Below are 57,671 nucleotides of genomic sequence, written 5' to 3' on the forward strand. Positions count from 1 at the left end.
GGGGCTGTCCGCGGCCACCGCGTCCCACACCCGGCGGTGCAGTGCGACCAGGGCGGCGTCGAGCTCCAGCTCCCAGGCGAGCACCGAGGTGGGCCGTTCGAAGCGGACGACGCCGGTGCACCGCGCGAGCAGCGGCAACGTGGCGGCGACCTCGGTCAGCTCCCAGCGGATGGGTGCGGTCAGCTCCGGACAGGTGGCCAGGGTGATGTGGGGGCTGTTGGTCGGTGAGCGGTGGCGCGCCTGACTGGGCAGCCCCGCGTCCGCGAGCCGGCGCCAGGCCTCCCGGACCTCGTGCTCCGCACCCTCATCCAGCAGCAACTCGACCGTGCGCACGGTCGCAGCCTACCGATCGCGCGGGGCCGGGTCGTGGTGACGGCCCTGCGGGCCGAGCCTGAGTGATTCCTCGACGGTGCCGGAGGGCCGACCACGTCGCACCGCGGTGCACCCTCGCGCTGCGGCTCTCCCCAGGTGGGAGGTGGTGCTACCTCCACCTTGATCAGGGGGAGCACTCCATTCTGCGGGCGGCGGGTCGCCCGGACACTGAGGGCATGACGAATTCCCTTGTCCTTCCGGTCGATCCGCCGGCGTCAGCCGGCCGAGGCACGCAGCGGGGTGGCAGCGACTTCGCGGAACTGTCACGGCGGATGGCGGAGGCCGGACTTCTCCGGCGGCGTCCGCTGTACTACTCGGTGCGCTTCGGGCTGGTCGCTGCCGCTCTCGCGGGCTGCGTCGGCGCGTTCGTGGCTCTGGGGGACAGTTGGGTCCAACTGGTCGTCGCCGTCGCCCTGGCCGCTGTCTTCGGGCAGCTCGGGCTGGCCGCGCACGACCTGGCCCACCGGCAGGTCTTCTCACGTCGCCGGCCCAGCGAGGCGGGCGGACTGCTCGTGGCCGACCTGCTGCTGGGCATGAGCTACGGGTGGTGGATGAACAAGCACACCCGGCACCACGCCCATCCCAACCACGAGGGCAAGGACCCGGACGTCTCGCCGGACATCCTCGTGTGGTCACAGCGGCAGGCGCGCAAGGCCAGGGGATTGCCGGCCTTCGTCGGGAAGCACCAGGCCGCGCTCTTCTTCCCGTTGCTGACCCTGGAAGGACTGAATCTCAGTTTCAACAGCTTCCGGTCCCTGACGAGCCCGTCGATGAAGAAGCCGGTGCTGGAGGGGACGCTGCTCGTGGCGCATTTCGCGGTGTATCTCGGCGGCCTGTTCACGGTCCTCTCCCCGGTCAAGGCGCTCGTCTTCCTCGCGGTCCACCAGGGCCTGTTCGGGGTCTATCTCGGTTCGGTGTTCGCTCCCAACCACAAGGGCATGCCGATGATCGAGGAGGGAACCCGGCTGGACTTCCTGCGGCGCCAGGTGCTCACCTCCCGAAACGTGCGGGGCGGCGCGCTGATCGACGTCTTCATGGGCGGGCTCAACTACCAGATCGAGCACCACCTCTTCCCCAGCATGCCGACGCCCGCCCTGGCCAGGGCCCAGCACATCACCGAGCGGTACTGCGCCGAGCTGGGCGTCCCCTACCACCAGACCGCGCTGATCGAGTCGTACGGCCTGGCGCTGCGGCATCTCAGGAACGTCGGCGAGCCGCTGCGGGCCCGGGAGGGCTGACACGCCCGCGGTGCAGCCCCGGCAGGGCTCCGAGCGTCGCGGGCCGGGCATCCGATCGAACCCGTCCTCGGCGATCAGGCGCGGGCCCCCTGCCCGCTGCCAAGGTGGGAGGCGAAAGGAGGCCGCATGATCTCGGCACTCAACCAGCTCGTCGACCTCGTCGAGGAGCACCTCTCCGAGGAACTCGACGTCGGCCGGCTGGCCGGGTCGCTCGGCACCACCGAGTACCACCTGCGCCGGATGTTCTCGTCGCTGGCCGGCATGCCGCTGTCGGAGTACGTACGGCGGCGGCGCATGACGCTGGCCGCCGCCGAGGTGGTCCGGGGCGAGGGCGACCTGCTGGGCATCGCCGTCCGGTACGGCTACGGCTCGGGCGAGGCGTTCGGCCGCGCGTTCCGGGCGGTCCACGGCGTGGGCCCCGGCGACGTACGCCGAGACGGAGGCCCCCTGCGCACACAACCGCAGCTCAGGTTCCGCCTGACCGTCGAAGGGAGTACCCCCATGGACACCCGCCTCGTCGACCGCCCCGCGTTCCGTCTGGTCGGACACGCCGTCCGTGTCCCGCTCATCCACCGCGGCGTCAACCCGCACATCCAGGAGCACATCGCTTCACTGCCCTTGTCGGAGCACCAGCGGCTGAAGGACCTCGGCAATACGGTGCCCGAGGGCTTGTTGCAGGTCAGCGACGACGTCGATCCCGACGGCCGGGAGGGCACAGAGCTGACCTACCTGCATGGAGTCGCCGTCAGCCGGGACACACCGGTGCCGGAGGGGCTCGACGTCATCGAGGTGCCGGCCGGCAGGTGGGCGGTCTTCCGCACCAGCGGGCCGCATCCGCAGGCCCTGCAGTCGACCTGGGCGGCCACCGCCACCGAGTGGTTCCCCTCCAACCCGTGGCGACTGCGACCGGGTCCGTCGGCCGTCTCCGTCCTCGACCGTACGGACGACTTCACCACCGCCACCTGCGAGTTGTGGCTTCCCGTCGAGCCGGGGTGACACCCGTTCGGGCACCGCAGGCGCAGGGCGTCCCGATCACCACGGGTCGGCACCGAACCTCGGGGCGCATCGCCCGGCAGTTCAGAACAGCCGCCCCTGTGTGACCTGCCGAGCAGGGCGCGCGTCGGGCCGGCCCGTCCCCGCGGGCGCCGGCGCGGGCTCCTCGCCGAACAGGGGCGCCGTACCGCACTCGTCCAGCTCGGCCGGAATCCGCGTGTCCGCCTCCGGGCGCGGCGGCGCCTCACGGTCGAAGTCGTCCGGGGTCATGCACACCCAGTCGCGGCCGCCTTCTTCGGTCACGTGTCGTCACCGCCTCTCCCCCGGGCCCACTCCCGGAACGCTTCCCGGGTCCCAGTGCACCCTCTCATGATCAGTTCCACCGTCGCGGGTTTCTGAACACCCCGGTCCCGCGGCGGCGGAAGCGCCATGGTGGTGACGGCTCGTCAACTTCCGTGTGTAGTCCGCCCGGACCACTTTGAACACATCGATGACAAAGTCTGGACATGACAAGCGAAAGTCTCTTACCTTTGCGGCGCAACCGCGCTCCACCCCCGTGAACGACCGGAACGATCCGGCACGGTCCGGTCCCCAGCACAGGAGGACCATGCGCCAACGACTCTTCCCACGAGCCCGAAGACACTTCCTCGCGCTGCTCGTGTCCACCGTGCTCGCCGGCGGCGCCCTCGCCGTCCCGGCAGTCGCGGCGGACCCCGCCCCGGCGGTCACCGAGCCCGCCCCGGCGGCCGCCGCCGACATCCCGCCGCAGGAGCCGGGCGTCACGCTGCGCGTCTACGACGTCCAGACACCGCTCGGCAAGCTGTGCACCCTCAAGTCGGGGCAGACCCCCAACCACGACAAGCTGATGCCCACGATCGACTGGTCCACGGCTGCCGACTTCGGCGGGTTCGAGGACCGGTTCGTCTCGGAGGCGACCGGTTACCTGGTCGCCCCGCGCGACGGGTCGTACGTGTTCCGGCTCACCAGCGACGACGGCTCCCGCCTCTCGCTCGACGGGTCCACGGTGATCGACCACGACGGTCTGCACGGCGCCGAACCGAAGGACGGCACCGTCCACCTCACCGCCGGACCGCACCCCCTGCACGTGGACCACTTCGAACGCGACGGCGGGCAGCAGGTGCAGCTGTCCTGGAAACCGCCGGGCGAGAGCGAGATCACCGTCGTGCCGCGCGAGGCGCTGAGCACCGACGCCGGTGTGGTCCGGGTGACGGCGCCCGGACGCAAGGAGTGCGAGGCGGGCGGCGACTCCCCGGGCGACGGGCTGCCCCTCACCTCCGTGCGCCCCGACCTCGACCTCACCGATCTGCGTCCGGAGGGTTTCGAACCCCAGGTCAGCGGCATGGACTGGCTGCCCGACGGACGGCTGGCCATCAGCACCTGGGGCGGCAGTGACAACGTTGCCGGTGAGGTGTACCTGCTCGACAACGTCACCGGCCGGACCAGCCGCGACAAGGTCACCGTCAAGAAGGTCGCCGAGGGCCTGCGCGAGCCCATGGGCATCAAGTACGTCGACGGGTCCCTGTACGTCTCGCAGAAGCACGAGCTGACACGGCTGGTGGACGACGACGGCGACGACGTCACCGACACCTACCGCACGGTCGCCACCTGGCCCTACGGGGGCAACTTCCACGAGTTCGCGTTCGGCCTGCTGTACCGCGACGGCTACTTCTACGTGAACCTGTCCGTCGCCATCGACTACGGCGGCGCGACCACCACCCCACAGCCGGCCCCCGACCGCGGGACCACGTACCGGATCAGCAAGAAGACGGGCCGGATCACCCCGGTCGCGGGTGGGCTGCGCACACCGAACGGGATCGGATGGGGCCCGGAGGGCGGCCTGTTCACCACCGACAACCAGGGCGGCTGGCTCCCCTCCTCGAAGCTGGTCCAGATCAAGCAGGGCCGCTTCTTCAACCACTACACCGAGCCCGCCGGGCCCTTCGAGTCCTCCCCCGTCACCGCTCCGGTGCTGTGGCTGCCGCAGAACGAGATCGCCAACTCGCCCTCGACACCGCTGTACCTGAAGAAGGGGCCGTTCGCGGGCCAGATGCTGATCGGCGACGTCACCTACGGCGGCCTCCAGCGCGCCTACCTGGAGAAGGTCAAGGGCCAGTACCAGGGCGCGGTCTTCCGCTACACCCAGGGCCTGGAGGCCGGCGTCAACCGCCTCACCCTCGGACCCGACGGCGCCCTCTACGCCGGCGGGCTCGGCGCCGACGGCAACTGGGGCCAGGAAGGTAAACTCCGCTTCGGACTGCAGAAGCTGACACCCAACGGCGGCAACACCTTCGACATCAAGTCCATGCGCGCCGTCCCGGGCGGCTTCGATCTGACGTACACCCAGCCGGTGTCCGAGCAGACCGCCGCACAGCTCGCCGCGCGCTACCGGATCGAGCAGTGGCGCTACACCCCGACCAAGGACTACGGCGGCCCGAAGATCGCCGAGGAGCAGCTGGCCGTGCGCTCGGCGACGCTCTCCGGCGACGGCCGGACGGTCCGGCTGCGCACCGACGGGCTCAAGCCCGGATACGTGGTGCACGTGCGTTCCCCGCGCCCCTTCACCTCGGCCTCCGGGGAGGCCCTGTGGAGCACCGAGGCCTGGTACACGCTCAACGCCCTGCCCGGGAAGCAGCCGCCGGCCGCCACCCTGTACGAGGCGGAGGAGGCCCGGCTGACCGGCGCGGCCGGGATCAACACCGACCACTCCGGCCACTCGGGCAGCGGTTTCGTCGACCGGTACGCCACCGAGGGCGAGGCCGCCACGACGTTCGACGTGACCGTACCCAGGAGCGGCACGTACGACGTGAACCTCCGCTACTCCAACGGCCCGAACCCGTTCGCGGGCACCAAGTCCCTGTCCCTGTACGCCGACGGCAGGAAGGTCCGGCAGACCCTGCTGCCGTCCACCGGGGACTGGGACTCCTGGTCCACCCGGACCGAGCAGGTGAAGCTGCGCGCCGGCCGCAACGCCCTCTCCTACCGGTTCGACGCCGGTGACACCGGCCATGTGAACCTCGACCTGATCACCGTGCGTCCGCACGGCGCCGAGGTGACGCTCTTCGACGGAACCGCCGGGTCGCAGGCGCAGTGGCAGCACACGGACGGGCGCAAGGCGGCCTGGCCGCTGAGCGAGGAGAAGTCCATGGAGGTGTGCTGCGGCGACCTCCGCAGCAAGGACGCCTACCAGGACTTCGCCCTGCACGTGGAGTTCCGCGTGCCCCTCCTCCCACCGGACGTCACCGGCCAGGACCGGGGGAACAGCGGCATCTTCCTCCAGGACCGCTACGAACTGCAGATCCTCGACTCCTACGGCGACACCTCGCCGGCCGACAACGAGGCCGGTGCCATCTACCTGAAGAAGGCACCCGACAGCAACAGGGCGACCGCGCCGGAGACGTGGCAGACCTACGACGTCGTCTTCCGTGCGGCCCGCTTCGACGAGGAGGGCAGGAAGACCGCCGACGCCCGGGTGACGGTCGTGTGGAACGGCAGGAAGGTCCACGACGACCTCGTGCTCGACGGGCCGACCGCCTCCGGCCGGGCCGAGACGCCCGCGGCGGGAGCGATACGCCTGCAGGACCACGGCAACAAGGTACGTTTCCGCAACATCCAGGTGCGTCCCTTGTAGTGCGTCCTGTGGGGCCCCTCGCGGTGTGCCGTCGCCGGCAGCCGTCCGCGGGGGGCCGACGGCCCGTCCCCCGGGTGAGGGACGATGGAGGGGTGCGAAGGCAACCAGTACTGATCTTCGACGGGGACTGCGGCTTCTGCACCTCGTCCGTGGGTGTCGTCCAGCGCCTGGTGCGGCCCCGCTGCGAGGTCGTGGCCTGGCAGCAGGCGGATCTCGGCGCGCTCGGCGTCACCGCGGAGCGCGCCCGCCACGAGGCCTTGTGGGTGACGCCCACCGGGCGGGTGTACGGCGGTGCCCAGGCGGTGGCGAAGACCCTGCTCAGCGCCGGTGGGGCGTGGCCTGTCGCGGGAGCCGTCCTCACTCTGCCGCCCGTGCGGTGGGTCGCCCACGGCGTCTACCGTCTCGTGGCCCGGAACCGCATGCGGCTGCCGGGCGGGACGGCGGCGTGCGCGGTGCCCGGAGCGAAGGCGCGGCCGGCCGCGCCCCGGACGTAGCACCGCGTCGCCGTCGACTCCGGCGGCAGGGGTCGGGACCGGGTGGGTCAGGTCGACCAGATGACTCCGCCGTTGTGCACGATGACCACCTTGGCGTCCGCGCGCAGCACCAGCTGCGCGCCCTCGTGGCCGTGGGTGCGGGCGGCCCAGATGGGACGGTCGTCACCGTTGTGGATGACGAGGTTGCCGTCCTGCTGGAAGATCGCCCGGTGGTTCTCGCCGAAGGTCATCGACGCCCAGATGGGCTTGCCCTTCTCGTTGTAGACGACGAGGTTGCCGTCGGTCTGCATGATCATGCGGATGCGGTTGGTGGTCCAGGCCTGGTTCACCTCCAGGACACTGACCGCCGAGACGGTCGCGGTGCCCCAGTCGGGCTTGGGCGCGGCCTTCGGCTTCGGTTTCGGCTTGGGCGCGGGCTTCTTCGTGGGCGAGCTGCTCGGGCTCGGCTTCGGCGGGGCCGCCACCGGCTGGGGCGCGGCCGCCACCGGGGCGGCGCTCTTCCGCGGCTTCTTCCTGGGCGACGCGCTGGGCTTCTCGGCCACGTAGTCGTCCAGGGCGGCGGGGGCCGACTCCGGCTTCAGGACCGTGTCCGCATCGCCGGCCGTCACCGTCCTGGACGCGTTGCGGCCGTCGTCGTCGTTCCCGCCGCCGGTCAGCAGCAGCGGTACGGCCACCAGCACGGCGCCGAGGACCGCTGCTCCCGCGAGGACCGGTTTGCGGGGCCGGCCCGTCTGGACGCCGGTGCCGGACGCGGGGGCGGGATGCACCGCGGTGGCGGCAGCGGCCACGCCGATGCGCGTGACGGGGGCCTCTGGTGCCGCCGACGCCTGGGACGCCGTGGCTGATTCCGGTGCGGAAGCGGCGGTCTCCGGCGCGGCGGTCTCCGGCGCGGCGGTGCCCGCCCGGGGTTCCGCGGCCGGGTCCGGCGCGGCGGGTGCCGCAGTGCCCTCGGGCTCGGCTTCGGGAGCGGTGGGAGCGGCCAGTCGCCCGGCAGGTGCGGCACCGGGCTCGGCCGTACCCGACTCGACTGTGCCCGGTTCGGTCGTGCCCGACTCGGCCGTACGCGTGTCGGCCGTACCCGACTCGGCCGTGCCCGGTTCGGTGGTGGCCGGCTTCTCCTCCGGCGCGGTGGCACGGCCCGGACCCTCGGCCATCGGTGCGGACGTGCCGGACGGGGAGCCGGTCTCCTCTCCGCCGGGGCCGGCGGCCCTCTCCGCTCGCGCGCCAGGGGTGTGGTGCTGGGGGGACATGCGGTTACTCCTCCTCGGTGGCGGAGCTCTCGGTGATGGGCGGAGCCGCGCGGCGGCCGAACGCGGTCGACGCCGCGCCGCCGGGCGCGGGTTCGGCAGTGCCACGCCTCGGTGAGCCTTCGGCTCGTCCGCGTCGCCGGGCATGCACGACACCTCGGCACCCCGGAACGCAGCACGCCTGCGGCCGGACGTCCCGGCAGGACCGAACCGTACGTCGACGAGTCCGACGACAAGGCCAACTTAACGCGTCCCCGGGACGACGACCGTGCCACCGCCGCAACACCCCGCGTCGCTTTGTCCGTTGGCGTCTCGCTGCTCCCGGAACGTTCTCCACCCGGGCAGCAAACGGGCACGCCACAGGCTCATACGGAGCTTGCTCGGGCACCTACGGACCAGGCCGGTGTGGCATCCTGAGGTCCCCGGCCGATCGGTGTCGGCGTGTGTCCGTGCCGTTCGGCACTCGAGTAGCCAAGTATGCGTAGGGACCCAAGAGTTCAGGTGGAGATGCGGCCCCGAGAACGGCAAGCGGCCCTGCAGGGCGCCCTGCCCGAGACACCTGACACACCCGAGACGATCAGGACACCCGAGACACCCGAGACACCCGAGATACCCGACGCCGTGCGCGCCGCGGCCCGTCGGGCCCCGGGGCACTGGATCGGTGTGGTGGACCCCGACTGGGCGCCCGAGCGGACGCCGCCGGAGTGGGCGGTGCTCGGGGAATGGCGGTCGGACGACAGCGGGGACGTCACCGAGTTCCGTGCCAACCCCGCCTACCGGCCCTCGGCGAGGATGCTCGGCTGGCCGGAGCCCACGGATCCGGTGGACGCCGCGGCGCAGCGGGCCGCCACCGGATACGGCCCGGTGGACGACGCCCTGGCGGCACTCGCCGCAGCGGAGGTCGCCGTCGTGCGGGGGCCAGACGGCGGGCCGCTCGTCGCCGCCGGGCGGGACGGGGCGCCCGTGGTGCTGTTGTTCACCTCACCGGTGCACGCGTTCATGTCCTCGGCACTTCACCACGACACCCTGACGGTGGAGGAGCTGACACCTTCCCTGCCCGGCCCCGGCACGGTGCTTCTGGTCAACGCCGGGGCGGCGGCGCCGCTGCTGGTCCCGGCTGACAGCGTCCCCGGCTCCGGAGCCGGTACGGGGGACGGGGCCGGCCCCGTCTTCCCGGGTGACGGCTTACAGGAACCCCGGCCCCACACCACAGGGAGGGCCCCGTGACGCGACCGGCCCAGCAACCCCCCACCTCCCCGGACGCCCCCGCTCAGGCCCGCCCCGAGAGCGAGGCCGCCCCCGCCACGACCACCGCCACCGGGTCGGCTCCCGAAGGGGAGACGCCGGAACCCGGCGCGGGGACCACGGCGACGGCGGCGCGTGAACCGGGGGCACCGGCCACCGGACCACTCCCGACGGACGAGAAAGGCGAGGAGGGCGAGGAGGCGTCGCAGAGCGAAGAGGCGTCCTCCACAGCGGTGAACGCGACCGGTCCCGGGAGCGGAATCCCCACCGGCGCCACGACCGCAACGGCCCCCGCCGCCCCGGCCGGGAGCGACGCCGACCCCGAGGCCGCCGCGGTGGCCGAGAGCCGGCTGCCCGCCCTCGTGCGGACCATGACCCGCACCGCGATCGACCGGCCGCAGCCCCAGGCGGTTGCCGTCGGGCGGCCCGGCAAGGCGGTACTGGCCGGAGCGGCGATCGTCGGCGCGCTGCTGGTGTCGGTGCCGTTCCTCGTGCTCGGCGGTAACGACGACGGTGGCGAGCGCAAGCAGGCGGCCGGTGCGGGAACCGTGCTCGGCGACGACGGCCAGGAGGCGCCCGGAGAGTTCGTGGCGGCCTCGCCCGGCGACAGGCCCTCCCGCTCACCGGAGAAGTCGACCGCCGAGCCCGGGAAGCCGGCGACCCGGGACACCCCGGGCACGGGCACCGACGAGCACGACGGCGACAAGGCGCCGAAGACGCCGAAGAAGAACTCCGGGGCGAAGACCGAGCCCGAGGCACCGGCCGACAGCGGGCGGGACGGCGCGGACCGGTCCGGCGGCGGCAAGGACCGGCCCGCCAAGGCCGGTTCGGGCGTCAGCCTCGGCTCCCCCGTCTCGCTGCACAGCCACCTCTCCGGCCGCTGCGTCGACGTACCCGACGGCGACTTCAGCGACGGCAAGCAGCTGTGGGTGTGGGACTGCAACGGCAGCCCCGCGCAGAAGTGGCAGTTCGCCTCGGACGGCACCGTGCGCATCGGCGGCAAGTGCCTGGACGTGGCCGGGGCCGACTACGGCGACGGCACTCCCATCCAGATCGCCTGGTGCAACGGCAACGCTGCGCAGCAGTTCACGCTGAACGGCAGCCACGACCTGGTCAACACGGTGGTCGGCAAGTGCGTCGACGTCAAGGACAACAACCGGGGCAACGGGGCAGGGCTGCAGCTGTGGACCTGCGCCGGTACCGACAACCAGAAGTGGAGCGTCTGACCGGACAGGCAGCGGAGCGACGTACCGCTCCGGGAGACTCGCCTCGCGCAGGGGCGAGGCATCATGACCCCGTCGGCCCGCCGACACGCGCCCCCGACGAGCGGGGCGCACGCTGAAGACCACGCCACGGCAAGGAGGTTGGTGCGTGTCGCGCCAGGTACTGACGGTCGGCCCGGGAGACGGGGACCGCTACCGGACGATCGGTGAGGCGCTCTCGGCTGCCCGGACCGGCGCGATCATCAGCGTCCGGCCCGGGACCTACGCCGAGAACCTGGTGATCCACACCCGGGTCACCCTCACCGCGGCCGAGGGACGGGGCACCGTGGAGATCAGGCCGCGCTCGGGCAGCGTGCTCGCGTTGCGCGCCGACGCGGTGATGCTCTCCGAACTGACCCTGCGCGGCGGCGACGCCGAGGAACCGGCCGTGGACGTGCGGCGCGGGCAGGCCGCGCTGGACGGCTGCGAGATCGTCGGCGCCGCGTGGACCGCGCTGCTCGCCGGAGGCACCGGCTCGCTCGCCCTGCGGGACTGCCGGGTGAGCAATGGGCAGGGGGCGGGCATCGTGGTCACCTCAACCACGCCCACCACGGTGGAGTCCTGCACCTTCGAGCACCTGGGGACCAGCGGCCTGGTCCTCGCCGAGCAGGGCGAGGCACGTGTGCGGGGCTGCACCGTGCGCGACGCCCGCGGCAACGGCCTGCTCGCCAACGGTGAGTCACGCGGCACCGTCGAGGACTGCGACCTCTCCTCCACCGACAAGCCCTCCCTGGCCCTGGAGCAGAACTGCTCCCTCTCGGTCGTCCGCACCGTCGTGCACGACACCAGCACCGGCGTGCACCTGAGCAGCGCGGGCCGTACGACGCTGGAGGACGTACGGGTCACGGGCGCCTCCGGGAACGGGATCACGCTGGCCGCCGGGACCGACCCGGTGCTGCGGCGCTGCCGGGTCTCCCGTACCCGCGGCCACGGTGTGCTGGTCACCGACCGGGCCCGGGGCACCTTCGAGGACTGCTGGGTGGACGGCGCCGGGGGTGCGGCCCTGCGGGTCGCCGGGGCGGCATCGCCGGCCCTCACCGGCTTCACCGTCCGCGACTGCGAGGAGACGGGTCTGCTGCTGGAGGAGGACTCGGCACCGGAACTGGACCGCCTCGAAGTGATCGGCGGAGCACCGGCGGTCCTGGTGCGCGGCGGCGCCAACCCGCTGCTGCGCCGGGCCCGGCTGGTGGAGCCGTCCGGCGACGGGGTGACGGCCGTCAAGGACGCCCGTGGGCGGGCCGAGGACTGCGAGATACTCCGGCCGAAGGGCGCGGGGGTGCGCGTCGCCTCGGGCAGCACCCTGTACCTGGCGGGCGGCGGGGTGTCCGACGCCGCCACCGGGGGCCTGGCCGTCGAGGACGGCGGGAACGTCACCGTCCGCGACTTCCGCGTCGAGGTGTCCGGCGAGGACGGTGTGGTGGTGGCCGCCGGCGGCGAGCTGACCGCCAACCGCACCGCGGTGCACGCCGCCCAGGGTCACGGCTTCCTGCTGCGGGAGGGGGCGCTGGCGTCCCTGAGCGGCTGCGAGGCGACCGGCGGAGCGCAGGACGGCTTCCGGGTGGAGTCCACGGCGCCCGTCTCGCTGGTGAACTGCCTGGCCCGGGAGAACGAGGGGGGTGGCCTGGTGCAGACGGCCCCCGGTGAACGGCTCGCCGTGGAGGGCCTGAACAGTACCGGCAACGGCAAGCGGGACGCCTGGGGCACCGGGAACGCCGAGAACACCGATCCGGCGGGCTCCGGCGCGGCGGACGCACCCCCACCGGACCGCGCGGACGGGCCGCTCGGCGCCCTCAACGCGCTGATCGGTCTGGAGAACGTCAAGCAGCAGGTGCGCACCCTGGTCAACCTGACGCAGCTCGCCCAGCGCCGGGAGAAGCTGGGCATGCCCGCCCCGCCGATGAGCCGCCATCTGGTCTTCGCCGGGCCGCCCGGCACCGGCAAGACGACCGTGGCCCGGCTCTACGGGTCCATCCTGGCCGAGCTGGGGTCGCTGCGCAGCGGGCACCTGGTGGAGGTGTCCCGTGCCGACCTGGTCGCGCAGGTCGTCGGCGGGACCGCGATCAAGACCACCGAGACCTTCCAACGGGCCCTCGGCGGCGTGCTGTTCATCGACGAGGCGTACACGCTCACCTCGGACAGCGGAAACGGCGGCGCGGACTTCGGTCGTGAGGCGGTGGACACGCTGCTGAAGCTGATGGAGGACCATCGCGACGACGTGGTGGTCGTGGCCGCGGGCTACTCCCGTGAGATGGAGTCCTTCCTCACCTTCAACCCCGGCCTGGCCTCGCGCTTCTCGCGCACGGTCGAGTTCGAGAACTACTCGGTGCCCGAACTGGTCGCGATCATGGAGAACATGTGTGCCCAGCATCAGTACGAGCTGGGCGAGGGCACCGCGCAGGCGCTGGCCGCGCACTTCGAGGCGATGCCGCGGGACGCCGGTTTCGGCAACGGCCGTGCGGCACGCGGTGTGTTCGAGGAGATGGTGGACCGGCAGGCGGTCCGGCTCGCCTCCCAGCAGCAGGTCAGTGAGCACGATCTGCGGCTGCTGCTGCCGGAGGACGTCTCGGCGACGGCCGCCGCCGCGGCGAGCGGCCCGGCCCCGGCCGGGGACGACCCGCTGACCCGCCTCGGCGACATGATCGGGCTGGCCGAGGTCAAGCGGGACGTGGCGGACCTCGTCAATCTCATCACCACCGCCCGTCACCGGGCGGCCGCCGGACTGCCGGTTCCCTCGCTCAGCCACCACCTGGTGTTCACCGGCCCGCCGGGCACCGGCAAGACGACGGTGGCCCGCCTCTACGGCGAGATCCTCTCCCAGCTCGGCATCCTCGAGCGGGGCCAGCTGGTCGAGGCGGCCCGCGCCGATCTCGTCGGGCGGTACATCGGCCACACCGCGCAGCTCACCCGGGAGGTCTTCGAACGGGCCCGCGGTGGCGTGCTGTTCATCGACGAGGCCTACACCCTCACCCCGCGCGGCGAGGGCAACGACTTTGGCCAGGAGGCGGTGGACACCCTGCTGAAGCTGATGGAGGACCACCGTGACGAGGTGGTCGTCATCGTCGCCGGCTACACCGACGAGATGGAACGCTTCCTGGCCTCGAACCCAGGGTTGTCCTCGCGGTTCCCGCGGCGGGTCGCCTTCGCCGACTACTCCTCCGAGGAACTGGTCACCATCGTGCGCACGCAGGCCGCGGACATGGGCTACGAGTGCGGTCCCGGCACCGGGCCGCTGCTCAAGGAGTACTTCGACGCCCTGCCCCGGGACCGCTCCTTCGGCAACGCGCGGCTGGCCCGCCAGATGGTGGAGTCGATGGTCACCCGGCAGGCCGGGCGGCTCAGTTCGCTGGCCGCGCCCACCCTCGACGACCTGCGCATCCTCCTGCCGGAGGACGTCACCGCCGCGACCGCGAAGGCGGCTCCCCGATGAAGACCCACGTCCGTGCCGCCTCCCGCCTGCTGTCCGGTGCCGGTCTGGCCGCAGCGCTGCTGCTGCCCCCGGCCGGCAGCGCGTTCGCGGCGCAGCCGCCCCTGCACCCCGCGGCCGACGGGAAGGGGCAGCAGCTGCCCGGCATGCCCTCCGCGCTCGATCCGGACGCCGGGCAGGAGGCCTGCACCCCCGCCTCCGACGCGACGGCGAAGAAGCAGGACTGGTCCCGTCAGCGGCTGGACCTCGAACGGGTGCACCGGCACAGCACCGGCTCCGGGGTGACCGTCGCCCTGATCGACACCGGGGTCGACCCTGAGGCCGCCGGGCTGGACGGACGGGTCACCGCCCAGGGCGCGGCCGGCGACGACTGCGTGGGACACGGCACCTTCCTCGCCGGGCTCGTCGCGGGCACCGGCGGGACGACGCCGGGTCTCGCGGGTGTCGCGCCCGGCGCGAGGATCCTCGCGCTGCGGGGCACCGACACGTACGGCCGGGCGGAGTCCGCGCTGGTGGTGGACGCGCTGCGCGGGGCTGTCGCGGCGCGGGCCGACGTGATCGCGGTGGGGGTCGCCCTGCCCCGCCGCGACCCCGCGCTGAGCCGCGCGGTGGCCGACGCCCGCGAGGCCGGTGCGGTGGTGGTCGCGGCCGCCACCCCGGACCCGCCCTCCCGCGGCGGCGGCGAGGAGTCCCCGGCGCGCACCTACTATCCGGCCGGTGAGCCGGGTGTCCTGTCCGTCGCCGACATGCTGCCCAGCGGGGCCCGCCCGGAGGGTTCCCCGCGGACCGGCGGAATCGATCTGGCCGCCCCCGGCGCGGGTGTGGTGTCCGGCGGCCCGCGCGGCGACGGCCACTACCTCGGCGGCGGCGCCGCGGTGGCGACCGCCTACGCCGCCGGGGCCGCGGCGGTGGTGCGCGCCGCCCACCCCGACGCCTCCCCCGCGGCCGTCACCCGTCGCCTGACCGCCACCGCCTACCCGGCCGACATCCCCCAGCTGGACCCGTACGCCGCCGTCACCACCGTCCTGGAGGGCTCCCCGGGGGCGGCTCGGGCGGAGGGCGGGTCTACGCCCGTGGCCGTGCGGGACACGTCCGCGGCGGAGGGTGTCACCCACCGCGCCACGCTGTTCGTCCTCGTCGGCTCCGCCGGCGTCCTGTGCGTCCTGTGGGCCGCCTTCGCCTACCCGCGCGCCCGCGCCCGGGGCTGGCGCCCGGCGGAGGCGGGCACCGGGACGGATCAGCGGTGAGCTGACGTCGGGGCCCGCGCGCGGTCACCGACGGAACGGGAGCGGGGGCCACTCGGGTGGCCCCCGCTCCCGTTCCGTCAGGCGTCCGGCCCCCGGTCCCCCTCCACCAGTGCCGTCTGCATCAGGCGCTCGCGGCGGCGGGCGATGTGCAGGGCGCGGCCCGGGGGGAGGTTGCGCGGTTTGGCGTTGCCGAACAGGCGGCCCTCGGTGGGCGGGCAGGACAGGAGGACGGCGGGGTTGTTGGCCTCGTCGAGGCGGCGCAGCAGGCCGTCGCCCAGGCCGCGGCCGGCCCCCATGGCGCTGCGCGCGACCACCAGGTGCAGACCCATCTCGAAGCCGAGTGTGAGGTGCTCGAAGAGCGGCTCGAAGGGGCTCTGGAAGGAGTTGGTGGAGACCATGTCGTAGTCGTCGACCAGGATGAACAGGCGCGGGCCGGTCCACCAGTCGCATCGGCGCATGCGCGCCGGTGCGATGTCGGCGCCCGGGACGCGGGTCTTCATGGCGCGGGCGGCGCCCTCGACCGTCTCCTTGAGGTTGTCCAGGGAGATGACGTGCCCGATGCGGTACTCCTCGGGGACGGTGTCCACGAGCGTGCGGCGGTAGTCGACCACGATGATCTTCGCCTCGCTGGGGGCGTAGCGGGCGGTGATGCCCGCGGAGACGCGGCGCAGCAGGTTGGTCTTGCCGCTCTCGGTGTCACCGACCACGATCAGGTGCGGGGTGCGGCTGAAGTCGTGCCAGACCGGCTCCAGGGCGTCCTGGTCGATGCCGAGCGGGAGGCGCATGCCGCCGCCCTCGGTGGCCTCGGGGGCGGGCAGTTCCGCGAGCGGGAGCCGGTGCGGCAGCATGCGGACCTGGGGGGCGGACGGGCCCGTCCAGTGGCGTGACACCTCGGACACCAGGTGGGCGACCCCGTCGCCGAGGTCGTCCAGGGAGCCGCTGCCGTCGAGGCGGGGCAGACCGGCCAGGAAGTGCATCTTGGTGTCGGCCGTGATGCCGCGGCCCCCGCTGCGCGGCACCGAGCGGGCCTTGCGGGTGTCGACCTCGGAGTCCATGGGGTCGCCCATGCGCAGTTCGAGTCGGGTGGCGGCCTGGTCGCGGACCTGGGCGGACAGTTCCACCCAGCGGGTGGTGGTGATCAGCAGGTGGATTCCGTAGTTCAGGCCGCGGGCGGCGAGTTCGTTGAACTTCGGGATGAGGTCGTCGTAGTCCTGGCGGACGGTGGACCAGCCGTCGACCACCATGAAGACGTCGCCGAAGGGTTCGTCGGGGAACTCCCCCGCGGCCCGGCGGCGGCGGTAGGACTGCATCGAGTCGAGGGTGTGGTCGACGAAGAACTGCTCGCGGCGGGCCAGCAGCGTCATCACCTCGGCGACCGCCCGGTGCACGCGTTCGGGGTTGAGCCGCGCGGCGACGCCGCCGACGTGCGGCAGGCCGGCCAGCTGGGAGAGGCCGCCGCCGCCGAAGTCGAGGCAGTAGAACTGGACTTCGGCCGGGGTGTGGGTGAGGGCGAGGGCCCCGATCAGGGTGCGGACGAGGGTGGACTTGCCGCTCTGCGAACCGCCGGCGACGGCGACGTGCCCGCCGGCCCCGGACAGGTCCACGATCAGCGGGTCGCGGCGCTGCTCGAAGGGCTTGTCCACCAGGCCGACCGGGACGCGCAGCCTGCCGGTGCCCGGCCAGCCGCCGGCGGTGAGGCCGCGCTCGGGGTCGGGGGCGATGCCGGGCAGCAGGGCGTCGAGCGGGGAGGGCTCGTCCAGCGGGGGCAGCCACACCTGGTGGGCGGCCGGGCCGGAGTCGCGCAGCCGGTCGAGCGCCACGGCGAGGAGGGTCTCCTCCTCGCCGGTCTCCTTGGTCTCGGGTTCCGGCTCGGGTGCCGCTTCCAGGGTGCGCGGCACGACCCAGCCGCTGGTCCACGGCACGACCTGGCTGGCCACCCGGGCCTGCACCACGGCGCCGGTGCGGCGGTGGTAGGTGCCGGAGGAGTAGGCCGCGCGGAAGCGCGTCAGTGCCTCCACGCCGGACTTCAGGTAGCCGCTGCCGGGCTGGGCGGGCAGCTGGTAGGCGTCCGGCACCCCGAGCACGCCGCGGCTCTCCATGGCGGAGAAGGTGCGCAGGCCGATGCGGTAGGACAGGTGGCTCTCCAGCTGGTGCATGCGGCCCTCGTCCAGACGCTGCGAGGCCAGCAGCAGGTGCACCCCGAGGGAGCGGCCGAGGCGGCCGATCATGACGAAGAGGTCCATGAACTCGCGGTGGGCGGAGAGCAGTTCGCTGAACTCGTCGACCACGACGAACAGGCTGGGCAGGGGGGTGAGGCCGGTTCCGGCGGCGCGGGCCCGCTCGTACTCCAGGGCGGAGGTGTAGTTCCCGGCGGCCCGCAGCAGTTCCTGGCGGCGCATGAGTTCGCCGTGCAGGGCGTCCTGCATGCGTTCGACGAGGGCGACCTCGTCGGCGAGGTTGGTGATGACGGCGGAGGTGTGCGGGAGTTCCTCCAGGCCGAGGAAGGTGGCGCCGCCCTTGAAGTCGACGAGGACGAAGTTGAGCGTCTCCGAGGAGTTGGTCAGGGCCAGGCCGAGGACGAGGGTGCGCAGCAGTTCGCTCTTGCCGGAGCCGGTGGCGCCGATGAGCATGCCGTGCGGTCCCATGCCGCCCTGCGCGGACTCCTTGATGTCGAGTTCCACGGGGCGGCCGTCCACGCCGACCGCGACGGGTACCCGGAGCCGGGCGGAGCCGGTGTGCCGGGCGAAGAGGGTCTGCGGGTCGTGGCGGTGCAGGTCGGGGATGCCGAGCAGGGTGGTCAGCTCGACGTCCGTGTCCAGGGGCTGGGCGATGTCGGTGCCGAGGCTGATGCGGCGGGCGGTGAGGAGCCGGGCCAGGGACTCCGCGCCGAGCGGGCCGAGCCGGTCGGGGCGGCCGAGCGGCACGGAGCGTTCCTTGCGGCTGCGGTCGGTGCGCACCAGGTTCACCCGGTCCGGCCCGACGGTCAGCCGCAGGGTGTTGCGGCCGGGACGCCAGCGCAGGGCACCGGAGACGTCGAGGACCACCGCGTTGCGGTAGCCGTGCCCTTCCCAGCGGTGCCCCTCGGGGACGGTGACGCCGTCGAGGACGACGACCGTGTAGGGCTCGTCGCGTCCGGGGCGGGCGTCGGGGTCGAAGCCGGGGCGCTCGGCGAACTCGGCCCCGAGCAGGTCGTCCAGTTCCGTGAGGTCGGCGGTGATCCGGCGGACCTGGCCCGCGCCGTCCTCCTCGTGCGGGTGCAGGGCGTGCGGCAGCCACTTGGCCCACTCCCAGTCGGCCCGGCGCTCGTCGCTGACGCAGACCGCGAGCCACAGCTCCTCGGGGGCGTGGAACACCGCGAGCTGACCGAGTGCGGCGCGCACCAGGGAGCGGACGGCGTCGTGTCCGGTGTCCCCGGCCGGGGAGGCGGTCGGCGCCGGCCGGACGGACGGGTCGTCGGGGCTCTCCTCGGGGCGCAGCAGGATCCGGGCGGAGGAGCGCAGGTAGAGGCCGAGGGGCTGGTCGGGGATGGTGGAGTAGGCGCGGATGAAGCGGCGCAGCGCGTGCGCGCAGAGGGGTTCGAGGTCCTCCACGGGCCGGGTGGAGACCGGCTGGAGGGTGAGGGCGAGCTGCTGCTCGCCGACCGCGAGGCGGACCTCGCCGAAGTCCTCGTCGGCGGGGCGGCGTTCCCACAGGCGGGAGGTCCGGGCCAGGGAGCGCAGGGAGGCCGGCTCCGGGTGGCGCCAGGCGAGGGCCCGCTGCTGTTCGACGATGGTGGCCCGGACGCGCTTGCGGATCTGCGCCAGGTAGCGGAGGTAGTCGCGGCGTTCGCCCCTGAGGCGTTGCTTGCGCTCGCTGGAGCGGCGCATCAGCTGGCCCAGGAGCATGGCTCCGGCCGACAGCGCCATGACGCCCATCGCCAGGTAGATGAAGACCCCGTTGCCGCCGCCGGGGCGCAGGAACATCAGCATCATCGACACCGACATCAGCGCCATCGGCAGATAGGTCCATATCGCCGAGGTGTCCGGAACCGTCTCGGCGAGGACCGGGGGTTCCTGGAGGGTCAATTGCCCTTCGGGCATCTCCGGTCCGCGTCTGCGGGCAGGCCGGCGAAACAGCACCACGCTCAAGGGACGAAACCTCCGGGTTCGCTGGGCTTTCCGGCCCGCACCGAATACCCGCCACGCGTGGTGGCGGGAAGTGTCCCACCGGGTGGACGCGCGTGGTCCCGGGCAACGGCGATATCCGGGGCGGTCGTGTTCCGGGCGGTGGGGGCGGGCAACTCCTGTGCCGATCTGCTCCGTACCGGGCGTGTCCGATCCGCAGCACAATCCGGCGGGCGTCGGCAGTAGTCTGCATTCACCGCACGCCACCTGTCCACGCGAGAGGGGTGGTTACCGGACGCTCGGCGACAATTCCAGTGCTCTGGCCCGTCGTTGGTGGCCGCATATACCGTGCGTACTCTTCATCCGTTCCCCCATTCCCGGGGGCACGTCTCCCTGTCACACACCCCACGGAAGACGAGAGTTCAGCTGATGACCGACAGTGCGGTGGCCGAACTGTGCCGCCTGACCGTACGCGCGCCGAGCGTCTCCGTCGATCTGGCCGTGCCCGCCGATGTGCCGGTCGCCGATCTGCTGCCCACCCTGCTGCGCTATGTCGGCGAGGAGGCCGAGGAGGCCGGTCTCGACCACGCCGGCTGGGTGCTCCAGCGGCTCGGTGACGCCCCGCTCGACGAGGAGACCACGCTCGCCCGCTCCGGACTCACCGACGGGGACGTGCTCTACCTGCGTCCCCACACCGAGGCGCTGCCGGAGGCCAGGCTCGACGACCTGGTCGACGGGATAGCCGACACGGCGGGCCGGCGGCTGCACAACTGGCACCCGGGCGCGGCGCGCGGCCTGCTGGTGGGCACCGCGGTGGCCACCGTCCTGACCGCGCTGCTGCTGGTGTTCTGGCCCGGGGTGAGCTCCTCGTCGCGGCCCGCGTACGCGGGGGTGACCGGGTTGCTGCTGCTCGCCGGGGCGGGTACGGCCAGCCGCGCGGTCGGGGACCGGCTCTCGGCCAGTGCGCTGGGCCTGCTGGTGGCGCCCTGTCTGGCGCTGGCCGGCTGGGTGCTGCCCGGCGGCGACCTGACGGGGCCGGACGCCGCGCGGGTCGTCGGGGCGCGGCTGCTGGCGGCGGGCGCCGCGGGCGCGGGCGGGGCCGTGCTGGCGCTGGCCGCCACCGCGGTCGGTGCTCCGGCGCTGGTGGCCACGGCGGTGGTGTCGGTGGCCGCCGCGGTCGCCGGGGCGCTGATCGGCTACAGCGGTCTGGACGTGCCGGCCACGGCGGCGCTGGTGGCGACGGTGGTCGCGCTGGGCGCCGGGGCGGTGGCGCCCTTCGCCTTCAAGCTGGCGGGGATGCGGATGCCGGCGCTGCCGTCGTCGGCGAGCCAGCTCCAGGAGGGCATCGAGCCGTACGCGGGCGCCGAGGTCGCCGAGCGCACGGAACTGGCCGGGCGCTGGGTCACCGCGCTGTTCGCCGCCACCGGCGTCGTCTGCGCGGCCGCGCTGGCCGTGCTCGCCGAACGTCCGGACCTGCCCGAGGTGCTGACCTGCCTGGCGCTGAGCCTGCTGCTGCTCCTGCACTGCCGGGGCCTGGTGCACATCGCCCAGCGGCTGACCCTGGCGGTCCCCGGGGTGTGGGGTCTGCTGCTGCTGGCCCGCGCCTGGGCGGTCGACAGCGCCAGCGGCGGGCGCACGGTGGTCTGCGCGGTCCTGCTCGCCGCGGCGGCGGGCCTGGTGGTGGCGGCCTGGGTCGTGCCCGGCCGCCGCGTCCTGCCGTACTGGGGCCGGGCTGCGGAGCTGGCGCACACCGGCTTCGCGGTGGCGCTGCTGCCGCTCGCCCTGTGGGTGGCGGGCCTGTTCGGCTGGCTGCGCGGCCTGTTCGGCTGAGCGTTCGCGAAGCCGGTCCATCGAGTACGAGGTGAGGAGAGGCTGTGCAGTCCAAACGCGACCAGGTGCAGGCCCACGGATTCATGATGGGCAGGCTCAGCTCGGGCCTGCTGACGGCCGACCCGGACGCCCCGGAGAGCCCGCTGGGACGCACCACGCGCGGTGTGGTCTTCGGCGTGCTGGTCACCGTCCTGGTCGGCGCGGGCGCCACCGTCTACGGTCTGCTGCGCCCCGGCGGCAACGACGGCTGGCGCGACGGCGAGCACCTGGTGGTCAACCGCGACACCGGCGCCCGCTATCTGTGGACCGGCACCGACGGGGTGCTGCACCCGGTGCGCAACTACGCGTCGGCGCGGCTGATCGGCGGGCCCGACCTGGCGACGGACGACGTGGGCACCGCTTCGCTGCGCGACACCCCGGTGGGCGCGCCCGTCGGCATCCCCGGCGCCCCGGACACCGTGCCGGACCCGGGTCGGCTGGACGACGGCGCCTGGCACATGTGCGTCACCGGCCCGCAGGGGGCGCTGCCCAGCACCTCCGGCGCCACGGCCGACACCGGCGTGGACGAGCCGGGGGCCACCACGGTGGTCGCCGGGGCACCCGTGGATTCCCAGGGGGTGGACGGGGACCGCGCGGTACTGGTGCGCGGCCCGGACGGCACCGAGTACCTGGTGTGGCGGGGCAGCAGGCTGCCGCTGGACCGTGCCTCCGACGCGCGCAACGCCCTCGGGTACGGCTCGGAACGGCCCATGCGGGTCTCCGCGGCCTTCCTGGACGCGCTGGCCCCCGGGCCCGCCCTGAAGCCGCCCGACGTGCCCGGACGCGGCGAGGAGGGTCCCGAGCTCGGCGGTGAGGCCGGCCGTGTCGGCCAGCTGTTCAAGGTGAGCGTGCCCGGGGGCGGCAGCACCTATCACCTGCTCCACAAGGACGGGCTGGTACCGCTGACACGGCTGGGAGCCGCTCTGGTGCTGGGCGACCCGGCCACCCAGAAGGAGGCCTACCAGGGGAAGTCGCCCGAGGTGCGCACGGTGGGCGCCGACATCCTGCGCGAACACCGGGCACGGAACGCCGGCCCGGCCGGATCCGCCCAACTGCCGGACGCGCCGCCGACCGTGCAGTCCACACCGCGGGGATCGGCGCTGTGCGCCAAGGTGGACGGCGGGGACGGCGGTGCCCGGATCAGCTCCGTGCTGGCGCCGTTGACCGCGCTCGCCCCGGTGGCGGTGCCGCAGGGCGCCGGCGAGCCGGTGGAACCGGCCTGCGCCCCGCCGGACGCCGCGGTCGTCCGCCCCGGGCACGGCGCTCTGGTCAGGGCGCTGCACGCCAGCGGCGCGGCCCACGCGGGCACCACCTACCTCGTGGCGGACAACGGTGTGAAGTACCGGGTCACCTCCAAGGAGGCGCTGTCCGCGCTCGGTTACGGGGCCGGGGACGTCGACTCGGTGCCGGCACCCCTGCTCGCCTCCTTCCCGACCGGCGCGGATCTGGACCCGGCCGCCGCCTCGGGCGCCGCCGAGGTGAGGGTCACGGCCCCCGCGTGCGGCACCGCCGCGGCGGGGCGCAAGGACGCCGGGGGCGGGACGGCGGACAAGCCCGACACAGTCCGCACCGCGCAGTGATCCGGACAAGGAACACGTTCGGACCGAACAAAGGGAAAAGGGGCGGCAGCGGGGGCGAATTCCAGCCGAATTGATTCCGGACGGCGTACGGCCGGCGCCGCCGGCGGCCGGGGCGGAACTCGGGAAAGCACCGATGTCCGGCCCCGCGGCCGCCGGAAGTCGGCGCGATGAATTGCCGGTGTCCGGCGCGCCACCTCAAATGAAGCTCAAGAATTCCCGGGAGGCGATGCCTGGAATGACCGCGGCCCACGCGGACATTCCAGGAAACGAGCCGCTGTGATGACCGTTTGCGGCCCTCCTGTGCCCGCTTCGTGCCCGCTTCCGCGAATGTGCCGCCGGGTACTCGCCCACCGGTGCGGCGGATACCTTCACCCTGCCGAAACCCCCCGGCAACTCCACTGGTATGTAGGGTCCTTGGTGAGCCGGACCGAAGCTCAAAACCATTCCTGCACGCGTTGCGCGGAACGCGGGGTTCTCTCTAGCCTCAGCGGGCAACCAGGCGACAGGACTTGCTCGAACGAAGGGAGCGCGACATGGCGGACAGTGCCGCGAGGAAAGCGGATTACGCCAAGGGCTTGGGGGGCGTCTCGTCCCTGGAGTCGGCCCGGAGCCAGGTCGAGAAGATCCAGAACAACGTGGCCGAGCTGGCCGCGCGTTCGGGCGTCGGCGGTGACGAGGGGCAGGCTCTCCTCAAGCTCTTCCGGAGCTGGAACGCCGAGGCGCAGAAGGTCGTCGTCCAGATCAGCAAGATGGTCGACGCGCTCCAGGAGAACGTGACCTCCGCCAACCGTCTGGCGCAGGAGAACCAGGACCTGACCGAGGTCCTCAACAGCAAGACCACCCAGGGCGTCTTCGAAGCACTGCGCTGACTTCCCCCCTTCCGGCATCGGCCCTCGTGGCGTGGCCGGACCCCGCGAGCCTTCCGGGCCTGGCGCCCGGCCCCCGAGAGGAGACGTCATGGCCGACGGCATCATCGACGTGCAGTACCCCGTGGTCCAGCGGGCCATCGAGGATCTGAAGGACCAGACCCAGCAGATCATCAACACGCTCAACACCCTCGAGGACGAGCTGAAGCCGCTCGTCGGCTCCTGGGAGGGTTCCGACCGGCAGATGTACGTCCAGGTCCAGGCGGAGTGGGACCAGGCCACCAAGAACATGGCCATGCTGCTCGGCGACAGCGGTCAGCTGATCCAGAGCATCCACGACAACCACTCCCGCGACGAGCGTCGCAGCGCCGACAACTGGGGCAACGTCCGGGCCAGGTAGCACCCCCGGCCCTCACCGGTACGGCCGTCCGCGCGCCGGCGCCGACGCGCGGACGGCCGTACCGGTGCCGCTCGTCACCCCGTCCGGTACCAAGCCGCAGGAGGACGTCCCATGGCCGGTGACAAGGCCGACGTCAAGCACTTCGACCTCAAGCAGATGGAGAACTTCCGCGACAACGAGGTGCAGCCGGTGTACACCGCCGCCAAGAAGCACCGCGAGGAGGGCGACGGGTCACACATCCGCCCGCTCGGCCAGCTCATCGACGGGCACACCACCCCGGACAACCTCGCCCAGGACAAGCAGCTGCTGCGCATCGGCAAGATGGTCACCGAACCGCTGGTGTCGGGCCCCAAGCTCATCGAGGACGTGCGCGCCGCGGCGGAGTCGATCGACAAGCTGCTCGGCGACCAGATGGAGTTGTTCAAGGAGCTCAAGGAGGCCCTCGGCGACACCATCGACGAGGCCAACAAGACGAAGGACAAGAACCTCAGCGCCATCGACGCGCAGACGCTGCTCATGACCTTCGAAGAGGTCGACTCCCTGACCGCCGGCAGCTCCGGCGGGAACAACGACGACACCTGACCCCGCGCCGCACGTGCCGGCCCGGCCGCGGAGCGGCCGGCACACCCGCACCGCGGCACCCGGCTGCTGATGGCATGAGAACGCCGTGCACCGGCACACAGGACAGGCACCGACCAGAAAGGGCGCCCGGTGGCCGATCGGTACGATCCCAACTCCGTTGCGAACCTGGACAAGTTCGACAACGCCGGTGACCCGTCGTCCGACACCTGGGCCACCCTGGTCACCCACATCACCGGGTACCCCGTGCCGGACCGCGGCACGATCTTCGACACCCTGCGCTCCGACCACGGCGGCAAGCTCTTCCGGATGGACATCAAGGACCGCAGCCTCGGCCTGCTCGTCAAGGACTCCGGCTTCCTGACCAACACCGGCGAGGACTACGACATCTGGTTCTTCGACCGCGGGAAGAAGACCCAGATCAAGCAGGCCCGCATCGTCTTCGAGGGCCGGGTCAAGGCCGGGGACGAGGTGATCTTCGCCTCCCCGGGATCCGACAACGTGCACGACGCCCAGGTCCGTGAGGGCAACGAGTTCACGGACTACAACAAGGACAAGATGAGCACGATCCCGCTGGCCCGGTACATGAACGGGCCACGGGCGGCGCTGCTCGCCCTGCTGGGCGGCAGCACCCAGGACGCCCGGTTCAGCAACCTGGGCGTCGGCGGCGGCGACGTGGTGGACCTCAATTCGTTCGACACCACCGGCGAGTCCTTCGACTACGCCGCCAAGTTCTTCAAGGACCACGCCGTGGTGCTGAAGGACTGGGAGGACCGCTTCGGCCGGGACGACGCGAGCTGGAAGGGCGAGGCCGCCGAGGTCTTCCGGAGCCTGCTGAAGAAGATCCGCGAGAACTACGACAACTACGTCGAGACCTTCAACGCGAATCCCGGCTCGGGCAGCGGGACCGGCACCGGCAACACGGTCTACTCCCGCGCCCTGTCCCTGGGCCGCACATATCTGGAGAACGCGGCCGACACCCTGCTGAAGGCATGGCTGGACTGGGCCAAGTCGCCCTACTACGACCCGCACCAGGTGCTGCGGTACGTCCTGGACGACCTCGCCCAGTGGGTGGACGCCAACAACGTCGCCAAGACCGACATCAAGGTCACCCACTACCGCTACGGCAGCTCCACCTACCACTCCCCGCAGGCCGGCTTCCTCCAGGAGCACCCGGAGTACGGCGACCTCACCGACATCGCCAACTGGGCGAAGGTCGGCGACAAGGCCGTCAGGATCTGGAGCCAGGGCGTCGACGAGTACCTGGGCAAACCCGCGGCCCAGGTGCAGTCCTCCCTCAACAACCACTTCCTCGACCTGGGCAAGGACTTCTCGGAGAACCTGCCCGAGCCGAAGTCGACCACCACCGCGGCCGACGACTACGAGAAGAGGAAGCTGCAGGAGGAGAAGGAGGAGATCGACAAGCAGAACGAGGAGAACCGCAAGTACCAGGACGAGCTGCGCGCCGAGCAGGAGCGCCAGCGCGAGGAGGACCGCCGGTACCAGGAGGAGCTGCGCAAGGAGCAGAACCAGCAGCGCGAGGAGGACAAGAAGTACCAGGACGAACTGCGCGCGGAGCAGAAGCGCGAGCAGGACGAGGCAAAGAAGATCCAGGACGAACTCCGCGACGAGCAGAAGCGCGAGCAGGACGAGGCCAGGAAGTACCAGGACGAGCTGCGGGCGGAGCAGAACCAGCAGCGTGACGAGGACAAGAAGTACGCGGACGAACTCCGCGAGGAGCAGAAGCGCGAGCAGGACGAGGCCAGGCGCGAGGCCGAGGAGCAGCGCCAGGCCATGGAGGAGAACCTGGGCGGCCTCAACGACCCGCGGGGCCCGCTGAACGAGCAGGACCTCGGCAGCCTCGACGACCTGCTCGGCCGGAACGTCCCGGTCACCGAGAGCGCCGGCGACCTGAACGGCACGGGCGGCGGCGACGACCGGAGCCCGACCGGCGGTATCCCTCCCGTCACCACGTCCCTGGGCAACCTGGGCGCGCTGAACAACGGCCCGTCCGGCAGGACCGGCAGCGCGGCCGACGACGAGGTCACCCGGAGCCTCGGCAGCCTCGGCGCACTGAACGACGGTCCGGGCGCGTCCCTGCGGACCCCGACCGGCGGCAGCACCCGGCTCGACGACGGCAAGCTCACCACCGGCTTCCCCGACGGCAGCAGCACCTCGTTCGACCCGGATTCCGGGGTGCTCACCACCACCCACCCGGACGGCAGCGTCACCACGGCCGACCTGGGCGACGGCACGAGGGTGACCAACCCCGACGGCTCCGTCACGTCCCTCGGCGACGACGGCAAGCTGACCACGACCTTCCCCGACGGCACCACCCAGACCGTCGACCCCACCACCGGCCGCACCACCACGACCGCACCGGACGGCACCACCTCGACGACGGACCTGGGCAGCCTCGACGGCCTGAACGGCCGCGACGGGGTGCTCGACACCCCGACCGGAGGCAGCACGCAGCTCACGGGCGGCGACCTGACGACCGACTTCCGCGACGGTGGACGCACGTCCTTCGACCCGGACACCGGGGTGCTCACCACCACCCACCCGGACGGCAGCGTCACCACGGCCGACCTGGGCGACGGCACGAGGGTGACCAACCCCGACGGCTCCGTCACGTCCCTCGGCGACGACGGCAAGCTGACCACGACCTTCCCCGACGGCACCACCCAGACCGTCGACCCCACCACCGGCCGCACCACCACGACCGCACCCGACGGCACCACCACCACCGAGGACCTCGGGCAATGGGGAAGCCTCAACGGCCAGAACCAGCAGGGGAATCCCGGTGGCGTGGGCGACCTGGGCGACCTCGGCCGGGACGTGGTGACCGAGTCGATCGGCGACCTGGGCGGCCTCAACGCGGACCCGTCCGGCCTGGAGACACCTACCGGCGGCCACACCTCGCTCGAGGACGACGGCGACTTCGCCACCACGTTCCGCGACGGCAGCCAGAGCGTCTTCGACCCGGACAACGGCATGCTCACCACCACCCGGCCGGACGGCTCCAGCACGACCGCCGACCTCACCCACGGGGCCACGGTCACCAACCCGGACGGCTCCCTCACCACCCTGGACAACGGCCGGTTGACCACCACCTTCCCGGACGGCAGCACCCAGGTCATCGACCCGGACACCGGCATGGCCACGGTCACCGACCCGCAGGGCCGCACCGAGACGGTGAACCTGCACGACCTCAACACGCCGTCGATGCCGGACCGTTCCGACCTCCTCGACGGTCCGGGCGAGCTGAACGGAACCGGTGGCGGCAGCTCCACGGTCACCCGGGACGTTCCGCTGTCCGCACTGGGGCTGGGGGGTGGCAGCGGACCGGCCGCCAGTTCCGCCGCTCCGGGCGGCTTCTCCGCTGCGGGCTCCTTCTCCCCCGACGGCTCCGGGGTGGCTCCGCTGTCCGAGGGCGCCACCGCCCCGCTCGCACCGGCCGCCACGTCCGGCGCCCCGGGCAGCCCCGGCATGCCCGGCAGTCCCGGCATGCCCATGGGCGGCATGGGCGGCATGGGCGCGGGAGGTGAGCGGGGCAACGGCGAACGGGTGCGGGCCGTCCTCGTCGACGCGGCGGAGGAGAGCGAACGGCGCAATCGCCGCCGGCGGAGCCCGTGGAACCGTCAGGAGGACGCCGACACCTTCCTCGCCCCCGCGTCGCGGGTGGCGACCACCGGTGGCGAGTCCCCCGAGGAGGAGGCGGAGCCCGGCCGCAGGCCGGCCACGTCCGCCGACTACCTGGAGGAGGACGCGGACGTATGGGGCACCGACGAGGGCGGCACACCGGCCGTCATCGGCCGATGAACGGACCCCGCGGAAGAAGGGAGGGGCGAGCGTGACGGAACCGCTGGAGAAGCGCCTGGAACAGGCGATGGCAGAACTCCAGGCAGCCCAGGAGGCGTTGGCCCGCACCGAACGCGAGCTGCGCGAGACGTCGTTCGCGGTGCTCTCCTCCGACCGTGCGGTACGGGCGACGGTCGGGCCGCAGGGTGAGCTGACCGGCCTCGAGTTCCTGGAGAACAAGTACCGCGACATGTCGCCACAGGAGCTGGCCGCCAGTGTCCTGGAAGCGGCGGGCGCGGCACGCCTGAAGATGAACCGGCATGTCATGAAGGCGATGGCTCCTTTCACGGAGCCCAGCAGCAACGTGCCCGAGCTGAAGGGCTTCGAGGTCGACTGGGAGCGGATCTTCGGCCCCGAGGTGCTGCGCGACGACGAGGAGCCGGCGCGCGGCGGCGAGCAGGGGCCCGCTTGGCGTGACGCACTCGACGAGGACGGGGAGGACTGACGGTGGGACAGCGCTACTACGTGGATCCGCACCGCATCGAGGCCCTGGCCGGACAGTTGGAGGAGATCGGCTCCCTGGCCCGGAGCATGACCGAGGAGTTCCTCGACGAACTGGCGCCGACGGTCAACTGGCCCGGTACGGACGGGGAGTTCGCCGAGAAGGCCAGGCCGCAGGAGCAGAAGGAACGCCAGACGACCAAGGACACGATGATGTCCATCCGTGACGCCCTGGTGGGCATCACCGACGCCACGGTCAGCCAGGTGCGGATGATGAAGGACACCCGCGACCGCAACATCGAGGACATCGAGCAGCGCAACAGCCGGATCGAGACCGACGGACTGGGCGGCGACGGGAGCCCGGGCGGGCATGGGCGCCGCTGACCCCTGCGCCACCGGCCGCTCCCTCGTCCCCGAGGGAGCGGCCACCGCGGGCTGCCCGCGTGACGCCCGGGACGGCCGCCGATGAGCCTCCAGGCGTCACCCGAGGTCAACGCGATGATCTTCATCCTCACCGGGGAGAAGCTCATCGACGCCGACGAGGACCTCGCCTACGACAGCCGCAAGCCCTACTCCGGCCTGGGCCGCAAGATCGACCGGCTCTCGTCCCTGATCGACAAGTCGATCCACGACATCGCCGAGTCCATGCCGGACGACCTGTCCAAGTCGTACGCCAAGGCTATGGGCATGCTCGTCGACGACGGCGGCAAGAACTACCTGCGCGAGTTCGCCGAGCAGCTCGACAAGATCGCCGAGGGCCGGCGCAAGACGTCCATGGACATCATGGAGTCCAAGTGGCAGGTCATCGCCGAGGTCATCCGGCTGCTCATCGAGATCGCCATCTACCTCGCCATGTCCTTCTTCACCGGAGGCGCCTCGGCCAGTCAGATCATGATGGCCAAGCTCCGCAGCCGGTTCATGATCCTCACCACGCTCAGTCATCTGCTCCAGCGGCTGCACCTCGCGCCGTCGCTGACGGAGGCGTTCGCCGAGGCGTTCACCACCTTCGCGGTGCGGCTGGCGATGATGAACTTCGCCCCCAACGGCCGCCGCCCCGGCGGCTTCGACTGGAACGACATCCTCAAGTCGGCCGCGTTCGGCGCCGCCGCGGGCTTCCTCACCAGCGTCTTCGACGACTTCGCGAAGAGCATCGTCAGGAGCTACGACAACAACTTCCTCAAGAACGGCCCCGACCTAGACTTCAAGAACGGCCCCGGCCGGCGCGACGTCCCGGACATCGACACCAGGCCCCCCGGGGGGCCGCACCGCGACCACACCCCCGACGGCCGCCCCGGCCCGGACCCGTCCCCGAAGGGGCCGACACCGCACCGCGACACCCCGACGACCTTCCGCGACGATCCGCTCTCCTTCCGGAACAACCCCGGTCTGTGGCGCAACAACCGGCTGCTGCGCCACAACGCCGACCGGCCCGGTGCGCTGGCCGGTCACTACGGTCTCAAGGGAGCCGCCGACTTCCTCGCCGCCGGGTCCGGTGAGGCCCTCGCGGAGATCCTGATCAAGGGGGCGTTCGACGGCGACTGGTCCACGAGCTGGTCCACCTTCGTCGGCGCGGGCATCAGCAGCCACGTCGAGGCGACCCTCACGGACACGGCGCTCAACAGCGGCGCCGAACTGCGCCACGCCATCGACAAGTTGCGGCTGAGGCCGTCCACGGTGTCCGGCGGCGACGGTGACTCCGGCGACCGGAAATCCGGGGACTCCTCCGGCTCCCCACGCTCCCGTTCCGGCGACGGGACCGGTGACGGTGCCGGGACCGGCCGCACCGGTGACCGGCAGGGCGGCAGCACGGGCGGCGGTTCCACGCTCGCCTCTCCCCCGCCCGGCACCCCGCAGACCGCCGGCCCGGGCGGCGTCGCGAACCTCGCCTCGCCGTCCGCCGACTTCTCCGGCAGTCAGCCCCCGCCGCCCTACACCCCGGGCCCCTTGCCCGTGACGGCCGCGGAGAACGCGCTGTGGCAGCAGGTGCACACCGGTCCGCCCGAGATCCGCGAGCAGGCTCTGCGCGACCTCGCCGCCGCACGGGGTGCGCAGCCCCCGGGCAGTACGGAGATCGGGGTCCGCGACACGCTGCACAGCGACCTGTCGCAGCGCCCCGAGGTACGGGTGGTGCCCGCGGGGAACAGCCCCGCCGCCCGGATCGACACCGACGAGGTCCGGCGCGCTCTCGACTCCTTCGGCGTACCGGTCACGGTGGAATCGCCCCTGCCCGGCGACACCGTGAGCTCGGCGGACGTGTCCGGCGGCACGTCGACCGAAGCCCGGCCGGAGACGGCCCCAACTCGGCAGGCCTCAGGTCACGGTGCCGACGACGGCTCTGCCGACACCGGCTCCCCCGGCGCTACCAGCCCCGGGATCGACTCCCCCGGCCCCGCCGCGCCCGGCACCGGCTCCCCCAGCCCCTCCACACCCGACGCCAGCGCCCCCGCCCCCGTCACACCCGGGACCAGCCCCCTCGGCCCCGCCGCGCCCGGCACCGGCTCGGCCAGCCCCGCCACGCCCGGCACCGCCTCGGGCAGCAGCCCGGTCTCCGGCGCCTCCGGTGCCCGGTCCGGTGGCGTGCCGACGGCAGGCACCTCCGGGGCGCCCTCCTCCCCCACCCCGTCGCAGGGCAGCCCTGGCACGCCGGACGCCCCGCAGGCGGACGGGGACACCGTCGACAGGCAGGGCGTCCGCGACGAGGCGGACGGCGTCGCCGAGGGCGAGCCCCGCGCTCTCACCGACCCGGTCGCCGACCCGACGGGAACGGCGCCCCGAACCGTCGTCGTGTCGGACGGCGCCACCCAGGACAAGCCCGACCTTCTCACCGGCCCGGTCACCGACACGACGGGGAGGGCGCCCCGAACCGTCGCCGTGTCGGACGGCCTTGCCGTGGGCGAGCCCGGCGCTCTCACCGACCCAGCCGCCGACCCGACGGGAACGGCTCCCCTCACCGTCGTCGTGTCGGAGTCCCCGCCCCCGGCGCAGGGTTCGCCCGAGGCCGCCACGCTCCTGGACGGGGCCGGCGCCGACCGTGCCGTCGTCCTCGGGCCGCCTTCGACGGTGGACGGTGCGGGGCGTCCCGTACGCGCTGCCGTCGAGCTGACCCGTGGAGGGCCCGGCCAGCCCGTCGACGTCCGGCCGCTCACCGGCCCGGCTCCGGGGGCGCCGGACGGCACGGGGGGCACGGTGGACACCGCGTTCCCCGGCTCCGACGTGCTGCTCCCCCTCGCCGACGCCGTCGGCTCGCCCGCCCCCGCCGGTCGCGCCTCCCGGCCCGCCACCGAGAGCGCCGCCGTCGGGAACCCCCCGACCCCCAGGAGCGACACCGGCTCGGCCTTCGACGCGAAACCGTTCAGGACCGAGTCGGTTCCGTCGTCTGCGGACGCGTCGCCCACCGAGATGCCGTCCGAGGTGACGCCCCCGGCGGACAGCGGCGCGACGGAACCGGACGCCGCCTCCCCCACCGCGCCGCCCGCGGCCCGGCCTTCCACCCTGTCCCGGCCATGGGCGGAGCCGGCCACCGAGGTGCACGTCGAGTCGGGCAACTCGCCGGCGCCGCTCGCGGTGTCCCCACCGCAGGGCGGGCTCGTCGTTCGTCCGGTGGACGCCACGGCCGACGCCGGGGCCGGTCCGGCGCGTCGTTCCCCGGCGCGGCCGGTCGTGACGACGCTGACCGGTCACACCGTGCCCGTCGCACACCTGCGACGCTGGGTCCCCGAGGCCGCCACCCAGCCCCAACCCGGCCGGGCGGTAAGGACGTTGACCGTCTCGCAGAGCCCGGCCGAGGACGGTGCGGCCCACAGTGAGGCCCGTCGGACGCTGCTCGGGCAGGACACGTACCGCGGGGTGCGCACGGTGTCCGCTCCCGCCGCCGTCGACGGGGAGCCCACACCGCCCAGGACCGTCTTCACCGGGCCGCCCGCCGCCCTGCCCGGCTCCGGTACCGAGGCCGGCGCCGACTACGTCGTCGCGCACGGCACGCCCCGTACCGTCACGCTCGGCACCGACGACACCGCGCACCCCGGCGTGAAGGTGAGCGGGGTGCAGTTCGGCGAGGTGCTGAAGTCGTGGTCCGAGGACGGTGCTCCGGACCGGCCGATCGTGCTGTTCTCCTGCGAGACCGGGCGGCAGCCCGCGGTGGCGGGCCTGCCGGTCGCCCAGCACGTGGCGAACCGCACCGGGCGGCCGGTGTTCGCACCGACCACCGAGGTGGGAACGGCCCGGGACCGCGACGGCAACGTCCGGGCGGTGCTCACCGAAGGGCCGGACGGCCCCGGCCGCTGGCGGCTGTTCACCCCGGAGCCCGGTGGCGCCGACCTCGACGACCTGGCGCGCATCGCCGGTCTGCACGCCGGTCCGGAACCGGCCGACGCCTTCACCCGCGCGCGCACCCTCCAGCAGATCCGCACCCTGCGCGACACCCTCGGCACCGACGCCGAACAACGGCCGGAGAACCACGCGTTGCTCGCCGGGCTCGCCCTGGTCGACAACCTGCGCTGGCTGAGTCCGGGCACCGCGGCCCGCTACGGCGACGGCCGGATGACCCCGGACCTGCTGCGCCGGATGGTCACCGACTGGAGCGACCCGGCGGGCAGCGATGCCGGTGCGGCGAGCGACCCCGCCCCGGAGCAGTACACGCGGTTCCTGCGTGCCGCCGCCGGTCTGCGCTCCACCGGGGGCATCGACGCCACGCTGGAGACCCTCCTGCCCCCGCCGCCGCCCGCGCTCCCCCCGACCGCCATGGTCTCGCCGGCGGACGTGCGCGGACTGACGTACGCACCCTCCGCGCAGATCACCTGGTCGCTGTCCGACACCCCGTTGCCGCTGGCCGAGTTGGCCCTCAGCCCCGAGGACAACGCGGAGCTGGCCCGTCGCAGGCCCGATCTGGTCCCGGAGCCGAGCCGGCCGGGGAGTCCCGCCGAGGACCCGGCCCTGTTCAGCACGAGCGGCACCACTCCCGCCGGCGTGGAGACGGTGCACGCGGACGGTCGCGCCTTCACGCGGCTGGACACCCCGGGTGGGGGCGACTGCCTGTTCCGGGCGCTCCTCGACAGCGCCCGCAGCCGGCCGGCGCCCCCGGCGTGGGCCGCGCGCAACGTCGCCGGTCTGCGCGGACTGCTGCGCGACCGGATCCGGGGCACCGAACTGGGTACCGCGGCGGCGACGGCGTTCCCGGACCCCGTCTACTCCGTCGTGGACGACCTGCGGGTGCGCGCCCTCGCCGGAGCCCGCGACGCCGGGGAGAGCGCCCGCATCACCGACGAGTGGAACCGGATCGCACGGGCCGTCGTCACCGACGGCGACCCCGAGCGGTGGCGGCAACTCCTGCGCGACAGCGACTACCCGCACCTCGCCGACGTGGCTCCCACGCCCGCCGAGGCGCGCCGGATCGGCTCGGGTGCCCTGGTCGCCGCGGCCGCCGAGCGGCCCGGCCTGTGGGCGTCCCCCTTCGCCGACCTGCTCCCGGAGGCCCTGGCGCACACCCTGGACCTGGACCTGCGGCTCGTACGGCCGCATCCGCAGGGGTCCGCCGGTTCGCTCGTCACCTCGCTGCACCCGGGAGGCCGGAGCGGCACCCTGCACCTCGCGTACAACGGCACCGACCACTACGACGCCCTGGTCCCGGAGCCCGCCCCGCTCACCCCCCGTCCGGATCCGGTCGGCACGCGGGACACCCAGGCCGAGGACCCTGTCACCTCCGCTCCTCCCGCACGGGACGCGGCCGTCGAGGACACGACCGTCGAGGACACGGCCGTCGAGGACGCGACCGGACAGGACACCACCGCTCGGGACGCGGACGGCGGCCCGGGGTCCGAGAGCCCCGACCGGGGTGACGTCGTGCCGCTGGAGACGCAACTCGAGAGGTACCGGCCGGCACGCCTGCTGACCGGCCAGGACGTCACCGTGCCCGAACCGGCGCCGCGCACCGTCACCTTCGCGGACGGCAGCCGGCTGCCGTCCGTCCTGATCCACCCCGACGGCGACCCCGGGGGCGCGACCCCGGGCGACCGGGCGTCGCGCGCTCTCCCGGGCGGCCTGTTCACCGGCCCCGGCGTCGTCACCCTGCGCTCGCCCGAGTCGGTGGCCCGGGAGATCCTGGACGGGCTGCCGGGGCGCCTGCGGTCCCAATTCGACGGGGCGGAGCTGCTGAGGATGCTGACCGACCACCCGGGCGCCTTCACCGCTCCGCGCGGTGCGCGGTTCGTGGGCCGGGAGAAGTCCGGCGTCGGGCACGAGATGACGGTCGAGGCCGTCCCGTACCACCGCTGGGAGCGTTTCGCCGACGTCGACGGCGGCACCACGCGCGTCGACACCATGCGGCGCGGCCAGGCGGGCACCGCCGGTGGGCGCAGTGTCGGTGTCGGGCGGCGGATCGCGGGCGGGGTGAGCATGGGTCCCCCGCTGAACTGGCTGTTGAAGATCGGTGTCTCCCTGGGCTGGACCCGCAGAACGGACTACGCCCAGGGCACGCAGGCGTACAACCAGACCGAGTGGCGCGCGCACGAGGGCTCGCACCTGCACCTGGACGACGTGTACTACCGGGTGCGGGTGGAGCGGGTCACCGAGGCGCCGAAGGCCGACGGACCGGTGGGCGGAGGCAGCCGGTCCGCGGAGTCCGCCCCGGCCGCCGACCCGGCCCCCGTGCGGCCGGCCTGGCGGCGCACCGAGGTGCACGCGGCGCACTTCGCCGTGCGGGACGGTCTCGGCTGGCGGCTGCCGGACGACCTCACCGTGCCGTTCCAGGGCCCTCGGCGCGCACCCCGCACCCTCACCTTCCCCGACGGGACGGAGCCGCGGGTCACCGACGTCACCGGTCTGCACCTGGTCGACCCGCCGGAGGACGTGGCGCTGGCCGTCTCCGGTGCGCGGCCCGGGAGTTCGGCGCACCGCACGCTGGTGTCGTACGTCCGGCCGACGCGGCTGCTCGGCCTGTTCGGACGGATGACGGGCGCGGTCGCCGGGCCCGAACTGACCCGCGGCAGCGGCCGGCACCCGCTGGGGCACCTGATCGTGGAACGGTCGGTGCCGCACCGGGCCACTCTGGTCACCGAGTCCGTCAAGGCGGAGGTGCGCGACCTCACCCAGACCACCTACCAGAACGAACGCGGTCACGTCCGGGACACCCGCTTCGGCGTCCAGGTCACCGCAGGGCCCAACCACACCCTCGTCGGCCCGGAGACGGACGTGCGCCTCCAGGGCGGTCCGCTGGTCCGCGCCGACCTCACCAGCGGGCGCGGTCACCACCTCGGTGCCGACGCGGCACGCAAGACCACCGGCCGGATCCGCAACCACCCGATGGCCCTGTACCGGGTCGAGCGCACGCTGATGGTGCGCAGGCCCGGGGAACCGGCGTCCGCGGCCCGTCCGGTGCGGGTGGTCAGTCTCGACTGGATGTCCACGCAGGACGCGCGCCGGCTGGCGGGCTGGGACAGCCGGACGCCCGGCCGGACGGGTCCCGACCCGGACGCCGAACCACCGGTGCCCTGGTACCTCACCCGGGAGGACCCGGTCCACCTCGGAGGCCAGGTCCGGGCCGAGGGCTTCCGCCCCGACCGCCCGCGGCACGACCGCCTCCAGGACGCCCCGTCCCGCCCGCAGGAGCCGTCGCCCGACGCCGCACGGCAGTCCGCCCCGCAGGACCCGCTGCGGGTCTTCACCGACGCCGTGCTCGACACCCTGCACCGCTCCTACCCGTCGCTGTTCGTCCCGCCGCTGATGCTGCGCCACCCGCGGCTGGCCCGGCTCTGGTACGGCGACGGGCGCCTGCGGACCGCTTCGCACAACGACCGCCAGGTGCGGGAGGCCCTCAACCGGCCGAGCCTGGCGCAGAGTCTGGACGAGCTGACCACCACCGGGGTGCCGGTCACCCTCACCGAGGACGGGAAGGTCGAGCGCGGCCACCACACGCTCGTCCTCAGGGCGCGGCTGGACGACCGGCGGTTCGAGACCACCATGAGCGAGCGATCGCTGCGCAACGCGGTGGTCGGCACCGAGATCTCCGGGCAGGGGCAGCAGGCGTCCGTCACACTCTCCGGCGGTGTCGAGCTGGGCATCTCGCCGCGCGACCACGACAAGGTGCCCGAGGCGGGGCTGCCGCGCCGGACCGGGAACGTGACCCTCGGGGCCCGCTACGCCACGACCGACCAGAAGGCCACCCGCACCACGGCCGCGGTCACCCACGACCACCTCACGTTCCACAACGGCGCCGACCTCTACAGCTACCGGGTCGAGCTGGGCGCCACCTTCGAAGGGCACCGCCGCCCGCGGGGCTGGGCGCGGCTCGCCTCGTTCGGCATCCTGGGCGCGGGCATCTTCGTCAGCAGGGTCGCCGAACGGCCGCTGTTCGCCCGGGGATCCGAGACCGTGGGCCGGGTGGAACTGGCCGTGCCCGCCGCACACGGCTCCGTCCGGTACGGCCCCGCGGACCCACCGCCCGGCCGGCCCGCAGCCCCCGCTGCCGTCGCTCCCGCGCAGCGGCTGCCCGCCACCGAGGCCGACCAGCTCCTCGACGGCACCCGTCCGCTGCACCGGGCCGACCCGGCCGACCGGCGACTCACCGAGCGGCTGCTGAGCGCGCCGCACGTGGTGCTCGGAACCGAGGGCGGTCCCCGGCGCCAGCAGCTCGTGCAGGACGTCGCGGACCGGGCCTCCGGCTCGTCCTGGCACGTCGGCGCACCCGGAGCCCCGGTCCGCACCGCTCTGCGCCGGGCCGTGGCGAACCTCTCGGTGGCGAGTCAACTCGGCCAGTACCTGGGGCCGTTCGGCTCCCGCATCACCGGACTCACCGGCGCGGGACCGCTCCAGACCCACTACCTCAAGGCCGCGATCCGGGGCGAGTTGTCCAACCTGCGCGTCAGGAGCGACCCCAAGCCGGCCAGCCTGGAAGCCACCATCGGCAACGAGCGCCGGGGCGTCGGCACCGCCGGCAGCGTCTCGCACGCCACGCTCGGCGTGCAGGGCGCCCACATGCCGCTCCAGCAGGCCCCCGGGCAAGCGGCGGTGACGGGCACCTACTCGACCGCCCTGCAGTACGCCTGGGGCCGGGGGCGCAGCATCGCGCAGACCCTCACGCGAGGCCGCAACACCACCCTCACCTTCGCCGGGCGCATGTACCTGGTGGTCGCCGACGCCGCCGAGACCGTCGCGGTCCGGGACCGCTGGACGGCCGCGATGGGCCTGGCGGGCACCCGCGCCGGGACCCGGATCAGCGCGGCGGCCGGGCGCCTGTCGGAACACCTGGGCCGCCGCCTCGCCCCCCGGCGGGCCGCCGCAGCGCTGCACCGCATCCGCGACGCGGTGATGTTCCACCTGCCCATGCAGGACGCCATCGAGACCGGGCTCGCCCCGGACGGCCTGGGCACCGCCACCCCGCGCAACCTCGGCGGCGGCTACCGGGTGCCCGGCTTCCTGCGCGGCCGGCGTTTCCCCACCCACCCCAGCGGCCGGCTCGACGCGAGCCGTGCCGCGCGGCACCTGCTGGGGCAACTGGAGACGATCGGGGTGCCCTCGCACGACCGCGAGCAGGTCCTTCAGCGCCTCTCGCCCGACTTCCTGCGCGCCCACCTGCACGAGCTGACCACCGACGGGATGACCCTGCCGGTGCGTCACCGCGTCATGACGCGGCCCCACCACCTGGCCGTCGGCGGCAGCCCGGCCGTCCTCCACTTCCGGCTGACCCCGGTCACCACCACGGTGGAGAGACTGCGCACCGGCTTCGAGCTGGAGGACTACCGCACCATCGCCCGCGACGACGCCGTCACCTCGTCGCAGGACCGCGGTGCCGACACGACCCTCGGGGTCAGCGAGCGTGCGGCGGCCGGCAGCGGCGGTGTCCTCACCGCGAGCCCCGCGCTCCAGGGCACCGCCGCCAAGCAGCGCTCCAGCACCCGGACCGAGACGCACGGCAGCACCGCGATGCCGAACATCGCCACCACCCAGGCGCACGCCGAGATCGTCACCAGCTATGTGCTGACCGTCTCTATGACCGACACGACCGGCGCGCCGCTCGCGCCCCGGACCGCGGCCTCGGTCGGCACCCTCAATGAGATGCTCCCGGTCTCGCTGCTCACCCCGGACGGCGACGGCTCGGACGGTGCGGTGACCGAGCAGGAGGTGCCCGAGCCGGAGCGGGCGGTGCGGATGCTGACGGCCGAGCAGGCCCGTCCCGAGGGCATCGCCGCGTGGCGCACGTCCGGTGACGGCAGCGGCGAGTCGGACGTCCTGCCCTTCGACGACCGGATCGGCTCCGGGATCCTCGCCGTGGACATCGTCGGCGCGGCCAACGTCCAGGACGGCCTGACCCTCGCCACCGCCCGGGCGGACGGTCTCGGCGACGGCGACCTGGGCCGGCGGCACAGCGGCCGCGTCCTCGCCGAGCGAGTGCGCATGGCCCGTCTCACCCCGCTCACCGGCCTCGGTACGGCCCCCGCCCAGGCGCAGCTGGAAGCCACGTCCCAGGGCGGCCTGACCGCCGGGTTCCGCGAGGCGCTCGGCCCGGACGGCTCGGTCCTGCCCACCCAGTCCTCGGCCCGCCTCTTCGGGCAGTCCCACACCGCCGACTCGCGCCTCCACGCGAAGATGCACCGCACCGGGGCACGCCTGCTCGCGGTCGAGAACAAGCCGCGCATGGAGGCGATGCAGCGCAGGAAGACCTCCGACGCGCTGGAGTCCGGCATCACCGACAACGTCGAGGGCACGGTGGGCACGTCGCCCCTGGCGGGCAACAGCAACGCCGGCGTGACCAACCCCGGCGCCACGGTCCCGATCGGCGGCGCCAACGACAGCACGGCCCTCAAAGGCACCGCGGACACGACGCTCGGCACCCACCTCAAGGTCGTCACCGAGCGCAGCATGCTCTTCGCGCTGCCGGTGAGCTGGCTGTCGGTCAGCGAGGTGCACCACCACGTCGGCGACAGCCGGGCCCTGCACGCCCTCGGCAAGGCCCGGCGCGGGCCGCGCGCCGCGGAGGCCCGGACGACCGCCCTGGTCTGGCTGCGCGAGGACCTCGCCCGGGACTACGGCCTCCTCGACGACACCACCTTCCCCGGCGAGGTGGCCGCCGCCTGGGACGACCTGGCGAAGGCCACGGCCGACCTCGCCACCGCCGAGCAGCGCTACTACGACGCCCGGGCACGGGCCCGCGACACCTGGCTCGACCTGACACCCCGGGAACAGCAGGAGACCGTCGCCGCGGGGCCGGGAACACCGCCCTCGTCAGCGGCCGTCACCGCGTGGCAGGCGGCGCGCGCGGAGGTCCGGCTGTGGGAGCAGCGCACCGACGCCGCCGCCGCGGAGCACCACCGTCTGCACGGGGCCGCCTCCCGCCTCACCGCCCACCACCGCGACCCGTCCGCCGTCCCCGCCCCGGACCCCCGGCAGCCGTACGCCCCGCCCGCATGGCGCTCCGAGGCGCCCGAGCCGTACACCGTCACCGACGCCACCGGCTCCGGCCCGCGCACGCTCACCTCGCCCGACGGCGCCACGGTGCGCGAGATCCACGACGTGCCGCACGACGGCGCCTCGTTCTTCCACGCGCTGCTCGCCGTCGCCCGGGACCGGGGGCGGCTGCCCCACCTGCTCGGCACCGACCTGGCCGGCCGCTTCACGGCGGCTCCCGGCGATCCCGGGGTCACCGCCGAGGCCGTCGGCACCGCCCGCGACCGCCTGGCCTGGGCACTGGGCGAGGACAGCAACGCCGACCTGCTCGACTCGCTCGCCCTGGACACGGCCGACACGTTCACCCAGGAGGAACTCGACGCCGCGGGCGTGCGGTTCACCCCGGCCCAGCAAGCGGAGTTCGATGCCTTCGGGCGGCTGCCGCAGACCTTCTGGCCGAGCCCCGGCCAGCGGGTGGCACTGGCCGTGGCCGCCCTGGCCCGGCCGTTCGCGAGCGAACCGCTCCGCGAAGCGGCGGCAGACCCGGACGACGACCGGGCCGCGCCCGGGCGTCGCGCCGGGGACCACGGCGGCGCCGACCTGCTGCCCGCCCTCGCCGCCCGGACCCTGGGCGTCCCGCTGACCGTGGTCACCGGGGAGGGCCGCAGCCAGCTCTTCCTCCCGCACGGCGGTGACCCGGCCGCCGTGCGGCCGGCCACCGACCCCGTCCTCTTCACCGCCGGCGGCTTCTTCCACGCCGCGCTCCCGCCGGGCACCCCGCCCCCTCCGGCCGCCCCTCTTCCGCGGCCCACCGACCCCACGGCGGCCGGGCAGGCCGGAACCCTCGGCACGACGTCCGCGCACCGCAGTGGCACGCCCGGCCGGCAGCAGGCCCCGCGTCCGAGCCACACCTCACCGCCCTGGTCGCCGCCGACCGGTGGCACTGGCCCGCGGTACCGCCTCGACCGGAACGGCGTCCTCACCGCGCCCGACGGCGCCACCTACACCCAGGGCACCCCGACCGGCCGCGGCAACGCATTCTTCGGCGCGTTGTCCACGGCCCTGCGCCAAGCGGCCGCACAGCCCGGACTGCACCCCCGTGAGGCGGCGCGCCTGCGCACCCGCGCCGGGCTCCCGCCGGCGCAGCTGATGCGGCTGAACGGCCTCCCGGGGACGGCCGCCGAGCGCGACGCCCTCTTCTCGCCCCCTCCCCTCCGCAGGCGGCCGGGGGCGCCCGAGCCGAGCCAGGAGGCTCTCGAGGGGCACCTGCGCCGTCATCTCGCGGACGCTCCCTGGGGCCCGGAGGCCGATCGCGCGGTGGCCGAGTGGGCCGCCTCCGCGACGGGCACCACGGTCACCCTGATCGAGGAGAACGGCACCGCACACACCTACGCGGGACCTGCCGCCGACGGCCCCCATCTGCGGCTGCGCCGCCGGGGCGGCGACTTCGTCCCGCTCCTGCCCCAGCAGGACGAGGCCTACGAGCTGAGCACACTGTCGGGCGACGACACCGGCACGGGCACGCAGCCCGCGGCCCCGCAGCCGGTCCTGCGCACCTTCAAGCTGGGCACCTACGAGTTCACCAACCTCAACCAGACGGACGACTACGTCGACAAGGCCGTCCGGATCATCGAACTGCTCGACGAACACCCCACCATCAAGAACTACACGGGCGACCGAACCGTCCGCATCACCCTGCACCTGCGCACCACCGAGACACCCGCCGACGTCATCGACCGCGGCGACGACGGCGTCGACATCAACCTCGCCAGCTACTACTTCGAGAAGTACGACACCGGCTACATCATGGGCATGCTCGCCCACGAGATCGGCCTGCACCCCCTCGCCTCCCGCGACACCGCCATCCCCGACGAGGAGGCCATGTTCCAGGGCGTCCCCCTCACCGTCCCCGGACTGAGCGACCTGAAGAACCCGCGCACCATGAACACCGAAGGCGCGGGCCAGGCCGACCACATCATGGCCGCCTTCCCCAGCAGCACCCGGCACCGCATCTACCGCGACATCGTCATCGACATGGCCCGGATCCTCGCGCACCGGGCCCGGGTGGGCGTTCCGGGAGCGAAGACCCAGGACGTCACCGACCTGTTCGACACCTACCTGATGGACGTCGCCTCCATCGCCGTCACCGGCGACCACCGGCTCAACGCGGTCAAGGAACCCAACTACACGGCCAGGGTGTACAACGCCTACAAGGAGCTGCTCGCCGCGCAACTGGGTGAGAACACCGCGCTGCGGAACCTGCTGCCGTCGAACAAGACGCTGTTCGGCGTCGCGAGGTCGTTCACCCAGCTGGCCACCAGTATCGCGACCAACAACCGCGGCGACAGCATCCAGCGGCCCGCCGCCCCGGCACCGACCACCACCGGCGTCACCAGCCCCGGCCCCACCTCCGAGGAGGCGCGCCCCCGGCTGCCCGAGAGCCGCCCCGAGACGGCGCCGCCGTCACCCGTGCCGGGCACTCCAGGGCCGCGGGGCACCGTCGACCGCCGCCCCCGCTTCGTGGTCCGCTCGGGCTTCGACGCACGCCGGTTCCGGTACGGCGGTGAGCCGGTCACCGACCTGACCGTCCGCGTCGCCCTGCGCGGCACGGACGAGCAGACCGCCCGCGTGTTCGCCCAACTCAGTGGCGGGGTCGAGGAGTTCCTCAACGCTCCCGCCTACCGCCTCCCCAACGGCGACCGGCTGCACGTCACCGTGGAACTCGTCGGCGCCACCGACACGGAGGGCGGCGCCCCGCACCTGACCGTGGACCTGACGGGCCGCGACCGGGCCATGGACCAGGTCACCTGGTGGGCCGACGCCGCCCCGGTGCAGCTGGTGCACGAACTCACGCACCAACTCGGCCTGCGCGACGAGTACCGCGACGCCGGCACCCCGCACCGCCCCCACGTCCTCGGCAGCCTGCTCGGCGGTCTCGACGAGGCTCCCGAGGACACCTCACTCGCTCCCGCCGGCCTGCGCGACCGGCACCTGGCGCTCCTCGGCGCCCTCGTCGGCGAGCTGACCCCGCCACCGCTCCCGCACGACGGTACGCACGACGGCCACGACTGGACGGCGGCCCGGAGCGCCGCCGTCCCCGAACCCCGCGCATCCGTCTGGGTCGACCCGGTCTCGCTGCCCCGGCCGGCCGACGGCACCGCACACGCCGATGTCGCCGCCCTCATGCCGCAGGACGCGGCCGCGACGCCGGATGCGCCCGCGCCGGTGCCCTTCAAGCTGGGCACCTACGAGTTCACCAACCTCAACCAGACGGACGACTACCTCGACAAGGCCGTCCGGATCATCGAACTGCTCGACGAACACCCCACCATCAAGAACTACACGGGCGACCGAACCGTCCGCATCACCCTGCACCTGCGCACCACCGAGACACCCGCCGACGTCATCGACCGCGGCGACGACGGCGTCGACATCAACCTCGCCAGCTACTACTTCGAGAAGTACGACACCGGCTACATCATGGGCATGCTCGCCCACGAGATCGGCCTGCACCCCCTCGCCTCCCGCGACACCCGCATCCCCGAGGAGGAGGATCTCTACCGCGGCATGCCCCTGCCGGTCCCGGGGCTGGAGTCGCTGAAGACCCCACGGTTCATGAACACCGAGGGCGCCGGCCAGGAGGACCACGTGATGGCCGCCTTCCCGCACACCGTCCGCCACGGGATCTACCGCGACATCGTCGTCGAGATGGCCCAGGTCCTGGCCCACCGCGCGCAGGTGGGCGTGCCGGGAGCGAAGGCGAAGGACGTCACCGACCTGATCGACACGTATCTCATGGACCTGGCCTCCATCGCGGTGACGAACGACCACCGGGCGAAGGCGATCCTGGACCCCGCCTACACGGCCCGCGTCTACAACGCGTACAAGGAGCAGCTGCTCCAGCGCCTCCCGCAGGACAGCCCCGTCCGGGCCCTGCTGCCCGCCGACAAGGGCAGGTTCGGCGTGCTCGGTGACTTCGCCCAACTGGCCACCGCCGTCGGCACCAACAACCGCGGTGACAGCATCCAGCGACCCGCGCAGCACAGTCACACCCCGGCTCCTCCGGGTGAGGCCCGCCCTCGACTGCCCCGAGCGGGCGACGAGGCGGCAGCGGCCGTCCCACCGCGTATGCCGCAGTCCCCGAACTCCGCACCCCCGGCCCCGGAACCGGTGTTCGCGCTGTTCACGTCGGGCAACTTCGAGTTCACCAACCTCAAGCACACGGACGAGAGGTACCGCGACAAGGCGATCCGCATCATCGATCTGCTCCGCCGGCACGCCACGATCCGGGACTACGTGGGCGGTCGCACGGTCCGTATCACGCTGCACCTGCGCACCACCGAGACACCCGCCGACGTCATCGACCGCGGCGACGACGGCGTCGACATCAACCTCGCCAGCTACTACTTCGAGAAGTACGACACCGGCTACATCATGGGCATGCTCGCCCACGAGATCGGCCTGCACCCCCTCGCCTCCCGCGACACCGGCATCCCCGACGAGGAGGCCATGTTCCAGGGCGTCCCCCTCACCGTCCCCGGACTGAGCGATCTGAAGAACCCGCGCACCATGAACACCGAGGGCGCCGGCCAGGCCGACCACATCATGGCCGCCTTCCCCAGCAGCACCCGGCACCGCATCTACCGCGACATCGTCGTCGACATGGCCCGGATCCTCGACGAGGACGCACGGGCCGGCGAGGAGGGCGCCAGGAGCAAGGACGTCACGGACCTCGTCGACACCTACCTGATGGACCTCGCCACGATCGCCGTCACCAACGACCGGCGCAAGGACGCGGCGTGGGAACCCCGTTACACGGCGAAGGTCTACAACGCCTACAAGGAGCAGTTCGCCGCGCGGCTGGCGCCCGACAGTCCCGTGCGACGGCTGCTGCCCCCGGACAAGAGCTGGTACAACGTCACCAACAACTTCCTCGGGCTCGGGGCCAGCTTCGCCTTCAACAACCAGGGCGACAGCATCCAGGCCCGGCCCTCGGAACCGGGCGGCGGCACCACGGGCGAGGCCCGGCCCGGGCTGCCCGCCACGGGTGGCACCGCGCCGCGACCGCACCGGGCGTCCGCACCGCAGGCGGGCCGGACACCTCTAGACCACCGCCCCCGGTTCGTCGTCCGCTCGGGTTTCGACGCACGGCGCTTCACCTACGACGGCGAGCCGGTCACCGACCTGACGGTCCGCGTCGCCCTGCGCGGCACCCACGAGCAGAGGGCACGCGTCCTCGACCGGCTCCAGTGGGGCGTGCACCACCTCCTCAACTCGCCCGGCCATCTGCTCCCGAACGGCGACCGGCTGCACGTCACGGTGGAACACGTCGATCCGGCCGCACCGGGCGCCGCAGCCCCTCACCTGACGGTCGAACTGACCGGCCGCGACCGGGCCATGGACCAGAACACCTGGTGGACGGACGCCGAACCCGCGCAGCTCGTGCACGAACTCAGCCACCAGCTCGGCCTGCGCGACGAGTACCGCGACGCCGGCACCCCGCACCGCCCCCACGTGCCCGGCAGCCTCCTCGGCGCACTGGACGAGGCCCCCGAGGACGCCTCTCTCCCCGCCGCCGGTCTCCGGGGCCGGCATCTGGCCCTGTTGCAGGCGCAGGTCGGTGACGTGACGCCGCGGTCCCCGCAGGGCGCGCAGGGCGCCGATCCGACGTGGGCGGAGGCGCGCACCGGCACCCCGCCGGTGCCGCGCACCTCCGTGTGGGTCGACCCGGTGTCCCTGCCCGCGGCGGAGGCCACCCCCGACGGCACACCCCCCACCGAGGTCCCGGCCCTCATGCCGCGCAGCGCGGACCCGGCACCGGCCGCCGCGCAGGCGCCCACGCCGTTCAGGTCGGGGAACTTCGAGTTCACCAACCTCAAGCACACGAACGAGAGGTACCGCGACAAGGCGGTCAGGATCATCGAGTTGCTCGGCGACCACCCGGTGATCCGGTCCTACGTCGGCGACCGCCCCGTGCGGATCACCCTGCACCTGCGCACGACCGAGACCCCGGCCGACGTCCGTGACCTGGGCGCCGAAGGCGTGCAGATCAACCTCGCCAGCTACTACTTCGAGAAGTACGACATCGGCTACATCATGGGCATGCTGGCCCACGAGATCGGCCTGCACCCCCTGGCCTCCCGCGACACCGGCATCCCCGACGAGGAGTCGATGTTCCAGGACATTCCGCTGCCGGTGCCGGGCCTTGCGGATCTGGCCGAGCCGCGCACGATGAGCACCCGGGGCGCCGGGCAGGCCGACCACATCATGGCGGCCTTCCCCAGCAGTACGAGGCACCGGATCTACCGCGAGATCGTCGTCGGGATGGCCGGGATCCTCGCGAGGCAGGCTCAGGCGGGGGAAGAGGGGGCGAGAGCCGCGGACGTCACCGAACTTTTCGACTGCTATTTGATGGACCTCGCGTCCATCGCGATCACGAACGACTACCGCATGAACGCGGCGAAGGAGCCCACCTACACGGCGAAGGTCTACAACGCCTACAAGGACCTGCTCCGTGCGAGCCTTGCGGACCAGGCGGCTCTCCAGGCACTCCTGCCGACGGACAAGAGCTTCTTCGGGGTGATCAACGACTTCCGCCGGATCGGCACGTACCTGGCGATCAACAACCGCGGCGACAGCATCCAGCCCGCCCAGGGCACCTGAGCGAGCGGGACCGGATGCGGTCCGGTGCATCCGCGCAGCGGGTGTGGCCGGAAGAGGGAGGCAGCGGCGCCGATCGGCGCCGGATTCCCGGATCGGGTGGAGGCGTGGTGGGCAGGCGGGCCGGCTGGTCCTTCGTGACCTCGCATGCCCGGGTACTCGCCGCCGTCGCCGCGATGCCCGACGCACGCGTCCGGGACATCGCGCACACGAGCGGCATCACCGAACGCGCCGCACACCGCGTCCTCGCCGACCTCGAGCGCGCCGGTTTCCTCACCCGGTGGCGCGTGGGGCGCTGCAACCGGTACACGGTCCACCCGGAGCGGGGCCTGTGCCACCCGGACGAGACGGCGCTGCCGGTGCCGGCGCTCCTGGCCCTCGTCCGGCTGACGGAGAGGCCGTAGGGGCGCGGCCGCCTGGAGGGCTCGGCACCGGCCCGCGAGTCGCCGGGCGCGGTCCCGGCCGTGCCCGCGATGCGGAGCCCGGCCCTCTACTTGTCCGCTCGCGACGATCAGTGCCCCGCAGCCCCTTCCCTTGTCATGCCCTCATCTGAAATGTTGCGTCGACCCATTCGACCCACGGCCCGGCCGGCGCCACCCTCTGCCCCGGGCTCCCGGAGGATGCTGTGACAACCCCCCGCACATCACCGCGCCGTCTCAGACGGTCGCTGCTGTCCGTCGCCGCCGTCGGAGCGGCCCTCGCGCTGGCCACGCCCGCCGGCGCCGCCGGCACCGGCACCGGGCTCCCGCCGGGACCGGCCGCGGCCCGCGCCGAGTCCCGCACCGCCACCACCGCCCAGACCGCCGCCGGCTGGGTCGCCGGGACCAGGTCCTACCTGGTCGTCACCACGCCCGGTGACACGGCGGCCGCCCGCAACGCCGTATCCGCCAACGGCGGCTCGGTCTTCGCGTCCTACGACGCGATCGGTGTCGTGGTCGCCCACTCCGCCTCCGCCGGCTTCGCGACCGCCATGCGCTCCGTCGCGGGCGTGCAGAAGGTCGGCGCGACCCGCACCTCGGACGTCCCCGCGGACGCCTACTCCCCCACCCTGCCGAGCACTCCCCCGCAGTCGGCCACCACCCTCACCGAGACCGCGCGGTGGGACATGACCCGGATCAACGCCGACAAGGCCTGGGCCGTCAGCACCGGCTCGCCGTCGGTCAAGGTCGGCGTCCTGGACACCGGAGTGGACGACCGGCACCAGGACCTCGCGCCCAACTTCGACGCCGCCGACTCCGCCTCCTGCGCCTACGGCAAGGCCGACACCCGCTCCGGGGCATGGCGTGACGTCGGCACCCACGGCACCCATGTGGCGGGCACCATCGCCGCCGCGAAGAACGGCAAGGGCGTGGTCGGCGTCGCACCGGGCGTCACCATCGCGTCGGTGCGCATCGCGGAGCCGGGCACCAGCATGTTCTTCGCCGAGAACACGATCTGCGGCTTCATGTGGGCCGGTGACCACGGCTTCGACGTCACCAACAACAGCTATTACACCGACCCGTGGATGTTCAACTGCCCCGACGACCCGGACCAGGCGGCCATCATCGAGGGGGTGCGCCGGGCCCAGGAGTACGCGGAGGGCAAGGGCTCCCTCCAGGTCGCCGCGGCCGGCAACTCCGACTACAACCTGGCCGACAAACGTTCGGACAGCTCCAGCCCGAACGACTCGACCCCCGTCAACCGCACCCTCACCAACGCCTGCGTCGACATCCCGACGGAACTGCCGGGCGTCGTGACCGTCGCGGCGATGGGCAACGGGAACATCAAGGCGTCCTACTCCAACTACGGCCGGGACGTCATCGACGTCGCGGCGCCGGGCGGCGACGGAGCCTACGGCGTCTACTCCACCCTGCCGGGCGGCAAGTACGGCAACATGAACGGCACGTCGATGGCCTCACCGCATGTCACCGGTGTCGCCGCGCTGCTGAAGAGCGCCGACCCGTCGGCCACCCCGGCTCAGCTCCGTGAGCGGCTGGGCACCCAGGCCACGGACACGGCCTGCCCGTCCGACAGCCGCTGCACCGGCACCACGGCGAAGAACGCGTTCTTCGGCGAGGGCCAGGTCGACGCGCTGAAGGCCGTCGGCGGAACGACACCGCAGCCGGGCCGCTACTTCGAGAACACCGCCGACGTCGCCGTCACCGACAACGCCACCGTGGAGTCGCCGATATCGGTGACCGGCCTGACGGGCAACGCCCCGGCCGCGCTGAAGGTGGGTGTCGACGTCAAGCACACCTACCGCGGTGACCTGGTGCTCTCGCTCGTCGCCCCGGACGGGTCCGTCCACCTCCTGGAGGACTTCGCCGACGGTGACAGCGGTGACGACGTGGTGAAGACGTACACGGTCGACGCCTCCTCGGAGACCGCCTCCGGCACGTGGAAGCTGCGGGTGCGTGACATCGCCACCCGGGACACCGGCCGCATCGACACCTGGAACCTGACCTTCTAGCCGCGCGCGCCTCGTGCCGTGCGCGGGTGGCTGTCGCCCACGGCACGACCCCGCCCCCGGCACGACCCCGCCCCCGGTTCCCCGCGGTCGCGGGGGGGCGGGGGCGGGGTGCTCGGTGCGGCGTCACGCGGGGTCGGGCCGCCGCACCGGTCCGTCAGGCGCCCGGGAGGACGCCGGTGCGGGCCACCTCGGCATACCAGCGGGCGCTGGCCTTCGGGATACGCGTGCCGGTCGGGTAGTCGACGTACACCGCGCCGAAGCGCTTGCTGTAGCCGTGGGCCCATTCGAAGTTGTCCAGCAGGGACCACAGGAAGTAGCCGCGCACGTCCGAGCCGTCCAGGATCGCCTGGTGGACGGCGGCCAGATGGCCGCGCACGTAGGCGATCCGGGCGGGGTCGTTGACCCGCCCCTCGGGGTCGGCGTAGTCGTCGAAGGCCGCGCCGTTCTCCGTGATGACCAGCGGCAGCCGCGGGAAGTCGGCGCTGAGCCGGCGCAGCAGGTCGTACAGGCCGCTGGGGTCGACGGCCCAGCCCATCGCGGTGGTGTCACCGGGCGGCTGGTGGAAGGCGACCCGGTCGGCTCCCGGCCACGGGCTGTGGGCGCTTCTGCCGTGCCCGTCGGAGGTGTGGGTGCCGCTGCCGTCGGCCTCGGAGACCACGGTGGGGGTGTAGTAGTTGACGCCGAGGAAGTCCAGCGGCTGGTGGATCCGCGTCAGGTCGCCGTCCTGGACGAAGGCCCAGTCGGTCAGTGCGGCGGTGTCCTTGAACAGGTCCTCCGGGTAGGCGCCGTTCAGCATCGGGCCGGTGAACACGCGGTTGGCGAGCGCGTCGATCCGGCGGACCGCGTCCGCGTCGCCGTCCGAGGCGGTGAGCGGACGCACGTGGTGGATGTTGAGGGTGACCGAGACCTGGGCGTCGGCGCGCAGACGGTCGCGCAGCGCCTGGGCGGCGAGGCCGTGGGCCAGGTTGAGGTGGTGCGCGGCGCGCAGGGCGGCGACCGGGTCGGTGCGGCCGGGGGCGTGCACACCGGAGCCGTAGCCGAGGAAGGCGCTGCACCAGGGCTCGTTGAGCGTGGTCCAGGTCTTCACGCGGTCGCCGAGGGCGTCCGCCGCGAGGGCCGCGTACTCGGCGAACCGCTCGGCCGTGGCCCGCTCGGGCCAGCCGCCCGCGTCCTCCAGTTCCTGGGGGAGGTCCCAGTGGTAGAGGGTGGCGACGGGCTGGATGCCCTTGTCGAGCAGGTCGTCCACGAGGCGCCGGTAGAAGTCCAGGCCCTTCTGCACGGCGGGGCCGCGGCCGGTGGGCTGGATGCGGGGCCAGGCCAGGGAGAAGCGGTAGGCGCCCAGGCCGAGTTCGGCCATGAGGGCGACGTCCTCGCGTCGGCGGTGGTAGTGGTCGGTGGCCGTGTCGCCGGTGTCGCCGTTGCGGACCCGGCCGGGTGTGCGGGCGTAGGTGTCCCAGATGGACGGGGTCCTGCCGTCCTCGGCGGCTGCTCCTTCGATCTGGTAGGAGGCGGTGGCGGAGCCCCAGAGGAAGCCCTTGGGGAAGGTGCGGGCGGCGTCCGGGGCGGACGCGGTCTGCTGTGCTGCGGTGACCACGTAAGTCCTTTCGAGGTGGGGTGTGCGACGGGCGCGAGGAGCCGGGGCGGGAGGGGGTGACGGGCGCGGGAAGCCGGACGGGACCGTCCGGGCGGCGGCCCGGCCGCGTGGGCGGTGGCTCAGCCCTTGACCGCGCCCGCCATGATGCCGCTGACGATCTGGCGGCCGAAGACGATGAACATCGCCAGGAGCGGCAGCGTGCCGAGCAGGGCGCCGGCCATGATCAGCGACTGGTCGCGGACGTAGCCCGCGCTGAGCTGGGTGAGGGCGACGGGGACCGTCGGGTTGGTCATGTCGAGGACCACGAACGGCCAGAAGAAGTCGTTCCAGGCGTGCACGAACGTGATCATGAACAGGACGGCCATCGCGGGGCGGGCGACGGGCAGCACGATGCTCCAGAAGATCCGCAGCGAGTGCGCCCCGTCCACCCGCCCGGCCTCGACGAGTTCGTCCGGCAGGGCCTCCGACAGGTACTGCCGCATGAAGAACACACCCACCGCGCTCACCAGCGTCGGGAAGATGACGGCGGGCAGCTGCTGCGACCAGCCGAGTTCGGCCATCATCATGAACAGCGGTACGACGCCGAGCTGCGGCGGCACGAGCATGGTGCCGATGACCAGCATGAGCAGGGCGTTGCGCCCCTTGAACCGCAGTTTGGCGAAGGCGAATCCGGCGAGTGTCGCGAACAGCACCGTGGACAGGGCGATCACCCCGGCCACGATGAGGCTGTTGATCATCGCCTTGCCCATCGCCGCCTCGTCCCAGGCGCGGGCGAGGTTGCTGAACAGGTTCGGTCCGGGCAGAAACGGCGGCGGGGTCTGGCTGACCCGGGTGTTGTCCGTGGAGGCGGCGACCATCGTCCAGTACAGCGGGAAGATCGACAGCACGGCCATGACGGCGAGCAGGACGTAGGTGAGGGGGCCGGCGTGGTGCTGGCGGCCGGCCCGCTGGCGCAGCAGCCGGCGGCCCCCGCGGCCGACGGTCTTCTCGGGTGAGGCCGGGCCCGCGGTGTCCGTCCGGGCCGGGAGACTGTGAGTGGTCATGGTGACTCCGGGTCAGGACGTGCGGGAGCGGGCGCGCTTGACGACGCGCTGGACGAGGAAGACGAGGAGGAGCAGCAGGAACATGGCCCAGGCGACGGTGGCGGAACGGCCCATCTGGTAGTTCTTCCAGCCCTCCTCGTACAGCAGCAGGCCCAGGGTCTGGTACTGGTTGTCCGCGCCGCCGCTCACGCCGTTGGGCCCCTGGCCGAAGATCAGCGGCTCACCGAACAGCTGCGTGGCGCCGATCGTGGAGAGCACGATGGTGAAGACGATCGTGGAACGGATCCCGGGGACCGTGACATGGGTGAACTGCTGCCACCGGGAGGCGCCGTCGAGCGAGGCGGCCTCGTAGCGGTCGGCGGGGATGGCCTGCATGGCGGCCAGGTAGAGCAGCGCGTTGTAGCCGGTCCAGCGCCAGATCACGATGGTGGAGATGGCCACCTGGGCGGGCCACTTGTCGGCCTCCCAGTCCACCGGGTCGATCCCGACCGAGCCCAGCGCCCAGTTGATCATGCCGAAGTCGCGCTCGAAGATCATGGTGAAGACGAGGGCGGCCGCGGCGACCGACGTGGCGTAGGGCACCAGTGAGGCCACGCGGAAGAACAGCGAGCCGCGCATCCGGTAGTTGAGCAGGTGCGCCAGGCCGAGGGCCATCAGCAACTGCGGCACCGTGGAGATCACGCCGATGGTGATCGTGTTCTGCAGCGCGTTCCAGAACCGGGAGTCGCCCCACAGCTCGACGTAGTTGTCGAAGGCCACCCACTCCATGACATCGAGGGTGGCCAGTTCGACGTCGTGCAGGGAGATCCAGGACGTGTAGACGAGGGGGTAGAAGCTGAACGCGGCGAAGACCACGAAGAACGGCGCGACGAAGACGTACGGGGCGCCCTTGATGTCGAGCCGGTGCAGGAGCGCGCCGCGCCGCCGGGCGGTGCCCTCCTCCGGGGGCGGCCCCGCGGGCTCGTCCCCGGTCAGGGCCTTGGTGGTGGAGATGGCCACCGGACTTCCTTCCTGAGAGCGGTTGGGTGAGCCGGCCGTCCGGGCCCGGCCGCGGCGGGCGGGCCCGGACGGCCGCGGGGGCCGGGGGTCAGCCGACCGCCTTCTCGATGCGCTCCGCGGTGGTCTCCCACGCCTTGTCCCGATCCGTGCCCTGCTGCTCGATCAGCGTCAGGCCCTGGGAGAAGGTGTCCTTGATCGTGCCGTCCTTGCGGCCGAGCACCTGCTTGTCGGGGATCTCCTGGGCCGCGGCGCCGAAGATCCGGCCGATGGGCGCGCCGCTGAAGTACTCCGACTTGGCGTCCTTCACCTCGGGGCTGTCCAGCGCCTGGCGCGAGGAGGGGATGTTGCCGATCTCCTTGAAGATGTGGGCCTGCTGCTCGGGGGCGGTCAGCCAGGCGACGAGCTTCTTGGCCTCCTCCTTGACGGGGCTCTGCTCGACGACGCCGAGGAAGGACCCGCCCCAGTTGGCGCCCTTCGGGGCCTTGGCCACGTCCCACTTGCCCTTGTTCGCCGGTCCGGCCTTCTCACTGATGTGGCTCAGCATCCAGGCCGGGCACACGGCCGTGGCGAACGTGCCGTTGGCCAGACCGGGGTCCCAACCCGGCTGGAACTGGCGGAGCTTGGCCGACAGGCCGTCCTCCGCCGCGTCGGCGGCCAGTGCCCACGCCTGCTTGACGGCCGGGTTGCTGTCGTAGATCAGCTCACCCTTCTCGTCGTAGAACTGCTCGGAGTTGCCGTAGATCATGGCGTTGAACAGGCCGCTGGCCGCGTCCATGTAGGCGACGCCGTCGCCCTTGAAGTCCTTCTTGAAGGTGCGGCCTACCTCGACGTACTTCTTCCAGTCGCCTTCCCAGAGCTTGGCGACCTCGTCGCGTTCGGTGGGCAGGCCGGCCTTCTCGAAGTAGTCCTTGCGGTAGCAGACGGCCATCGGGCCGATGTCGGTGCCGAGGCCGAGCACCTTGCCGTCGCCGGTGCTGATCTGCGATTCCTTCCACGGCAGGAAGTGGTCGGTGCCCTCCGTCCCGGAGAAGTCGGCGAACTTGTCCGCCTGTGTCTCCGTGATCTCCTTGGCCCGGCCGATCTCGATGCCCTGGATGTCCTTCAGGCCCTTGCCGGCGGCGAGCCTGGTCTGCAGGGCGGTGTAGTACGTCTGCTCGTCGCCGGCGATCTCGGCCTTGATGTCGACGTCGGGGTTCTCCTTCTCGTACTGCTCGAGAAGGCCGGTCTCCTTGAGGCCCATCACCCCGTACAGGCCCATGGTGATGGTGACCTTGCCGTCCTTCTTGCCGCCGCCGGTGGCGGAGTCGTCGCTGCCGCCGCAGCCGACCACGAGCGCCAGCGCGCCGGCGGTCGCGGCCGCCGCCACCGCCTTTCTGCGCAACGAACCGGAAGTGCTCATGGGTGTCCTCCTAGCGACGGCGCCGCCCCGTCGACGGCGACGAGTGCTGCGCTGGCCGCGGGCATGGCCGCAGCGCTGAGTTCGGGATGGTTTGTCAGGGTGGGAACGTGCCCACTCTTGGGTGGGCACGTTCCCACCGGGGCGCCTCGAAGACTCGTACGGGCGGACCGATCTGTCAATGACTTGAACACAACTCGTTGCCGCGCAGGCTGCGGTGAGCTGATGGGCCGCTCGCTCGGGCAGTGCCCCGGCGGCGCCCGGATCTGCAAGAATTGCGCAGGTCACCTCCGCGGCATCTGCCGCCGCGGCGCCGAGGGGGGAGCACATGACCGGCAACCGCCGTCCAACGATCAAAACGGTCGCCGCCCGCGCCGGCGTGGGCCGCACGACGGTCTCCCGTGTCGTCAACGGCTCGGACCTGGTCAGCGCCGACGCCCGCGCCCGGGTGCTCGCGGCGATCAAGGAGCTCAACTACGTCCCGAACTCCGTCGCCCGCGGCCTGGTGACCAACCGCACCGACGCCGTGGCCCTGGTGATCCCCGAGTCGGAGAGCCGGCTCGGCTCGGAGCCGTTCTTCGCCGCGATCATCCGTGGTGTCAGCGGCGCGTGCGCGGAGAGCCGCACCCAGTTGCAGCTCGTGCTCGTGCGCGACGAGGCCGAACGCGACCAGCTGGCCGAGTCGGTGGCGACCCGCCGTGTGGACGGTGTGCTGCTGGTCTCCGTGCACTCCGGGGACCGGCTGCCGGGCATGCTGGAGGAGATGGGGCTGCCCACCGTCCTGGCCGGCCGCCGTGACGCGGGCGAGCAGCTGAGCTACGTCAACGCGGACAACGCCGGCGGCGCCGCGGAGGCCGTGCGGCACCTGCTGGGACGCGGACGGCGGCGGGTGGCCACGATCACCGGCCCGCTGGACATGGACGTGGGCCGCAGCCGGCTCGCCGGATGGCGCGCCGCACACCGGGAGGCGGGCGCCGCCGCGCCGGACCTCCTCGTCGAGACGGGCGACTTCACCGAGGAGGGGGGTGCTCGCGCCATGCGTTTGCTTCTTGAACGCGTCCCCGACCTGGACGCCGTCTTCGCCGCCTCCGACCTCATGGCGGTCGGCGCCCTGGCCGAGCTGCGCCGGTGGAGGCGACGGGTGCCGGAGGACGTGGCCGTCGTCGGGTTCGAGGACTCCGTCCTCGCCCGCCACACCAACCCCCCGTTGACGACCGTGCGTCAGCCGGTGGAGGAACTGGGCCGGACGATGGCCCGCATCCTCGCCGACATCACGCGGCAGGGCGCGGACCGCCGGCAGATCACCCTGCCGACGGAACTGGTGGTGCGCGAGTCCTCCTGACCCTCGACCGCCGCTCCCGCAGCCGCGGTTCAGCGGGCGGCGCGACCGGGCCGCAGCACGCCCCCGTCCCACACGCGGGCGCCGCGGACCGGTATCACGGTCCGCGGCGCCGGAGCGGGGTCGCGTACGGCAACGGTCGCCCCCCTGGGGTCAGTCGCGTGTGCCCAGGGTCTGCTCGGAAACCTGCCACAGCCGCGCGGCCGCCTCGGGGTCCAGGGCGTGGTCGGCGACGCCGGTGCGGGCGCCGAGCTGTCCGCGGACCGCCTCGTTGCAGTCCTCGAAGTAGCGCCCGCTGACACCGTCCAGCAGCGGCGACGCCGCCAGCAGCACGGAGGTCGCGGCGCCCTGCTCCGTCGTCTTCCAGCGCAGCTCCGCACCTCCCGCGGCCTGGGCGCGCAGCCGGGCGAGCTCCTCCTCGGTGACGTGCCGCTGGAGGTTGGTGCGGATCCCGCCGGGCATGAGCGCGTTGACGGTGATGCCGTCCGCCGCCCAGCGCACGGCGCCCTCGACCGCGAACAGGACGTTGGCCGTCTTCGACTGGCCGTAGGCGGACCAGGGTTCGTAGGGGCGCTCGCGGAAGTGGATGTCGTCGAAGACGACGCCGGAGCGGTGGTGGGCGCTGGAGCTGACGGCCACGACACGGGCGCCGTCCCGGGCCAGGGCCGGGTGCAGGCCGGTGGCCAGGGCGAAGTGCCCGAGGTGGTTGGTGGCGAACTGGAGCTCCCAGCCCTCCGGAGTGCGCAGCTCCGGGGAGGCCATCACCCCGGCGTTGTTGACCAGGATGTGCAGGGGCCCGTCCCACGCGGCGACGAACGCGGCGACGGAGGCCCGGTCGGCCAGGTCGAGGGCCGCGACCCGGACGTCCCGGTTGCCGGTGGTGGCGGTGACGTCCTGGGCGGTGCGCCGCCCGGCGGCGGTGTCGCGGACGGCGAGGGTGACCTGCGCGCCCGCGGCGGCCAGGGCGCGCACGGTCTCCACGCCGATGCCGGAGGCGCCGCCGGTGACGACGGCGCGGCGGCCGGTCAGGTCGACGCCCTGGACGACCTGCGCGGCGGTGGTCTCCGCATCGAAGGGGGTGGTGAGACGTGTGGGGGAAGTGCTGGGGTTCATGGCGGGTCCCGTCTGGCTGCATGCCTGGAGCTGGGCGCGGAGGACGGCGAGGCCGGTACAGTGAGAACCGGAGGAGCCTCCGCATACAGCGAGAGTAAACGGAGGATGCTCCGTTTGCAACCAGAGGAGGATGAGCCGTGACCGCCGACCCCCGGCCGCTGCGCGCCGACGCGCGCCGCAACCGCGAGCGACTGATCGAGGTGGCCGCCCGGGCCTTCGCCCAGGACGGGACCGCAGTGACGCTCGGCTCCGTGGCCAAGGAGGCGGGGGTGGGCATCGGCACGCTCTACCGCCATTTCGCCACCCGCGAGGAACTCGTCGAGGCGGTCTACCGCAGCGAGCTGGAGAAACTGTGCTCGTCCGCCTCGGAGTTGCTGCGCACCGAGGAACCCGACGCCGCGCTGCGCGCCTGGATGGACGGTTTCGTCCGCTACATGACCACCAAGCGCGGGATGTCGGAGGCGTTGCGTGCCGTCATCGCCGGCGGAAGTGATCCCTTCTCCCGGAGCAGGGCCATGCTGACCGCCGCGATCACCGAGTTGCTCGACGCCGGCCGGGAGGCGGGGCGGGTGCGCGACGACATCGAACCGGACGACGTGCTCTTCAGCCTCAGCGGTCTGTCCCTCGCCGCCACGACGCCCGAGCACCACACCCGGATGGCCCGGCTGCTGGACCTCCTGATGGACGGGCTGCGCCGTCACGGCCCCCCGCAGCAGACGGGCATCCGGTGAGCCGGTGACCCCGTCCCTCAGGTCACCGGTCCCGCGGCCGGTGGTGCCGGGTCGTAGGCGGCGTCCCGGGTGAGGTCGCGCAGGCGGAGGGCGGCGGTGAG

The 57,671-nt window shown here is 73.0% G+C and carries 31 protein-coding genes (2 of these 31 cut by a window edge); 21 read left to right on the forward strand and 10 right to left on the reverse strand.

Features of this window, described 5'->3' with window-relative positions:
• Positions 1-333, reverse strand: partial view of a 2'-5' RNA ligase family protein gene (locus ACZ6ZN_RS00255; RefSeq protein WP_398107218.1) — the 5' portion only. It extends 201 nt beyond the left edge of the window; only the first 333 of its 534 coding nucleotides appear in the window; its start codon is at positions 331-333; the stop codon falls past the left edge of the window.
• A 215-nt stretch (positions 334-548) separates the two neighbouring features.
• Here ACZ6ZN_RS00255 and ACZ6ZN_RS00260 point away from each other — a divergent pair, with 215 nt between their 5' ends.
• Both ACZ6ZN_RS00260 and ACZ6ZN_RS00265 read left to right on the forward strand, forming a co-directional pair.
• Positions 549-1,610 (forward strand): fatty acid desaturase family protein, encoded by a 1,062-nt coding sequence (locus ACZ6ZN_RS00260; RefSeq protein WP_469641906.1) that lies wholly within the window; start codon positions 549-551, stop codon positions 1,608-1,610.
• Between the two features lie 126 nt (positions 1,611-1,736).
• On the forward strand, positions 1,737-2,606 hold the full coding sequence (locus ACZ6ZN_RS00265; protein WP_469641908.1) for an AraC family transcriptional regulator: 870 nt from the start codon (positions 1,737-1,739) through the stop codon (positions 2,604-2,606).
• A gap of 81 nt (positions 2,607-2,687) precedes the next feature.
• On the opposite strand, the gene ACZ6ZN_RS00270 is transcribed toward ACZ6ZN_RS00265, so the two are convergent.
• Positions 2,688-2,906 carry a hypothetical protein gene (locus ACZ6ZN_RS00270; RefSeq protein ID WP_469641910.1) on the reverse strand — a complete coding sequence of 73 codons (219 nt, stop codon included), beginning with the start codon at positions 2,904-2,906 and terminating at the stop codon, positions 2,688-2,690.
• Between the two features lie 304 nt (positions 2,907-3,210).
• Here ACZ6ZN_RS00270 and ACZ6ZN_RS00275 point away from each other — a divergent pair, with 304 nt between their 5' ends.
• Positions 3,211-6,252 (forward strand): 3-keto-alpha-glucoside-1,2-lyase-like domain-containing protein, encoded by a 3,042-nt coding sequence (locus ACZ6ZN_RS00275; protein WP_469641912.1) that lies wholly within the window; start codon positions 3,211-3,213, stop codon positions 6,250-6,252.
• Positions 6,253-6,344: 92 nt separating this feature from the next.
• The gene (locus ACZ6ZN_RS00280; RefSeq protein ID WP_398107223.1) at positions 6,345-6,746 is read left to right on the forward strand and encodes a thiol-disulfide oxidoreductase DCC family protein; all 402 of its coding nucleotides are present in this window, start codon (positions 6,345-6,347) and stop codon (positions 6,744-6,746) included.
• Between the two features lie 47 nt (positions 6,747-6,793).
• Here ACZ6ZN_RS00280 and ACZ6ZN_RS00285 read toward each other — a convergent pair whose 3' ends face one another.
• Complete coding sequence (locus ACZ6ZN_RS00285) at positions 6,794-7,996, reverse strand: mannose-binding protein (protein WP_469641914.1); 1,203 nt, start codon at positions 7,994-7,996, stop codon at positions 6,794-6,796.
• Between the two features lie 504 nt (positions 7,997-8,500).
• Here ACZ6ZN_RS00285 and ACZ6ZN_RS00290 point away from each other — a divergent pair.
• The 4 genes from ACZ6ZN_RS00290 to ACZ6ZN_RS00305 all read left to right on the forward strand — a co-directional run bounded on the left by ACZ6ZN_RS00290 (position 8,501) and on the right by ACZ6ZN_RS00305 (position 15,171).
• On the forward strand, positions 8,501-9,220 hold the full coding sequence (locus tag ACZ6ZN_RS00290) for a type VII secretion system-associated protein (protein WP_469641916.1): 720 nt from the start codon (positions 8,501-8,503) through the stop codon (positions 9,218-9,220).
• The gene (locus ACZ6ZN_RS00295) at positions 9,217-10,464 is read left to right on the forward strand and encodes a ricin-type beta-trefoil lectin domain protein (RefSeq protein ID WP_469641918.1); all 1,248 of its coding nucleotides are present in this window, start codon (positions 9,217-9,219) and stop codon (positions 10,462-10,464) included. Before ACZ6ZN_RS00290 ends, ACZ6ZN_RS00295 begins: the two co-directional genes overlap by 4 nt.
• Positions 10,465-10,609: 145 nt before the next feature.
• Positions 10,610-13,927, forward strand: a complete 3,318-nt coding sequence (locus ACZ6ZN_RS00300; protein WP_469641920.1) for a right-handed parallel beta-helix repeat-containing protein — start codon at positions 10,610-10,612, stop codon at positions 13,925-13,927.
• Complete coding sequence (locus ACZ6ZN_RS00305; RefSeq protein WP_469641922.1) at positions 13,924-15,171, forward strand: S8 family serine peptidase; 1,248 nt, start codon at positions 13,924-13,926, stop codon at positions 15,169-15,171. The genes ACZ6ZN_RS00300 and ACZ6ZN_RS00305 overlap by 4 nt, the downstream gene beginning before the upstream one ends.
• Before the next feature lie 77 nt (positions 15,172-15,248).
• On the opposite strand, the gene eccCa is transcribed toward ACZ6ZN_RS00305, so the two are convergent.
• The gene (eccCa, locus tag ACZ6ZN_RS00310) at positions 15,249-19,250 is read right to left on the reverse strand and encodes a type VII secretion protein EccCa (RefSeq protein WP_469641924.1); all 4,002 of its coding nucleotides are present in this window, start codon (positions 19,248-19,250) and stop codon (positions 15,249-15,251) included.
• Between the two features lie 453 nt (positions 19,251-19,703).
• Between eccCa and eccD the strand changes: the two genes are divergently transcribed.
• The 11 genes from eccD (at position 19,704) to ACZ6ZN_RS00365 (ending at position 49,355) form a co-directional block, all read left to right on the forward strand.
• Positions 19,704-21,104 (forward strand): type VII secretion integral membrane protein EccD, encoded by a 1,401-nt coding sequence (gene eccD / locus ACZ6ZN_RS00315; protein ID WP_469641926.1) that lies wholly within the window; start codon positions 19,704-19,706, stop codon positions 21,102-21,104.
• 44 nt (positions 21,105-21,148) lie between these two features.
• Positions 21,149-22,723, forward strand: coding sequence for a type VII secretion protein EccB (eccB, locus tag ACZ6ZN_RS00320; protein ID WP_469641928.1), 1,575 nt, complete (start codon positions 21,149-21,151; stop codon positions 22,721-22,723).
• Between the two features lie 533 nt (positions 22,724-23,256).
• Positions 23,257-23,592 carry a hypothetical protein gene (locus ACZ6ZN_RS00325; RefSeq protein ID WP_398107232.1) on the forward strand — a complete coding sequence of 112 codons (336 nt, stop codon included), beginning with the start codon at positions 23,257-23,259 and terminating at the stop codon, positions 23,590-23,592.
• 88 nt (positions 23,593-23,680) lie between these two features.
• Positions 23,681-23,989, forward strand: a complete 309-nt coding sequence (locus tag ACZ6ZN_RS00330; protein WP_398107233.1) for a WXG100 family type VII secretion target — start codon at positions 23,681-23,683, stop codon at positions 23,987-23,989.
• Between the two features lie 111 nt (positions 23,990-24,100).
• On the forward strand, positions 24,101-24,571 hold the full coding sequence (locus ACZ6ZN_RS00335) for a type VII secretion system-associated protein (protein WP_398107234.1): 471 nt from the start codon (positions 24,101-24,103) through the stop codon (positions 24,569-24,571).
• A gap of 129 nt (positions 24,572-24,700) precedes the next feature.
• Positions 24,701-28,390, forward strand: coding sequence for an AAWKG family protein (locus tag ACZ6ZN_RS00340; RefSeq protein WP_469641931.1), 3,690 nt, complete (start codon positions 24,701-24,703; stop codon positions 28,388-28,390).
• A gap of 31 nt (positions 28,391-28,421) precedes the next feature.
• Entirely contained in the window at positions 28,422-28,874 is a 453-nt protein-coding gene (locus ACZ6ZN_RS00345; protein ID WP_398107236.1) for a YbaB/EbfC family nucleoid-associated protein, read from the forward strand.
• A gap of 2 nt (positions 28,875-28,876) precedes the next feature.
• Positions 28,877-29,254: a hypothetical protein gene (locus ACZ6ZN_RS00350; protein ID WP_451880080.1), complete on the forward strand. Its 378-nt coding sequence runs from the start codon at positions 28,877-28,879 to the stop codon at positions 29,252-29,254.
• An 81-nt stretch (positions 29,255-29,335) separates the two neighbouring features.
• Positions 29,336-46,909 (forward strand): hypothetical protein, encoded by a 17,574-nt coding sequence (locus ACZ6ZN_RS00355; RefSeq protein WP_469641934.1) that lies wholly within the window; start codon positions 29,336-29,338, stop codon positions 46,907-46,909.
• Between the two features lie 104 nt (positions 46,910-47,013).
• Entirely contained in the window at positions 47,014-47,310 is a 297-nt protein-coding gene (locus tag ACZ6ZN_RS00360; RefSeq protein ID WP_469641936.1) for a helix-turn-helix transcriptional regulator, read from the forward strand.
• A 266-nt stretch (positions 47,311-47,576) separates the two neighbouring features.
• Positions 47,577-49,355, forward strand: coding sequence for a S8 family serine peptidase (locus ACZ6ZN_RS00365; RefSeq protein ID WP_469643885.1), 1,779 nt, complete (start codon positions 47,577-47,579; stop codon positions 49,353-49,355).
• Positions 49,356-49,509: 154 nt separating this feature from the next.
• Here ACZ6ZN_RS00365 and ACZ6ZN_RS00370 read toward each other — a convergent pair whose 3' ends face one another.
• From ACZ6ZN_RS00370 to ACZ6ZN_RS00385, 4 genes are all read right to left on the reverse strand, one after another.
• On the reverse strand, positions 49,510-50,949 hold the full coding sequence (locus ACZ6ZN_RS00370) for a GH1 family beta-glucosidase (protein ID WP_469641938.1): 1,440 nt from the start codon (positions 50,947-50,949) through the stop codon (positions 49,510-49,512).
• A gap of 119 nt (positions 50,950-51,068) precedes the next feature.
• Positions 51,069-51,992: a carbohydrate ABC transporter permease gene (locus ACZ6ZN_RS00375; protein ID WP_451880338.1), complete on the reverse strand. Its 924-nt coding sequence runs from the start codon at positions 51,990-51,992 to the stop codon at positions 51,069-51,071.
• A gap of 12 nt (positions 51,993-52,004) precedes the next feature.
• Positions 52,005-52,991, reverse strand: a complete 987-nt coding sequence (locus tag ACZ6ZN_RS00380) for a carbohydrate ABC transporter permease (RefSeq protein WP_398107242.1) — start codon at positions 52,989-52,991, stop codon at positions 52,005-52,007.
• A gap of 88 nt (positions 52,992-53,079) precedes the next feature.
• The gene (locus ACZ6ZN_RS00385; protein ID WP_398107243.1) at positions 53,080-54,390 is read right to left on the reverse strand and encodes an ABC transporter substrate-binding protein; all 1,311 of its coding nucleotides are present in this window, start codon (positions 54,388-54,390) and stop codon (positions 53,080-53,082) included.
• Between the two features lie 325 nt (positions 54,391-54,715).
• Here ACZ6ZN_RS00385 and ACZ6ZN_RS00390 point away from each other — a divergent pair, with 325 nt between their 5' ends.
• Positions 54,716-55,729 (forward strand): LacI family DNA-binding transcriptional regulator, encoded by a 1,014-nt coding sequence (locus ACZ6ZN_RS00390; RefSeq protein ID WP_398107244.1) that lies wholly within the window; start codon positions 54,716-54,718, stop codon positions 55,727-55,729.
• 150 nt (positions 55,730-55,879) lie between these two features.
• Here the strand turns inward: ACZ6ZN_RS00390 and ACZ6ZN_RS00395 are convergent, their stop codons facing one another.
• Positions 55,880-56,839 (reverse strand): SDR family NAD(P)-dependent oxidoreductase, encoded by a 960-nt coding sequence (locus tag ACZ6ZN_RS00395; protein ID WP_469641941.1) that lies wholly within the window; start codon positions 56,837-56,839, stop codon positions 55,880-55,882.
• Positions 56,840-56,976: 137 nt separating this feature from the next.
• Here ACZ6ZN_RS00395 and ACZ6ZN_RS00400 point away from each other — a divergent pair, with 137 nt between their 5' ends.
• Complete coding sequence (locus ACZ6ZN_RS00400; protein WP_469641942.1) at positions 56,977-57,570, forward strand: TetR/AcrR family transcriptional regulator; 594 nt, start codon at positions 56,977-56,979, stop codon at positions 57,568-57,570.
• 17 nt (positions 57,571-57,587) lie between these two features.
• Here the strand turns inward: ACZ6ZN_RS00400 and ACZ6ZN_RS00405 are convergent, their stop codons facing one another.
• Positions 57,588-57,671 carry the final stretch of a kynureninase gene (locus ACZ6ZN_RS00405; RefSeq protein WP_469641944.1) on the reverse strand. It continues 1,176 nt past the right edge of the window, so 84 of the gene's 1,260 nt are visible here — the last part of the coding sequence; its start codon lies off the right edge, out of view — the gene reads right to left on this strand; it ends in the stop codon at positions 57,588-57,590.

It is taken from the genome of Streptomyces sp. NPDC053665, assembly GCF_055585285.1.

Excerpts from the sequence above, each read along its gene's own strand:
- ACZ6ZN_RS00260 (WP_469641906.1), top strand. The coding sequence starts at position 549 with ATGACGAATTCCCTTGTCCTTCCGGTCGATCCGCCGGCGTCAGCCGGC.
- ACZ6ZN_RS00265 (WP_469641908.1), top strand. The coding sequence starts at position 1,737 with ATGATCTCGGCACTCAACCAGCTCGTCGACCTCGTCGAGGAGCACCTC.
- ACZ6ZN_RS00275 (WP_469641912.1), top strand. The coding sequence starts at position 3,211 with ATGCGCCAACGACTCTTCCCACGAGCCCGAAGACACTTCCTCGCGCTG.
- ACZ6ZN_RS00285 (WP_469641914.1), bottom strand. The coding sequence starts at position 7,996 with ATGTCCCCCCAGCACCACACCCCTGGCGCGCGAGCGGAGAGGGCCGCC.
- ACZ6ZN_RS00290 (WP_469641916.1), top strand. The coding sequence starts at position 8,501 with ATGCGGCCCCGAGAACGGCAAGCGGCCCTGCAGGGCGCCCTGCCCGAG.
- ACZ6ZN_RS00305 (WP_469641922.1), top strand. The coding sequence starts at position 13,924 with ATGAAGACCCACGTCCGTGCCGCCTCCCGCCTGCTGTCCGGTGCCGGT.
- eccCa (WP_469641924.1), bottom strand. The coding sequence starts at position 19,250 with ATGCCCGAAGGGCAATTGACCCTCCAGGAACCCCCGGTCCTCGCCGAG.
- eccD (WP_469641926.1), top strand. The coding sequence starts at position 19,704 with ATGACCGACAGTGCGGTGGCCGAACTGTGCCGCCTGACCGTACGCGCG.
- ACZ6ZN_RS00325 (WP_398107232.1), top strand. The coding sequence starts at position 23,257 with ATGGCGGACAGTGCCGCGAGGAAAGCGGATTACGCCAAGGGCTTGGGG.
- ACZ6ZN_RS00330 (WP_398107233.1), top strand. The coding sequence starts at position 23,681 with ATGGCCGACGGCATCATCGACGTGCAGTACCCCGTGGTCCAGCGGGCC.
- ACZ6ZN_RS00335 (WP_398107234.1), top strand. The coding sequence starts at position 24,101 with ATGGCCGGTGACAAGGCCGACGTCAAGCACTTCGACCTCAAGCAGATG.
- ACZ6ZN_RS00355 (WP_469641934.1), top strand. The coding sequence starts at position 29,336 with ATGAGCCTCCAGGCGTCACCCGAGGTCAACGCGATGATCTTCATCCTC.
- ACZ6ZN_RS00375 (WP_451880338.1), bottom strand. The coding sequence starts at position 51,992 with ATGACCACTCACAGTCTCCCGGCCCGGACGGACACCGCGGGCCCGGCC.
- ACZ6ZN_RS00385 (WP_398107243.1), bottom strand. The coding sequence starts at position 54,390 with ATGAGCACTTCCGGTTCGTTGCGCAGAAAGGCGGTGGCGGCGGCCGCG.
- ACZ6ZN_RS00390 (WP_398107244.1), top strand. The coding sequence starts at position 54,716 with ATGACCGGCAACCGCCGTCCAACGATCAAAACGGTCGCCGCCCGCGCC.
- ACZ6ZN_RS00395 (WP_469641941.1), bottom strand. The coding sequence starts at position 56,839 with ATGAACCCCAGCACTTCCCCCACACGTCTCACCACCCCCTTCGATGCG.